The 49473-nt window shown below is 32.4% G+C and carries 47 protein-coding genes and 1 riboswitch; of the genes, 32 read left to right on the plus strand and 15 right to left on the minus strand.

Translation table 11 applies throughout. The features are described from left to right. Positions 1-178 precede the first annotated feature (178 nt). The 8 genes from CD113_RS03025 to CD113_RS03055 all read left to right on the plus strand — a co-directional run bounded on the left by CD113_RS03025 (position 179) and on the right by CD113_RS03055 (position 6822). The gene (locus CD113_RS03025; RefSeq protein WP_040801609.1) at positions 179-736 is read left to right on the plus strand and encodes a DUF805 domain-containing protein; all 558 of its coding nucleotides are present in this window, start codon (positions 179-181) and stop codon (positions 734-736) included. Positions 737-906: 170 nt separating this feature from the next. Continuing rightward, positions 907-1266, plus strand: coding sequence for a patatin-like phospholipase family protein (locus CD113_RS12845; protein ID WP_231910035.1), 360 nt, complete (start codon positions 907-909; stop codon positions 1264-1266). A gap of 6 nt (positions 1267-1272) precedes the next feature. Continuing rightward, positions 1273-1761 (plus strand): patatin-like phospholipase family protein, encoded by a 489-nt coding sequence (locus CD113_RS12850; RefSeq protein ID WP_268741112.1) that lies wholly within the window; start codon positions 1273-1275, stop codon positions 1759-1761. A gap of 71 nt (positions 1762-1832) precedes the next feature. After that, positions 1833-2732 carry an ABC transporter ATP-binding protein gene (locus tag CD113_RS03035; protein WP_002462748.1) on the plus strand — a complete coding sequence of 300 codons (900 nt, stop codon included), beginning with the start codon at positions 1833-1835 and terminating at the stop codon, positions 2730-2732. Then, positions 2725-3957, plus strand: coding sequence for an ABC transporter permease (locus tag CD113_RS03040; RefSeq protein ID WP_002462746.1), 1233 nt, complete (start codon positions 2725-2727; stop codon positions 3955-3957). Before CD113_RS03035 ends, CD113_RS03040 begins: the two co-directional genes overlap by 8 nt. Positions 3958-4235: 278 nt before the next feature. Beyond that, positions 4236-4562: a YnfA family protein gene (locus CD113_RS03045; RefSeq protein WP_002462744.1), complete on the plus strand. Its 327-nt coding sequence runs from the start codon at positions 4236-4238 to the stop codon at positions 4560-4562. Positions 4563-4597: 35 nt separating this feature from the next. After that, positions 4598-5626 (plus strand): aldose epimerase family protein, encoded by a 1029-nt coding sequence (locus CD113_RS03050; protein ID WP_002462742.1) that lies wholly within the window; start codon positions 4598-4600, stop codon positions 5624-5626. A gap of 509 nt (positions 5627-6135) precedes the next feature. Beyond that, the gene (locus CD113_RS03055) at positions 6136-6822 is read left to right on the plus strand and encodes a ribose 5-phosphate isomerase A (protein WP_002462737.1); all 687 of its coding nucleotides are present in this window, start codon (positions 6136-6138) and stop codon (positions 6820-6822) included. Positions 6823-6871: 49 nt separating this feature from the next. On the opposite strand, the gene CD113_RS12635 is transcribed toward CD113_RS03055, so the two are convergent. Then, a complete protein-coding gene (locus tag CD113_RS12635) occupies positions 6872-7969 on the minus strand; it encodes a CPBP family intramembrane glutamic endopeptidase (RefSeq protein ID WP_002462735.1) in 1098 nt (365 codons plus the stop codon). A gap of 292 nt (positions 7970-8261) precedes the next feature. Here CD113_RS12635 and hutG point away from each other — a divergent pair, with 292 nt between their 5' ends. Then, a complete protein-coding gene (gene hutG, locus CD113_RS03070; protein ID WP_002462734.1) occupies positions 8262-9197 on the plus strand; it encodes a formimidoylglutamase in 936 nt (311 codons plus the stop codon). A gap of 441 nt (positions 9198-9638) precedes the next feature. Here the strand turns inward: hutG and CD113_RS03080 are convergent, their stop codons facing one another. Further along, positions 9639-10520 (minus strand): LysR family transcriptional regulator, encoded by an 882-nt coding sequence (locus CD113_RS03080; protein WP_095092798.1) that lies wholly within the window; start codon positions 10518-10520, stop codon positions 9639-9641. Positions 10521-10678: 158 nt separating this feature from the next. On the opposite strand from CD113_RS03080, the gene hutU reads away from it, so the two are divergent. The 8 genes from hutU (at position 10679) to CD113_RS03120 (ending at position 20289) form a co-directional block, all read left to right on the plus strand. Continuing rightward, positions 10679-12340: a urocanate hydratase gene (gene hutU, locus CD113_RS03085; RefSeq protein ID WP_002464616.1), complete on the plus strand. Its 1662-nt coding sequence runs from the start codon at positions 10679-10681 to the stop codon at positions 12338-12340. Beyond that, positions 12340-13575 carry an imidazolonepropionase gene (gene hutI / locus CD113_RS03090; RefSeq protein WP_002464617.1) on the plus strand — a complete coding sequence of 412 codons (1236 nt, stop codon included), beginning with the start codon at positions 12340-12342 and terminating at the stop codon, positions 13573-13575. Before hutU ends, hutI begins: the two co-directional genes overlap by 1 nt. A gap of 179 nt (positions 13576-13754) precedes the next feature. Beyond that, entirely contained in the window at positions 13755-14930 is a 1176-nt protein-coding gene (locus CD113_RS03095; RefSeq protein WP_002464618.1) for a SulP family inorganic anion transporter, read from the plus strand. Between the two features lie 2 nt (positions 14931-14932). Further along, positions 14933-16051: an amidohydrolase gene (locus tag CD113_RS03100; protein WP_002464619.1), complete on the plus strand. Its 1119-nt coding sequence runs from the start codon at positions 14933-14935 to the stop codon at positions 16049-16051. Between the two features lie 95 nt (positions 16052-16146). Next, positions 16147-17028: an SDR family oxidoreductase gene (locus tag CD113_RS03105; RefSeq protein ID WP_002464620.1), complete on the plus strand. Its 882-nt coding sequence runs from the start codon at positions 16147-16149 to the stop codon at positions 17026-17028. Positions 17029-17438: 410 nt separating this feature from the next. Then, entirely contained in the window at positions 17439-18047 is a 609-nt protein-coding gene (locus CD113_RS03110; RefSeq protein ID WP_002464621.1) for a hypothetical protein, read from the plus strand. Between the two features lie 129 nt (positions 18048-18176). After that, positions 18177-18272, plus strand: a riboswitch (SAM riboswitch). 69 nt (positions 18273-18341) lie between these two features. Then, positions 18342-19646 carry a Na+/H+ antiporter NhaC family protein gene (locus CD113_RS03115; RefSeq protein ID WP_002464622.1) on the plus strand — a complete coding sequence of 435 codons (1305 nt, stop codon included), beginning with the start codon at positions 18342-18344 and terminating at the stop codon, positions 19644-19646. A 130-nt stretch (positions 19647-19776) separates the two neighbouring features. Then, complete coding sequence (locus CD113_RS03120; RefSeq protein ID WP_002464623.1) at positions 19777-20289, plus strand: SRPBCC family protein; 513 nt, start codon at positions 19777-19779, stop codon at positions 20287-20289. A gap of 499 nt (positions 20290-20788) precedes the next feature. Here the strand turns inward: CD113_RS03120 and CD113_RS03130 are convergent, their stop codons facing one another. Next, positions 20789-21553 (minus strand): MurR/RpiR family transcriptional regulator, encoded by a 765-nt coding sequence (locus CD113_RS03130; protein ID WP_002464018.1) that lies wholly within the window; start codon positions 21551-21553, stop codon positions 20789-20791. A 296-nt stretch (positions 21554-21849) separates the two neighbouring features. On the opposite strand from CD113_RS03130, the gene CD113_RS03135 reads away from it, so the two are divergent. Continuing rightward, on the plus strand, positions 21850-23448 hold the full coding sequence (locus tag CD113_RS03135; protein WP_002464020.1) for an alpha-glucoside-specific PTS transporter subunit IIBC: 1599 nt from the start codon (positions 21850-21852) through the stop codon (positions 23446-23448). An 81-nt stretch (positions 23449-23529) separates the two neighbouring features. Here the strand turns inward: CD113_RS03135 and CD113_RS03140 are convergent, their stop codons facing one another. Next, positions 23530-24060, minus strand: a complete 531-nt coding sequence (locus CD113_RS03140) for a hypothetical protein (RefSeq protein WP_002464022.1) — start codon at positions 24058-24060, stop codon at positions 23530-23532. A 275-nt stretch (positions 24061-24335) separates the two neighbouring features. Here CD113_RS03140 and CD113_RS03145 point away from each other — a divergent pair, with 275 nt between their 5' ends. The 3 genes from CD113_RS03145 to CD113_RS03155 all read left to right on the plus strand — a co-directional run bounded on the left by CD113_RS03145 (position 24336) and on the right by CD113_RS03155 (position 26718). Beyond that, positions 24336-25247 (plus strand): bile acid:sodium symporter family protein, encoded by a 912-nt coding sequence (locus CD113_RS03145; RefSeq protein WP_407070849.1) that lies wholly within the window; start codon positions 24336-24338, stop codon positions 25245-25247. A gap of 633 nt (positions 25248-25880) precedes the next feature. Continuing rightward, the gene (locus tag CD113_RS03150; RefSeq protein WP_002463514.1) at positions 25881-26516 is read left to right on the plus strand and encodes an HAD family hydrolase; all 636 of its coding nucleotides are present in this window, start codon (positions 25881-25883) and stop codon (positions 26514-26516) included. Between the two features lie 13 nt (positions 26517-26529). After that, complete coding sequence (locus CD113_RS03155; protein WP_002463512.1) at positions 26530-26718, plus strand: hypothetical protein; 189 nt, start codon at positions 26530-26532, stop codon at positions 26716-26718. Positions 26719-26777: 59 nt separating this feature from the next. Here CD113_RS03155 and CD113_RS03160 read toward each other — a convergent pair whose 3' ends face one another. Next, positions 26778-26963 carry a hypothetical protein gene (locus CD113_RS03160; RefSeq protein WP_002463510.1) on the minus strand — a complete coding sequence of 62 codons (186 nt, stop codon included), beginning with the start codon at positions 26961-26963 and terminating at the stop codon, positions 26778-26780. Between the two features lie 2 nt (positions 26964-26965). Continuing rightward, positions 26966-27316, minus strand: coding sequence for a hypothetical protein (locus CD113_RS03165; RefSeq protein WP_002463509.1), 351 nt, complete (start codon positions 27314-27316; stop codon positions 26966-26968). 280 nt (positions 27317-27596) lie between these two features. Here CD113_RS03165 and CD113_RS03170 point away from each other — a divergent pair, with 280 nt between their 5' ends. Beyond that, a complete protein-coding gene (locus tag CD113_RS03170; RefSeq protein WP_002463507.1) occupies positions 27597-28979 on the plus strand; it encodes an amino acid permease in 1383 nt (460 codons plus the stop codon). Between the two features lie 775 nt (positions 28980-29754). On the opposite strand, the gene CD113_RS03175 is transcribed toward CD113_RS03170, so the two are convergent. Beyond that, positions 29755-30627: a MurR/RpiR family transcriptional regulator gene (locus CD113_RS03175; protein ID WP_002464032.1), complete on the minus strand. Its 873-nt coding sequence runs from the start codon at positions 30625-30627 to the stop codon at positions 29755-29757. 412 nt (positions 30628-31039) lie between these two features. Continuing rightward, positions 31040-31369: a hypothetical protein gene (locus CD113_RS03180; protein ID WP_002464035.1), complete on the minus strand. Its 330-nt coding sequence runs from the start codon at positions 31367-31369 to the stop codon at positions 31040-31042. A gap of 49 nt (positions 31370-31418) precedes the next feature. Between CD113_RS03180 and CD113_RS03185 the strand changes: the two genes are divergently transcribed. Continuing rightward, complete coding sequence (locus CD113_RS03185) at positions 31419-32159, plus strand: CPBP family intramembrane glutamic endopeptidase (RefSeq protein ID WP_407070850.1); 741 nt, start codon at positions 31419-31421, stop codon at positions 32157-32159. Positions 32160-32181: 22 nt separating this feature from the next. On the opposite strand, the gene CD113_RS03190 is transcribed toward CD113_RS03185, so the two are convergent. Further along, positions 32182-32880, minus strand: coding sequence for a helix-turn-helix transcriptional regulator (locus CD113_RS03190; RefSeq protein ID WP_002464039.1), 699 nt, complete (start codon positions 32878-32880; stop codon positions 32182-32184). 385 nt (positions 32881-33265) lie between these two features. On the opposite strand from CD113_RS03190, the gene CD113_RS03195 reads away from it, so the two are divergent. The 7 genes from CD113_RS03195 (at position 33266) to CD113_RS03225 (ending at position 41753) form a co-directional block, all read left to right on the plus strand. Next, on the plus strand, positions 33266-34057 hold the full coding sequence (locus CD113_RS03195; RefSeq protein ID WP_040802028.1) for an inositol monophosphatase family protein: 792 nt from the start codon (positions 33266-33268) through the stop codon (positions 34055-34057). 162 nt (positions 34058-34219) lie between these two features. After that, complete coding sequence (locus CD113_RS03200; protein WP_088177480.1) at positions 34220-35143, plus strand: LCP family glycopolymer transferase; 924 nt, start codon at positions 34220-34222, stop codon at positions 35141-35143. Between the two features lie 384 nt (positions 35144-35527). Beyond that, entirely contained in the window at positions 35528-38482 is a 2955-nt protein-coding gene (gene fdhF / locus CD113_RS03205; RefSeq protein ID WP_002464045.1) for a formate dehydrogenase subunit alpha, read from the plus strand. Next, complete coding sequence (locus CD113_RS03210) at positions 38482-38955, plus strand: DUF1641 domain-containing protein (RefSeq protein WP_002464047.1); 474 nt, start codon at positions 38482-38484, stop codon at positions 38953-38955. Before fdhF ends, CD113_RS03210 begins: the two co-directional genes overlap by 1 nt. A 489-nt stretch (positions 38956-39444) precedes the next feature. Beyond that, positions 39445-39666 (plus strand): hypothetical protein, encoded by a 222-nt coding sequence (locus tag CD113_RS12855; RefSeq protein WP_088177479.1) that lies wholly within the window; start codon positions 39445-39447, stop codon positions 39664-39666. Between the two features lie 20 nt (positions 39667-39686). Next, entirely contained in the window at positions 39687-40466 is a 780-nt protein-coding gene (locus tag CD113_RS03220; protein ID WP_002464048.1) for an N-acetylglucosaminidase, read from the plus strand. A 162-nt stretch (positions 40467-40628) separates the two neighbouring features. Next, complete coding sequence (locus CD113_RS03225; RefSeq protein ID WP_002464050.1) at positions 40629-41753, plus strand: FAD-dependent monooxygenase; 1125 nt, start codon at positions 40629-40631, stop codon at positions 41751-41753. Positions 41754-41847: 94 nt separating this feature from the next. Here the strand turns inward: CD113_RS03225 and CD113_RS03230 are convergent, their stop codons facing one another. The 5 genes from CD113_RS03230 to CD113_RS03250 form a co-directional block, all read right to left on the minus strand. Next, on the minus strand, positions 41848-42804 hold the full coding sequence (locus CD113_RS03230; RefSeq protein ID WP_002464052.1) for a 2-hydroxyacid dehydrogenase family protein: 957 nt from the start codon (positions 42802-42804) through the stop codon (positions 41848-41850). A gap of 124 nt (positions 42805-42928) precedes the next feature. Further along, positions 42929-43243, minus strand: a complete 315-nt coding sequence (locus CD113_RS03235) for a DMT family transporter (RefSeq protein WP_002464054.1) — start codon at positions 43241-43243, stop codon at positions 42929-42931. Next, positions 43243-43575, minus strand: coding sequence for a DMT family transporter (locus tag CD113_RS03240; RefSeq protein ID WP_002464055.1), 333 nt, complete (start codon positions 43573-43575; stop codon positions 43243-43245). Before CD113_RS03240 ends, CD113_RS03235 begins: the two co-directional genes overlap by 1 nt. A gap of 144 nt (positions 43576-43719) precedes the next feature. Further along, the gene (locus tag CD113_RS03245; RefSeq protein ID WP_095092796.1) at positions 43720-44232 is read right to left on the minus strand and encodes a CHAP domain-containing protein; all 513 of its coding nucleotides are present in this window, start codon (positions 44230-44232) and stop codon (positions 43720-43722) included. A gap of 233 nt (positions 44233-44465) precedes the next feature. Continuing rightward, on the minus strand, positions 44466-44888 hold the full coding sequence (locus tag CD113_RS03250) for a DUF4870 domain-containing protein (protein WP_002464060.1): 423 nt from the start codon (positions 44886-44888) through the stop codon (positions 44466-44468). A 427-nt stretch (positions 44889-45315) separates the two neighbouring features. Between CD113_RS03250 and CD113_RS03255 the strand changes: the two genes are divergently transcribed. Together CD113_RS03255 and nhaC are read left to right on the plus strand one after the other, a co-directional pair. Then, the gene (locus tag CD113_RS03255; RefSeq protein ID WP_002463227.1) at positions 45316-46386 is read left to right on the plus strand and encodes an NAD/NADP-dependent octopine/nopaline dehydrogenase family protein; all 1071 of its coding nucleotides are present in this window, start codon (positions 45316-45318) and stop codon (positions 46384-46386) included. A gap of 78 nt (positions 46387-46464) precedes the next feature. Then, positions 46465-47862 carry a Na+/H+ antiporter NhaC gene (gene nhaC, locus CD113_RS03260; protein WP_002463226.1) on the plus strand — a complete coding sequence of 466 codons (1398 nt, stop codon included), beginning with the start codon at positions 46465-46467 and terminating at the stop codon, positions 47860-47862. Between the two features lie 466 nt (positions 47863-48328). Here the strand turns inward: nhaC and CD113_RS03265 are convergent, their stop codons facing one another. Beyond that, on the minus strand, positions 48329-49153 hold the full coding sequence (locus CD113_RS03265) for a CHAP domain-containing protein (RefSeq protein WP_095092794.1): 825 nt from the start codon (positions 49151-49153) through the stop codon (positions 48329-48331). Positions 49154-49473 lie beyond the last annotated feature (320 nt).

Consider the following 49473-nt stretch of genomic DNA (forward strand, 5'->3'; position numbering starts at 1 on the left):
ATTTGTAAAATATTGAATTATCAGCATTTTACAAATCAGACAGTTACTGCCAAATGCTTGCATTTAAGTGTGAAATGTTTTTGTCTCAGGCCCGCAATAAATGACGATAACACTAAATACAATTAAAAAATGCGTGTCTAAATATGCACGATTTTATGCATTATCATAAATAGAGAGGATGATTAGTTTGAATGTACAACCCAAAGTTAGATTTACAGAAGCGTTAGCTTTATTTTGGAAAAATTATGTTAATTTTCGAGGACGCTCAAGACGAAGTGAATATTGGTTTATGACATTATGGCATCTCATCTTTATGTCGCCAGCTATTTTATTAATGATCATTGGTTCGATGACATTATTCATAGGATTGTCGAGCTCCGATGATGCTGCAGCTTTGGGTGCTATTTTACTTGGATTAAGTTTAATTTATATTGCCATTTATGCAATTATTACACTTATTCCTAATTTAGCTTTGACAGTAAGACGTTTTCACGATATTTCTAGAACGATGTTTTGGCCGATATTTATGGTTGTATATAGTGTCTTTGTAGTTATTATCGTTGAACTGTTACCAATGGATGATTTCGGTGAATTCACTACAGGCTCTGCGATAGTACTTGCAGTGATTTATATCTTGAATTTTGTATTCTCAATCTTAATGTTAGTCTTTTCATTACTTGATAGTAAACCAGCTAACAAATATGGCGATAGTCCAAAATACCCTTCACAATATTAATCATAATGATACTCTAGTTAAAGTTGACGAAATTGATGTCACGCTAACTAGAGTATTTTTAATTAAAGGTTAGAAGTGTACATTTGAAAAGTTAGATATCTTAAAATGGTTTGTCATTGCTTTAAATGTGTCCTAATAATTAAAAATGTACATCAAAGGGAGAAAATAAAATGGATAAAGAAACAGCAATTGTTTTAGGTGGCGGAGGAATTATAGGAATGGCTTGGGAAGCTGGCATATTAGCTGCTTTGCAAGATAAAGGATACGAACTTGATAGTGCTAACCTAATTATAGGAACTTCTGCAGGTTTCTTTGTTGGTACGATGTTAGCTAATCACAGAAATATGCGACAATATTACCAGTATTTAGCAACACACCATGATTCCAATGATTATAATAAACTTGATGATATTTATAGCTTATGGAGAGAAGCTTTTAAAATAGGTAAAGATAATAAACAACATATTGGTCAACTGTTAGGCGATATTATTTATAGTAATCCGTCTAAAGTTCCGTTACATGTAAGATAACAATCGATTAAATTAGGTTTAAATGATGCAGGTTGGTCTCATAACTTAGCTATTACAGCAATTAATGCACAAACAGGCGAACTTGATACGTTTACTGCACACAATGATGTAGATATTATTGATGCAGTGGCTGCAAGTGGAGCAGTACCAGGTTTATGGCCTCATGTTCATATTAAGGGGAACGATTGGATAGATGGCGGAATGATATCTTCTACCAATACGCACTTGGCTCAAGGCTATAATAAAATAATTGTGATTGCACCGCTTGATTATAAACAAGGAATGGTGCCATCTGTTTATGACGAAGTTGCAATGTTACAACAACATAGTCAAGTATTATTAATAACACTAGATAATGACAGTCGTCAGATGATAGGTAGTAATATTTATGACAATAGTAACTTGAGAGCTATCGGTGATGCAGGATATGTTCAAGGTACATACATTGTTAAAAATGAACAACAGTTAATTAAATATTGGAGAAAATATAATTAATAAAAAAGTATATATTTAATTTGAATTAATGTTATATTAAAGATAATACTATCATTAAGGGAGGCTTCAATATGGTGCTAAAAGTTGATCACGTCACGAAAAGATTTGGCTCGAATACGGCAGTTGATGACATTTCTTTAGAATTAGAACAAGGTAACATGCTTGGCTTTCTTGGTAGAAATGGTGCAGGGAAAACGACGACATTTCGTATGATCTTAGGCTTAAGTGAACCAACTGAAGGAGCAATTACATATAACAATAAAAAAATTGATAAAACAATGTATAACAATATTGGTTACTTACCAGAAGAGCGTGGGTTACATGCCAAGATGACAGTAGAAGATGAATTAAAGTATTTAGCTACTTTAAAAGGTATGTCTAAACAAGCGATTAATAAGCAAATGGATTATTGGCTAGAGCGCTTTGATATTACTGAAAATCGTAAGAAAAAAATAGATAGTCTATCGAAAGGAAACCAACAAAAGATTCAATTATTAGCGAGTATGTTACATCAACCAGAGTTATTAATTTTGGACGAACCATTTAGTGGTTTAGATCCTGTTAATGTTGAATTATTAAAAGCAGCAGTTAAAGACTTAAATGACTGGGGTAGTACTATTATTTATAGTTCTCATAGAATGGAACACGTTGAAGAACTATGCGACGATGTGTGTATTTTAAATAAGGGACAATTAGTTGTTTCGGGCAATATTAATGATGTACGTGCGTCACATGGTAATAAAAAAGTAATTATCGAAGCTGACCATACATTGCCAGAATTAACAATGATCGAAGGTATCATAGATATAGAGCACAACAAACGAGGTATGACTATCGTTATTGAACAAGAAGACGTAGCTAAAGATATTTACCAAGTTATAACGCAACATGGTTTTGTGAAAAGATTCCAAGTTCAAGAACCATCATTACATGATATCTTTATTGCCAAGGTAGGTGATCAGCATGAATAAGTTTTGGGCCACATTTTCACTTACCTATCTAAATAAAATTAAATCTAAAGGCTTTATTATTTTTATGTCTATTATTGTTGTATTAATGGTGGCTTTATCAAATATTGATAAAATTATTGATTTCTTTGATGATGGACCAGACAAAATTGGTGTAGCAACGCCTAATGAACAATTATATAAAGCATTTAAAGCGCAAAGTAATGCGATAGATGATGAAGCTAAATTTGTTAAAGTGAGCAAGGAAGATGCAACTTCGAAAGTGAAGAAAGATCAACTCGATAAAGTATATCTTATTAAAGAAAATAAAGATCATACTTTAAATGCAACAGTTATTAGTAAGAAAAGAATCGGTGAGTCAGATCAACAACAATTAACTGCAGTACTAAGCTCAATTCAAACACATTTAATTGCTGCTGACTTAAATATTAAGCAACAAGATTTACAAAAGCTACAGGATAAAAGTGAAGTGACTAACGACGTAGTGTCTAAAGATGACGTAGATAAAGTATCACAAGGACAAAAGATGTTTAATTATATTTTAGCGTATGTCACTATATTTTTAATGTTCTTTATTATTTTTAATTTTGCATCACAACTAGCTATGGAAATTGCTAGCGAGAAAACATCGCGTGTCATTGAAATGATTATCACAAGTATTTCTCCGATCAAACATATTTTAGCTAAAATGTTAGCGATTATTGCTGTAGCATTCACGCAAATTATTTTAATTTGTGTCATTGCAGTAATATGTATTTTTGCTTTTGACTTAAAAGACCTGTTACAAGGCTTCAATGTTGAAATGAATGATTTATCATGGCAAATTATAGCGGTTGGAATGATAAGTATAATTATTGGTATATTAACTTATGTGTTATTAGCTGCTATATTAGGATCATTAACAGCGCGTATTGAAGATTTAAATCAATCGCTTATGCCATTATCATTAATAGCGATGGTAGCTTTTTATATTGCATTATTTACGATTAATAATCCGGATATGAAATTAGCAACTGTGACGAGTTTTATTCCATTTTTAGCGCCATTCCAGTTAGTTGTACGTGCACAGACGTCCAGTTTACAAATATGGGAAGTCGTTGTCAGTTCAGGTATTTCTATTATTGTTATTGTTGTACTAATGTGGGTTGCAATCAAAACATATAAAGATTCTGTATTAACCTTTGAAAAAGGCATTATTAAATCACTGAAGCGCGTCTTTAAAAAATAATAGTTCTCTAATCATGTGAACTGGTTGTTTTGATTGTGACGTGATTCTATCAAAAATTAGAAAATCACAATAATATTGATGGGAGTATGGTAATTGTCATGATTTAGTTAAGATTATTACTTTACTCCCATTTTTTTAGTTATAACTATAGAATAATGTCAAAAAAAGTGTACAATATGAATGTGAAAAAGAAGTTTTTGAGGGATTGATAACAAGTAGTCATCGATATTTATTTTTATCAAAAAGAATAACGCGTTTTGGATAGGTGGTGTCATCAGTTGTTATACCCATTGGCTATTTTTATACTTACTGGTTTGTGTGAAATAGGTGGCGGCTATCTTATTTGGTTGTGGTTAAGAGAAGGACACTCATCATGGTTTGGATTTTTCGGTGGAATTATTTTAATCCTATATGGCGTTGTTGCAACTTTTCAATCATTTCCGACTTTTGGTCGTGTTTATGCAGCTTATGGTGGCGTATTTATCATTATGAGCATCGTATGGGCTATGATATTTGAAAAGCAGGTACCAGATAAATACGATATTTTGGGAGCAGTTATTTGTATTATTGGTGTTTTAGTGATGTTACTACCTAGCAGAGCTTAAATACTGCGTTTAGTGTAAGGAAGGGAGAAGTAAAAATGATAGTTGAAGTTGAGCATCAAAGACATGGTGTTGATTTAATTAAGATTGATAATGATGAGACTAAAATTATTTTTACCAATTATGGAGCTGGTATCGTATCTTGGAAGTATCACGATAATAATATTGTCTTAGGTAATGTTGTAGAAGCGGATGAATTTTACTTTGATAATCCATTTAAATTTGGAGCATCAATTGGTAGATATAGCGGTAGAATTAAAGATGCTACTTTTAAACTTAATGGACAACAGTATCAATTAGAACAAAATGATCAGCCTCATCATATACATGGTGGTAAACAGGGATTGGACTCTAAATTGTTCGATTATGAAATTTTTAATGAAATTAGTCAAATTAGAGTAGTATTTACAACTACACTCCAATCACAAGAAGACAATTTCCCAGGTGATATCGAAGTGAAGATTACGCATACTTATGATGCAAATCATCAGTGGTCAATAGACTACGAAGCGGTAGCTACAGAAGATACGTTGTTTAATCCAACAAATCATGTCTACTTTAATTTAAATAGAGATAATAATGTCGTTGATAATCATCGACTTTATAGTGAACATTTGAATATGCATTTACTAGATGACCAAAATATTGTTACTGATGAAGTATTAGAGTTACATGATATTTTCAGCGATAACAAAATTAAACTAAGTGATATATTTACAAGTGATCATCCTAAGCTTCAACAACAAATGGCACAATACGGTGGCTTAGACCATCCATTTACAGTAGGAAATGACAAACTTTTTGTCGAGAATCATGAATTTTCTCTAGAAGTGGATACTGATATGCCGAATATTGTTATGTTTACTTTTAACCAACCAGAAGCATGGCAAAGTGATTTCAATATTTATAAAGCACATTCTGGTTTTACCCTCGAAGCACAATTTATGCCAAATGATATTAATATAGATGGGGATAAAGCTTTATCGATTTTAAAAGCTGGTGAACCGTTCCATTCTAAAACAAGTTATCGTATACATGAATACGCAGTTACAGGCAATGATAATTAAATATATTAAAGCTAAATGAAAGATTTAAGTATTAGAGTTAGAAATTAAAATGAAAAAATCGAGTTGTGACCTGTTGCACATCTCGGTTTTTCTTCTTTTTGATTAATTGTCAGTCATGACTTTGTTCAAGAACAACGCATTAAAGTGAGATAGAGTGACTATTGTTATATTAAACAAGCATTATATAATATGATGTCATCTAGTATGCCGCGGATTTGTGTCACTTTCCCATAATGATATTTATAGTTGAACTGTAGTTGTTATATTAGACTAAGTTAAATATAACAGTTGTAAAGGTGGGAATTTTTGAGTATAGCTAATAATAATTAAAACGTTTTCATCTATGATGGCAATATTGTCACTATATTGTGCAACATAAATTAAATTATTTGATTATTACATATAAAATGTTTTTAAAATGTTAGAAAATAAGGGTATGTTTAATGATGATGGTCATGTAGAATATAAGATGAATAGACCAAAGAAATATACTACAGGAGGCTATCTAAATGAAAGATGTCAATGAACTTAAATTAATGACTTTAAATGATGTATTGAAAGAAATTAATAAGGACATGATTTTAGGTATTGGTACAGGTAGTACGATGGAACTATTATTACCTAAAATTGCTCAATTGATTAAGGAACAAGGTTATGACATTACAGGTGTATGTACGTCGAATAAAATTGCATATTTAGCTAAAGAATTAGGTATTCAAATATCAGAAGTAAATGATGTAGATCATGTTGATTTAGCTATTGATGGTGCTGATGAAGTAGATCCAACTTTAAATATTATTAAAGGTGGTGGCGGAGCATTATTTAGAGAAAAAGTAATTGACGAAATTGCTGACCGCTTTGTGGTTGTTGTTGATGAATCTAAAATTGTGGATTATCTAGGTGAGACATTTAGATTGCCGGTAGAAGTAGATAAATTTAATTGGTTACAAGTAGTTCGTAAGATTGAATCTTATGGTGATATTAAAGTTGAAAGACGTGTAACAGAAGATGTTGCTTTTATTACTGATAATGGTAATTATATTCTTGATTGTACATTGCCAAAAGGAATTGACCCTTATGAATTCCATGAGTTTTTAATTCATATTACAGGTGTATTTGAAACAGGATATTTCTTAGATATGGCTGATAAAGTAATTGTTGGAACACAAGATGGGGTTAATATTTTAACGACATAGCAAAAAAACGCTCGTACAAAAAAGTGTACGGGCGTTTTTAAATTTAGATTTAACGACGGTGATTGTTGTGATTATTAATATCTTTAATTTCTTCTTCAGCATCAGTGACGGTTGCAGAATGACGATCATCTTTATATGGCGCAGATGATTTAAGGTCTTCGTGCTGATTATCTGATGAAGAAGTATCTGTCGTTGTATGATTTGAATCATCATGTGATTTATTATCACTCATGTCAGTTTTAGTATTGTCAGTTGTGTTATCACCTAAAACGTTTGAATTGTCTTGTTGATGATTAGTATTTTCATCGTCACTATCATCAACATGATCAAAGTAATTATTTGGTTCAACTTCTTCTAAACTACGTTTCGTAGTCATGTAAACAATGAATCTTATAAGTAAACTTAATAAGATAAACACAACTGCTACAAGCGCTGTTGATAAAGCAATCACTTTCATAGAGAATAAATCGCCAAGTTCTTCGCTAAATAAGAATACTAATCCAAATGTCATTGAAGCATGGAAAATTGTAGCGATATAAATTGTACGTCCGCGTGTAGCACGGATTAATTCACTAATAATCATTGAAAATGCGAACGAATAGATAAAGTTATAAATTGCAAATTGTGATCCGTAAGTAGTATTTGCTGTAAATATTGAATACATCAACGCGATAATAATGCTAGCGAAGAATGTATTCATTTTCGTTTCTAATATATTTTGCAAATAAGAACGGAAACCAAATTCGACTAAAAATGCCATAACGATGTGTCCGATAAGAATTTGTGTAATTGGTACTGATAAATCAGAAGCTTGTAATAGGATAAAACTATCCGCAAATGTATTAAAGCTGTACATACCAATCATAAAAATAATTAGCGGTAAGATTAAGGCTAAAAGAATACGTTCAATAACTTTCGAGCCAATAGTGAATTTTAAGCCGGCAAGTTGTATTTTTTTATGTTTGAAAACGACAATACAAATGACTGCTGCAACAAACGGTGCAATATCAGTGATTTCAAAAACAAAGTGTTTAATGCCTACAGTAGCTTGGTAATCTCTAAGTATGATGGATAGAGCCATAGTAATGACAAAAAATACAAAAATTGTCATTGCCCACTGGAATCCAGAAATTTTATTATTTTTCATTAGTGTAACCTCCGTTAGGTACCGTGCAAATAATCATTTATTAACAATTATACATATTACAAGCTAAGAGTTAAATTGTCTATGTCATTTATTAATCAAAATGTAATAGTCCTGACGTATTATATTAATATAAAAATAGCTTTTTTAAGAAAATTCAACTTTAATTAATATTTTGATTATCAAAATAAGTAATAATTAATATCATAGATTAATGGTATATATTGAATTGAAATTTAACATTACGTTATACTTTAAGTATTAAATCATCTCTATAATATGAGGGGGAAATAGTGTGTATAAGCTTGGTGAACCAAATTTATGGACAGGACGTTTAGATAGTGAAACTGATCGCAGGCAATTTAGACACTTTCAAACAGTAAAATTTGAAGATTTAACTCAAGTGACTAAGTCTAAACAACCTAATGGCGTTGGTATGTTAGGTTATGCTGTAGATAAAGGTGTTGAACTTAATAAAGGACGTGTGGGTGCCAAAGAAGGTCCAAACGCTATTAAACAAGCTTTTGCAGGATTACCTGATTTAAATCAATGTGAAACCTTTGTCGATTATGGCAATGTTGAACATACTCATGAGCAATTAATTGATACACAAAAAGAATTTGCTGAACTAGCCTCAAAGTCAATTGTAAATCATAAGCAAACATTTCTCTTGGGTGGTGGACACGACATTGCCTATGCACAGTATTTAGCTTTACGACAAGTGTATCCTAAACAATCAATTGGAGTTATCAATATTGATGCACATTTTGATACACGAGATGAAGAAGAATCAACATCAGGTACAAGTTTTAGACAAATATTAGAAGATGATGATAACACTGATTATATGGTGCTTGGAATTTCTCAAGGTGGTAATACTCAAAGTTTATTTGATTATGCAAAAGAAAAAGATATTAAATATGTATTTTCAGATGAATTGTTGCATCATGTGTCACCACCAATTAAGGATATGATTGAACGTTTTATACATGATCATGATGTTATTATGTTAACAATATGTATGGATGTTGTAGATAGTGCTTTTGCTCCAGGCGTAAGTGCACCAGCTGTGTTAGGATTATATCCACATATCGTATTCGAATTAGCAAAACGTATTGTTCCAAGTGATAAGGTGACATCTATAAGCATAGCGGAAATGAATCCAACATATGATACAGATAATAGAACAGCTAAATTGATTGCTAACCTCGTACACCACTTTTTAAAGTAGCACTTCTTTTACGCAGTAAAAGTTAGTGCTACTTATGCAAAAGTTGAAGACTTTTGTAAACCTTGAAAGGCACTTCATTTACGCAGTAAAAGTTAGTGCTACTTATGCAAAAGGCGAAGACTTTTGTAATCCTTGTAGTGCACTTCTTTTACGAAGAAAAAGTTAGTGCTAGTTATGCAAAAGGAGAAGACTTTTGTAAATCTTTGATTGCTATGCAACAAGGGGCCTCAACACAGAGAATTTCATCAAGACATTCTGCGAGCCATGCAAGTTGGGCAATAAGAGCTTGTAACAATTAGAGCTTGTAACATAATCACTTCAGACTTAGATTCAAGCATTTGGCAGTAACTGTCTGGTTTGTAAAATGTTGATAAATCAACGTTTTACAAACCTAGTCAGTCTTGCCGGGGTGGGACTACGAAATAATTTGTTTTGAAATAATTATTTCTGTCCCACTCCCAACCAATAGTCTTTACATTGTTGAATGAGGCTATTGACTTCTGTTGAATGGTTGCGTTTTTTTAAATAATTAATATAAATTGTCCGTCCTAAGTTGGGGCGGATTTTTTTATATTCTAAATGAGCAGTATTAAAAGATTGATAATAAAATCTTGGAATAATAGCATAGCCTAAACCAAGATGCACAAAAGATACAGCTGATTCAAAACGATCTGTTTCAACAATGATATTAGGACGTACATTACTTCTATTAAAATAATCATCAAGATGTTTTCTAACTTGAGAATTTTTATTAGGTAAAATGAGTGGTAAGTTTTGAACATTTACCCAATCTTGATGACAAAATGTTTCTTTGGGAGCCAAAAGTATATATGACTCCTCATATAACGCTATTGATTCAATATCGTCATGATTAATTGTTTCATTTGTCAGTGCGATATGTATATTGAAATTTAATAATTCTTCAATAGAACGTGATTTATCATGAATTTCATATAAACGATACTGCTGTTGTGGAAAATCAAGATGATGTTTTCTAATTAATTGAGATAACCATTGATTTGTCGATTCTAAAGCACCGACTTTTATTCTAGGAACAGTTGATACGTTTAAATCGTACATTTTTTCCATAGTGGAACGGTATTGATGCACTAAATCTTTAGCATAATGATAAAATTGTATACCTTTTTCAGTAATTTTAATATCTTTAGTAGAACGGATAAATAAATCATAACCCAAATCCGCTTCCATCTTTTTAATTGTAGCAGTTAACGAAGGCTGACTAATATGAAGAAATTGAGAAGCTTTAGTGAAACTATTATATTTAACAATCGCTAAAAAATATTCAAGCTGAATTATTTTCATTGTTATCCCCCTACATCTCATTTATAACTTGAAGTTATAAATAATTAGTTTATTTATATTTGTTAACTATATTTTAGCATAATATAATAACTAATGAAGATAATTATGTAAACGCTTCACATCGTCTGTCATTCTAATTAAGATAGGGAGAGATTTTAATGAGAAAAATCCAAGCAAAAAAAGGTTTAGATATAGAGTGTAAAGGTTGGGAGCAGGAAGCTGTACTGCGTATGCTTTATAATAACTTAGATCCAGAAGTTGCTGAACGACCTGAAGATTTAGTTGTCTACGGTGGTATTGGCAAAGCTGCACGTAACTGGGAATCTTTTGAAGCTATTGAACGAACGTTACGTGATTTAGAAGCTGATGAAACGATGTTAGTGCAATCGGGTAAACCTGTTGCCGTTTTTAAAACGCATGATGAAGCGCCACGTGTACTAATCTCTAATTCAGTTCTAGTACCTGAATGGGCAAACTGGGATCATTTTAATGAATTAGATAAAAAAGGTTTAACTATGTATGGACAAATGACTGCTGGTAGTTGGATTTACATTGGTTCTCAAGGTATTGTTCAAGGAACTTATGAAACATTTGCAGAATTAGCAAACCAACATTTCAATAGTGATTTAGCAGGTAAAATTACGTTAACTGCTGGACTTGGTGGTATGGGTGGTGCACAACCACTTGCTATTACAATGAATAACGGAGTGGCAATTTGTGTTGATGTTGATGAATCAAGAATAGATAAACGAATCGACACGAAATATTGCGATATTAAAACACATGATTTAGACGAAGCGTTAAGATTAGCACAACAAGCAAAAGAGCGAGGTGAAGGTTTGTCAATTGCTGTAGTCGGTAACGCGGTAGATGTTCACCAAGCTATTTTAGATAAAGGGTTTAAAGTTGATGTCATTACAGATCAAACAAGTGCACATGACCCGTTAAATGGCTATGTACCACAAGGATATTCAGTTGAAGAAGCACGTGACTTACGTGTTAATGATCCTAAAAAATATGTTGAACTTTCTCAAGCATCTATGGCTAAACATGTTGAGTTAATGCTAGAATTCCAAAAACGTGGTGCAGTAGCATTTGACTATGGTAATAACATTCGTCAAGTTGCTTATAATAATGGTGTTGACAACGCCTTTGATTTCCCAGGATTTGTGCCAGCATATATTCGACCACTATTTTGTGAAGGTAAAGGACCATTCCGTTTTGCTGCATTAAGTGGTGATCCTAAAGACATTGAACGTGCTGATGAAGAAATGCGTAAATTATTCCCGGAAAACGAAAAATTATTACGTTGGTTAGACTTGGCTGAAGAAAAAATTGCTTATCAAGGGTTACCATCACGTATTGCTTGGTTAGGTTATGGGGAAAGAGCCAAAATGGGCTTAGCACTAAATCGTTTAGTACGAGAAGGTGAAATTTCTGCACCTATCGTTATTGGACGTGATCATCTTGACTCTGGTTCTGTGGCAAGTCCAAACCGTGAAACTGAAAGTATGAAAGATGGCAGTGATGCAGTTGGTGATTGGGCAGTACTTAATGCTTTGATTAATACTGCAGCAGGTGGTTCTTGGATTTCTTTCCATCATGGTGGTGGCGTTGGCATGGGCTATTCATTACATGCAGGTATGGTAGTTGTTGCTGATGGTTCTGAAAAAGCTGATCGTCGTTTAGAAAGAGTGTTAACTACAGATCCGGGTATGGGAGTAGCAAGACATGTTGATGCAGGCTATGATATTGCCATACAAACTGCTAAAGATAAAGGTATTAAAATACCAATGATTGATGAAGCGGGTGATAAATAATGAATGATTTAATCATTACTAATATACAAGAATTAATTTTACCTAAATCAACGGATAGACCGTTAAAAGGACAAGAATTAGATGACTTAACTATTGTTGAAAATGGTACAGTAGTTGTTAAAGATGGCAAGATTGTATATGCTGGAGCGCATAGTGATGATTTTGAAGCTCAAGAAATCATAGATGCAAGTGGTAAAGTAGTATCGCCAGCATTAGTAGATGCACATACACATTTAATATTTGGTGGTTCAAGAGAACATGAAATGTCATTGAAACGTCAAGGTAAATCTTATTTAGAAATTTTAGAAATGGGTGGAGGCATTTTATCTACTGTTAAAGCCACACGTGAAACGTCAGAAGAAGATTTGTTTAATAAAGCAGAACATGATTTATTAACTATGATTAAACATGGTGTGCTCGCTGTAGAAAGTAAAAGTGGATACGGTTTAGATAAAGACAATGAATTGAAACAATTAAAAGTATCTAATCGTTTGGCTGATAAATATAATTTAGATATGAAACATACTTTCCTAGGACCACACGCAGTGCCGGAAGAAGCAGACTCTAATGAAGCATTTTTAAATGACATGATTGAATTATTGCCAGAAGTGAAACAATATGCTGATTTTGCAGATATCTTTTGTGAAACAGGGGTCTTTACGATAGAAGAATCACGACGTTATATGCAAAAAGCAAAAGAAGCTGGCTTTAAGGTGAAGATTCATGCAGATGAAATTGATCCATTAGGAGGACTAGAATTAGCCATTGATGAAGGTGCGATTTCTGCTGATCATCTCGTGGCTTCAAGTGATAAAGGTAAAGAAAAGTTGCGACATAGTGACACAGTTGCAGTATTACTACCAGCAACAACATTCTACCTAGATAAGAATGATTATGCTGACGCTCGTGGAATGTTAGAGAATAATGGTGCGATTGCGCTTGCCACAGATTATAACCCGGGAAGTAGTGTAACCAATAACTTGCAACTGGTTATGGCTATTGCAGCGTTAAAATTAAAATTATCTCCAAATGAAGTGTGGAATGCTGTCACTGTCAATGCGGCTAAGGCGATTGATGTCGATGCTGGTACTATTAATAAAGGTGATAAAGCGAATATTGTTATTTGGGATGCGCCAAATCATGAATATATTCCTTATCATTTTGGCATTAACCATGCTGAAAAAGTAATCAAAGATGGTAAAGTTATTGTCGATAATACTTTAACATTAGACTAACAATAGTTGTGACAATAGTTGCTCTAAGTATCGTATCTATACAGGTACGTTTACTTAGAGCTTTTTAATTAGTTTAGTAAAGATAATGTCGAACAAAGTGGGCCACACCTATGAATTATTGTAATTGTAAGAATTATTTGACAATAATGTTAACATAAAACATATAAGGGGATGGTAACGTGACGGATAAAAATAGACCAAGTTACCTTGATGAATGGAAAGGTCAATATAGTCAAAATGTTTTAGCGGGAATATTATTAGCATTGGCATTATTACCAGTAGCCATTGCATTTTCGTTTATTGTTCATATTAATCCAGCAATTGGTTTAATGACGTGTGGCTTAATGATGTTTATGATGAGTTTTATAGGTCATCGTTTAGCTATGGTTTCGGGACCAAGTAGTGGTATATCTATTGTTGCTGCACCTTTAGTTATACAACATGGTATATCTTATTTATTTTTAGCAACTTTAGTCATGGGACTTATACTTATTATATTTGGTTTATGTCATATTGATAAAGTACTAACGCGTATACCAAATACAGTTGTTATGGGATTTATGAATGCATTAGGCTTACTGTTATTAACAACGCAAATTAAGTATATCTTTGGTATCTCACCTGCTACTTATATTGTTGCTATCTTAGCATGTCTCATTATTATTATTGCATCTAAAACAATTCGCTTGATTCCAGCACCACTCATTGCCATTATCATTGTTACATTTTTGACGTGGTTGATACATCCAAATATACAGTACGTTTATGATCTTGCTAACATCACAATGACCTTGCCTCACATACATATCCCCTATGACATTGTCAGTTGGTCGTCAATGAAAATTGCACTAGTGTATGGCGCAACAATGGCAGTCATTTCAGTAATACAAACTAATCTAACAACACAAATGATGAATGATTTAACGCAACAAGATAGTAATAAAGATAGAGAAGTATTGAGTCAAGGTATTGCAAATACAGTGATGTCCTTATTAGGAGGCTATGGTTCTAGTGGTCTCGTAGGGCAATCTAAATTCTTCTATAGAATGGGGGCAACTAGTAGAGTAGCAACACTTTCAACTGGAATCTTTTTATTACTATGTGTCATTGTGTTAGGACCGATTGTAGGGCACATTCCAATGGTTGTCTTAGCAGTTGTACTTGTATCAGTATCATTAAATACGTTCGATAGAAGAACAGTGTCACATATTAAAGAAGCACCTTTTAAACGTGGGAGCTTAATGTTAATCACGATGGCTTTAATTTTGATAACTAATAATTTAGCAATTGGAGTGATTGTGGGTACATTAATTTATTATATAGGCCGATGGATAGTACGATTAAAGGAGAGATAATGATGACAGATTATAATCAATTAGTAGCATGGCGTCGATATTTTCATCAACATCCAGAACTTTCAAACGAAGAGATTAACACGACTGCAAAATTACAACAAATTCTTGAGGAGCATGATATTAACATTTTAGAGACACCTTTAAAAACAGGTTTAGTAGCAGAAATAGGACAGGGAGATCAATGTATCGCAATTAGAAGTGATATCGATGCGTTGCCTATTAATGAATTAGTTAATCATGATTTTAAATCTGTCAAGTCAGATGTTATGCATGCTTGTGGACATGATATTCATATGGCAAGTGTATTAGGAACGGCGTTGCAATTGAAAGCAATAGAGGGTCAGTTAAATGGACGTGTTAAAATTATTTTTCAAGCTGCTGAAGAATTAGGTTATGGCGCTTTGGAAGTCGTTAATACAGGTATTGTTGATGACGTATCAGCAATATTAGGATTTCATAATTATCCTTCACTCAATGTTGGTGAATTTGCTATTAAATCTGGTGTTATTACTTCGGCCGTTGACCGCTTTGAATTTAATATACAGGGTGTAGGTGGACATGCAGCGAAACCAGAACAAAGTAATGACCCAGTCATTGTATTAGGACAATTAATTAATAGCATTCAGTCAATTGTTAGTAGGAATATATCGGCATTTGATGAAGCGGTGGTAACCATTGGGCAAGTAACTTCTGGTTCAACATGGAATGTCATTGCGGATCAAGCATATGTTCAAGGGACAGTGAGAACTTTTGACGCTAATGTTAGAGATTTGATTGAACAAAGACTTCAAGATATTGCGCAAGGCTTAACAGCAATGTTCAATGCTACAGTAACATTGAATTATACAAAATTACCAGGTGCAGTTATTAATGACCAACAATTAACAGATAAAGCTATTCAAGTAGCACAAGAAGTTGGTTATAACGTCAATGTTATGGAAGAACCATTGACAATAGGTGAAGATTTTTCAGGGTTCAGTCAACAAATTCCTGGTGTCTTTGCCTTTATTGGTTCAAATAGTAACTATGATTTACATCATCCTCAATATGATCCGGACGAAATGATTTTGAAAAAAGTGCCATCTTACTTTGTTAATTTGGTGAAACAATTACTTGTATAATTCTTTGCAGTATAGTAAAAAGTATGAAAATATGATTAAAGTAGGGCACTCATTGGGTAAATATAAATAGAAACTTAATGAGGAGATGTTAAAATATGGGAGCACAAGATCCTAGAAATAAATTTAAAACATCAGATTATGATAAACAAGAACAACCTGTACCTGGTTTACAAAGTGAAATGACACCAGCGCCAGACTGTGGTGAAACTTCATATATAGGGCATGGACGTTTACAAGATTATAAAATATTAGTAACGGGTGGCGATTCAGCGATAGGTCGTGCTGCTGCGATTGCTTATGCTAAAGAAGGTGCTGATGTTGCAATCAACTATCTACCTAGCGAAGAGCAAGATGCACAAGAAGTTAAAGAAGTGATTGAACAAGCAGGTCGTCAAGCAGTGTTAATCCCTGGTGATATTCGTGATGAACAATTTAATTATGACCTTGTTGAACAAGCATATAAAACGTTAGGTGGCTTAGATAATGTAACGTTAGTGGCTGGTCATCAACAATATCATGATGATATTCAAGGCTTTGATACTAAGTCATTTGCTGAAACATTTGAAACGAATGTTTATCCAATCTTCTGGACAGTTCAAAAAGCCTTACAATATTTACAACCAGGTGCATCAATTACAACAACATCATCTGTTCAAGGATATAATCCAAGTCCAATATTACATGATTATGCCGCTTCCAAAGCAGCAATCATTTCATTAACAAAAAGTTTATCTGAAGAATTAGGTCCTAAAGGAATACGTGTCAATTGTGTTGCGCCAGGTCCATTCTGGTCACCACTACAAATTAGTGGCGGACAACCACAAAGTAAAATTCCTACTTTTGGACAGAACACACCATTAGGTCGAGCAGGTCAACCTGTTGAATTATCTGGTACGTATGTTCTACTTGCAGCAGAAGAATCAAGTTATACGACTGGCCAAGTATTTGGTGTCACTGGTGGTATTCAAATAGATTAATGTGTATGACAGCACATTGATAATCATATATGGAATGACTAAGAGAATGTTAGTAATTGGATCTCTTAGCATTCCATTTTTTATACATAAAATAGCAATATTTAAGGCTTTTAGACAATTTGGATTAACGGTTGTATTGAGTCTGAGACAAAAAGCATTTTGTATTTAAACATAAGTATCTGGCAGTAACTGTCTGGTTTTCAAAATGTGAATAGATCAGCGTTTTAAAAACCTAGTCAGTCTTGCTGGGGTGAGGTTATGACATAAATTTTTGACAAGATTTATGTCTGGCCCACGCCCACATTTAGAATGTTACTATTAATTAATTTTGAAAATCAGAGATTCATAGTCAACTTCAATGCCCTATTAGAAACAAAGCGACATATGACATCATGAAAGGATGACGAGCGATGTTTAAAAGGCTAGCGATTACATTTAAACTTTTGGCGTTTGTAGCTGTGGCTAGTGTACTTACTATTGCATTATTGTTCGATAAAATGGATGATACAAGTTTATTAATAATATGCAGCGTGATGTTCTTTACTTGTATGTTATTAGGTAATATTTTTGCAGTAGCGCATAATATACAACAACAACGTATTTGGTTGACGCCATTAGGTGATTATACGATGGCGATTATCACAACTATTATTGTATATGTACCATTGTTAATTATTGCTGGAGTGCCAACGATTTCTAACCATCAATGGCAAGTAGTTATCATTTTGTTAATTTGGATACCAATCATTGTTGGTCATACTATATTTAGAAAGTTAGGTATTGATTATATTATTAATGCACCAGATAAAGATAAACGCGTTAAAGTGATGTCAACAGAACGTACTAAAAAGTTGAAATATTGGTCTTTAATCATTACTTTAGTTAGCATTGTGCTTATATTAATAGCACTGTATTTTAAATTATGGTTGCTATTAATCGTTCCAATTATGGGACTAATTATTATCGTTGTTATGATGGTGTATATTGATGTTAAATATGATATTAACAACAATGATTAAGATAACAAGATAACTTAGTTTGATGAACGAACAACAAGCAATAAAAATCCTTTAAATAAGTATCATTATTCTAATGACACTTGACGATAACTATGTTATCTTTTACGGTAAGACTTTAAATCATATATAAACTTATCAAGAGAAGTGGAGGGACTGGCCCTACGAATCTTCGGCAACATGACTCATGTGCCAATTCCAGTAACCGAAAAGGTTTGAAGATAAGCAGGTATTAAATAATTAACCTCTTTCTTCTTTGTAAGGAAGAGGTATTTTTATTGGAAAGCAGGTAAAAAAATGGAAGAACAGAAAAAGAGTAATGCATGGGCCTTATTTCCATTGTTATTATTTGTAGCCTTATTTTTAGGTGTTGGTATTATAACGGGTGACTTTACAACCATGCCATTAAATGTTGCGATTACAGTAACTGTCATTGTAGCGTTATTAATGAATAGGAAAGAATCTTTTGCATCTAAAGTTGAAGTGTTTACTAAAGGTGCTGGACATTCAAATATTATTTTAATGATGTTAATCTTTGTCTTAGCAGGTGCTTTTTCAACAACTGCTGAAAAAATGGGTGGTGTAACATCCACAGTAAATTTAGGATTATCATTAATTCCACAAAATCTTATCATCGTTGGTTTGTTTGTTATTTGCATGTTTGTATCTATTTCAATGGGGACGTCTGTAGGTACAGTAGCAGCAATTGCTCCAGTTGGTTATGGGTTTGCGCAAGCAACAGACGTTCCTACTGCACTAGCAATGGCGACAGTTGTAGGTGGTGCAATGTTTGGTGATAATTTATCAATGATCTCTGATACAACTATTGCTGCAGTGCGTACGCAACACACGAAAATGAAAGATAAATTTAGAGTGAATTTTAAAATCGTCTTACCCGGTGCCATTATTACGATTATCGTATTATTCTTTTTAACTAATGGTATAGCGATTGATCATACTAAAAATTATGATTACCAACTTGTTAAAGTCATTCCATATGTCTTGGTATTAGTATTAGCTTTAATAGGTGTTAACGTTATTATCGTCTTAATTGGTGGTACATTATTAGCTGGGTTAATAGGTATCATCGATGGTTCATTTGGCTGGACTGGTTTGTTAAATGCAATTTCAAAAGGGATTATGAGCATGGAAGATATTGCCATGATTGCATTATTAATAGGTGGTTTAGTAGGAATTATTCAACACAATGGTGGTATTACGTGGTTGTTACAATTTGTACGTTCGAAAGTGAAATCTAAACGTGGTGCAGAATTAGGTATCGCAAGTTTAGTCAGTGCTGCAGATATTGCAACGGCTAATAATACGATTTCAATTATTATGTCTGGTCCATTAGCTAAAAATATCGCTGATGAATATGATGTAGATCCAAGAAAGTCAGCAAGTATTTTAGATATTTTTGGTGGATGCTTCCAAGGACTGCTACCGTATAGTCCCCAAGTTATTTCAGCAGCCGGTGTCGCAGGTATCTCACCATTTATGATGATACCTTATAGTATTTATCCGATATTATTAGGTGTTTGTGGTTTGTTTGCGATCGTTTTCAATCTTCCAAAATTAAAGAAAAAAACGTCTAAACTATAATATGGTAGTAATTTTTAACTAAATAATTTGAAGTAACGACTTTGAGCATTGATGTCCATCTAATCGTCTAAGTTTGGAACTTTGTTAAAATAAGTTAAAATAAGAGTGAGTCTGAAAGTAGGTGAACAAAGTGGCAAAATTCAATGTAGAAAATGAACATGTAGAAATAGATGTTGAAAGATTGTTAAAATTTTCTCCAGAATTAGTATATGAAGCTTGGACTAAGAAAGATATTTTAAAACAGTGGTTTATGACATCAACACGTACCAATAAGAGTATTGAAGCAGATGTTAAAGAAGGTGGCACGTACCGTATTGTCGACGTCAGAAATGGTAAAGAAAACATTATCGAGGGTACTTTTGAAACACTGATTATGGATGAATTTATTAAAATGACAATTGGTATGCCAGGGTTAAGTGAAGAACAAGATGTCATTGAAGTAGAATTTTTTGAACGTGAAACAGGTGGTACTCAGATGTTCTTCTACTACCGTTCATTAGTTGAAAAAGAACGTAGGTTAACAAGTTTAGAATATAAACAAAAGAAAAAAGAATATCATGATTCGATTACACATGGTTTTGAATTAATGTTCGATAAAATGAACCAAGTGTTACAAGATATTGAAGATTCAAAACAACAATAGCATCAATAAGTAAAAGGAAGTTATGACTATCAAATTTTCATAGTCATAACTTCCTTTTTATGGTTCTCTATTTTTCAGGACTGATAAATAAAAAGTGAATAATTTAAAATATAAATTATTTTGAAGCCGAGACTCCTGAGGTAGGGACCCAACATAGAGAAACTGTGAAACAGTTTCTACAAGCAATGAAAGTTGGGCAACAGTGCTAGACGAAGACCGGGGCCCCAACACAAAGAAACTGATGAATCAGTTTCTACAAACCATGCCAGTTGGGGTAGGCTGAGACAGCACCCTAGGAAGGGACCCAACACAGAAAAACTGGTTATCCAGTTTTTTAATGCAATGCAGGGACCCGTCATAGAAAAATTTTAAGATAAAATTTTTTCTTTTATGTGCAAGACGGGCAAAGTTGGGCATAGCGAGGCTTAAAAAAATAATTATGTATCAGTCCAATTTGGGAGAGAACCCTTTTTAATATCATAATCTCAATGGTTGATAACTATTGTGTTAAATCACCTTGTTGTAAATGTTCGTTGAATTTTCTAACTAATGTTTCAAAGAAAATATGATAACTAATAAAGCTAGAATAGTCTGTACCATCCATTAAATAAAATGTATTACTAGAAACATAAACATTATAGTTTGCTTTTTGCGCAAGCGTATTGTCTTTCATTGTTGTCACAGAAATAAAGAATTTTTGACGTAATTGTAATAAGTTCGTCACTTCAATAAGTTGGTGTGTTTCACCTGATAAGGAAATAATAAAGAATAAATCATTATCATCACTTTTATTTAGTACCATTTTTAGTTCGTGTTCATCATGCAACACAATAACGTTTTTATGCAATGTTAGTAAAATGCGTTGTGCTTCTGAAGCAACGTTCAATTGGGCACGACCAGTCCCATAAAGATAAATTGTTGTAGCATCATGCATTTTAGAAGTTAATAAGTGATAATCAACACGTTCCAAATAACTGAAGGTGCTTTCAATTTCTTGACGAAAACCATCGATTGAGTTTGAAGGTAATTGATGTGTTTTATCACTTTCGAATTTTAAATAAGATTTAAAATCACTATAACCATCAAAACCAAGCTTTCTAGTAAAACGATGAATGGTTGCATTAGAAGCATGCGTGAATTGCGCTAAATCTTGAATCTTCATATGTTTACAAGCATCAACGTGGGTATTAATATAATGAGCAATTTGCAGATCGTTATCATTTAATTTATCGAAATGACGATTCACGCGTTCATCTAGAAACATGCTTATCATCCCCTTAATTTTGTCGGTAATATTAGAAAAGCCCATATAATAAATTTGATGTATTTATCTCAGAACAGAATGTTTGAATCACAGTCTTTAAAGTCATAACTGAAAATATTTTCAGTAAATGAAAAGATAATCTGATTATACAAAATACTTTCAAATTGCGTCAATGACGTTGTTTATGTGTAAGCGTTTACTATATATTGTATATAAATAGATTAAACAATATAGTTGCTTGAATATAATTACAAGAAGCATACAGTTGATCATAAAAAAGTTTTGGAGGGGAAAAGATGAATGCGATAAAACGATTTGGTAGTGCCATGATTGTTCCAGTTTTGATGTTTGCGTTCTTTGGTATTGTATTAGGATTTGCAACGTTATTCAAAAATCCAACAATTATGGGTGGACTTGCAGATCAACATACATTTTGGTTTAAGTTTTGGTCAGTTATAGAAGCTGGTGGTTGGGTAATTTTTAATCATATGGAAGTTGTTTTTGTAGTAGGATTACCGTTATCATTAGCTAAAAAAGCACCTGGTCATGCAGCACTTGCAGCATTAATGGGATATTTAATGTTTAATACCTTTATTAATGCAATTTTAACGCAATGGCCACACACATTTGGTGCCAATTTACAAAAAGGTGTGGAAAACGTACCTGGACTAAAGTCAATTGCAGGTATTGAAACACTAGATACTAACATCCTTGGTGGTATTATTATCTCAGGTATTATAACTTGGATACATAATAGATACTACAGTAAACGTCTGCCTGAAATGGTTGGTGTGTTCCAAGGTTTAACATTCGTTGTTACCATTTCATTCTTTGTTATGTTACCGATAGCGGCAATTACTTGTGTAGTATGGCCAACAGTACAGAATGGTATTGGATCAATGCAACATTTCATTATTGCTTCAGGTTATGTTGGTGTATGGTTGTATCACTTCTTAGAACGTGTATTGATTCCTACAGGATTACATCACTTTATATATGCACCTATTGAAGTAGGTCCAGTTGTAGTCAACCATGGGTTAAAAGCAGAGTGGTTAGAACATTTAAATGATTTTGCGAAAAGTACGAAACCTTTAAAAGAGCAATTCCCTTATGGCTTTATGTTACAAGGTAACGGTAAAGTTTTTGGCTGTTTAGGTATTGCTTTAGCAATGTATTCAACGACACCTAAAGACAATCGCAAAAAAGTGGCAGCATTGTTAATTCCAGCAACATTAACTGCTGTAGTAGTAGGTATTACTGAACCATTAGAATTTACATTCTTATTTATTGCACCTTATTTATTTGTCCTACATGCATTATTAGCAGCAACAATGGATACCATTATGTATGGCTTTGGTGTTGTTGGTAACATGGGTGGCGGTGTGCTAGACTTTATCTCAACAAACTGGTTACCACTAGGTAAAGACCATTGGAGTACATACGTAGCACAAGTTGTCATTGGATTAATTTTTGTAGCAATATATTATTTCTTATTTAGATTTTTAATTTTGAAATTTGATATTCCACTTCCAGGACGTAAAAAAACTGAAGAAGAAGTTAAACTATTTTCAAAACAAGATTATAAAGAGAAAAAAGGTATTGATGATAATAAAGGTCACGCTTCATCAACGGGTAATGAATACGAAGATAAAGCTGCTTACTATTTAGAAGGTTTAGGCGGAAAAGACAACATTAAAGATGTGACAAACTGTACGACACGTTTACGCTTAACGGTGTATGATGAAAATAAAGTAGAAGATACTGATTATTTCACACATAATCAAATGTCACATGGTTTAGTGAAAAGTGGTAAAAGTGTCCAAGTCGTTGTTGGCATGACGGTACCACAAGTGCGTGAAGCATTTGAAAATATGGTCGACAAAAATGACAACTAGCTTGAAATAGACTTAGTCATAGAATATAGCAAAAAAAGAAACCGAGATGGTCATAAATGACGATCTCGGTTTCTTAGTGCGCTAAGAAATACGTGCTTTACCTAGTGATGATGATTTATATGTTGCAGATAAAATATCAATATTTCTAGTAGCAATGGTTTGCAAAATTTTAGCAAAAGTTTCAGGTGAGCTGATGACATGCGCATGTGATTTATTCAAAGTATATGAGATGTCATGATGATTCTGGAACATAGTCATAATATCAATGACTTTGTCTTTAATAAATGCATCTTGTAACCCATCTATATTAATATCGAAACGTTTAGCAGATTGATATAAGTTATTGGAATCAAGTAATTCATTGATGTTCTTAGGTGATAACACTTGGTAAATACTATATTGATGAAAACTTAGGAAAGATATGAAATAAGGTAATTGTTGTTTCGGTAAACTAATTTCTAAAACGTATTGTTGACCTTCTTTTAATATAGAAAATTGAAATGCATCACAGAAATTGATGCTTTTACACAATTTATTTAATTTTTTACGTGTCGTACGATCATTTAAACCTGCAATATTGACAATATAAGTTTCGAACTTATCTAGAATCATATGAGGACCTCCCGAGGATATAACTGTTATGTATAAAAATGTGGTTGATTTGAGTTGAACATTCTTTTATTCAAATTGATTTTACCACGCTTTTTTTTATTAAGCACTAAGACTTTTGAATGAAGTTGAAAATATTTATCATTAAATTTTAAGTAAATGATAAACGACGAAAATAATGAGAATTTTCTGAAAAAGTATTGTGACTGCTAGTAGCATATGTTATTATTTTCGGTATTATTGATTAGGATGAGGGAGTGTTTGACGTGTTAGAAAAAATGAGTCAATTTGCTACAAAAACATTTTTATTATGGATGTTGGTTGCTGCAATTATTGGGTTTATCTTTCCAAGTCAGTTAGCAACTTTAGGAACAATCGTGCCTTATTTATTAGGTATTGTGATGTTAGGAATGGGGATGACCATTGAACCTAAAGACTTCAAAGTTGTCTTTCAGTCACCTAAGCCAGTCATTATTGGCGTTATCTTACAATTCACGATTATGCCGACATTAGCTTTTGCGATTGCTAAAGTATTTCAATTGCCACCTGAAATTGCAATTGGTGTTATTTTAGTAGGATGTTGTCCAGGGGGAACGTCTAGTAATGTAATGAGTTATCTTGCTAATGCGAATGTTGCATTGTCAGTAGCGATTACATCTGTTTCAACATTATTAGCACCCATCGTTACGCCCGCATTAATTTATTTATTTGCTAATGAGTGGTTAAAAGTATCATTTGCTGCGATGTTATGGTCAGTCGTCCAAGTTGTATTAATACCGATTGTCATTGGATTTATTGTACAAAATGTTGCTAAAAAAGTTGCGCGTAAAGTTTCTACTGCATTACCTATTGTGTCAGTTATTGCTATTTCATTAATATTGGCGGCAGTCGTTGGTGGTAGCAAGTCTCAAATTTTAACTACAGGATTGCTTATCTTTGCGGTAGTCATTTTACACAATGTCTTAGGTTATTCTATCGGTTATCTATTAGCACGTGTGTTTAAGTTAAATAAAGCTGATAAGAAAGCTGTGAGTATCGAAGTAGGAATGCAAAATTCAGGGTTAGCAGTTTCACTAGCAACTGTACATTTTAGTCCGTTAGCAGCCGTGCCAGGTGCTGTATTTAGTTTTGTTCATAATATAACTGGGCCTATATTAGCAAGATATTGGTCAAAAAAAAATGCTAAATAAGTTTGATATAAGAAATATTGCTTACTTAACTTAAGATGGTTGTAGATTATTGCTTGTATTGTAAACGATTGTTAAATGAACACTTTATAAGTATAGTCAGTGAAGCTGGAGTAGTTGGGACCTGTCATAGAAAAAACTATGGATTACAGTTACTATGACAAAGGATTACAGTTTATTACTTCAAAATAAACTGCATAAGAGTTTCTAGCTATCAAAAAAGTAGAAACTCTAACAACTGCATAGGGACCCAACACAGAGAAACTGTACTTACAGTTTCTACAAACAATGCAGGTTGGGCAAGAGCTAGTAAAGATTAAAAATATAACTAAAGGATTACAGTTTATTAATTCATAATAAACTGCATAAGAGCCTGGGACAAAATGTATTTTACACTTAAATTTAAGCATTTGGCAGTAACTGTCTGGTTTTCAAAATGTTGATAAATCACCATTTTGAAAACCTAGTCAGTCTTGCCGGGGTGGGAACACGAAATAAATTTTATATAAAATTTATTTCTGTCCCACTCCCTAAGATATAAATCTTTTGGGAAGTTATTTCTGTCCTGCTCTCGCTATGACATGTATACTATGAGTAAAGATATAAGATTAATAACAGAGGAGAGACAGAGATATTATGTATAAAGCTGTAGTATTCGATTTTGATGGCACTATTGTTGATACAGAACAACATCTATATGAAGTAATCAATAAATATTTAAAAGAAGATCAAGTTGAACCTATAAGTATTGATTTCTATAGAGATTCTATCGGTGGCGCTGCAACAGAGTTACAAGAACATATTGTGAATGCTGTAGGACAACAACGTAAAGATTTTATTTATCATATGCATAGTCAATCTAGTGCATCTCTACCTATTAGACCTACAATTAAAGCACTAATGGCGTTTTTAAAACAACGTCATATACCTATGGCGATTGCAACAAGTAGTAATAGAGAAGATATTATGCCAACGTTTAAAGCACTTGGTTTGGATAACTATATCGAGGTTGTTGTAGGTAGTGAAGATGTAGATAATGTTAAACCAGACCCAGAGTTATATTTAACTGCTGTACAGCAATTGAATTATAGTCCGAGTCACTGCTTAGCTATCGAAGATTCAGTTAATGGAGCAACAGCAGCTATTCGTGCAGGATTAGATGTCATTGTTAATACAAATCGAATGACTGAAGTTCAAGATTTTTCTAATGTGGATTTTGTAGCTAAAGATGTTGGTGCAGATGAAATCATTAAAAAGTTCTTTACTAAGTAAGGGGACTTATTAAATGTTATATACAATACTTTTCTTTATCGCAGGACCAGCCATTTTGGCAGTAGGTAATTTAATTATAGGGCCTATTTTTAACAAACAAACACCATTTCATATACAACTGAGATCGTTTATTATTGGTTCTGTTATATATCTTATGATAGCAACCATTGGTTATTTTCTATTGTTGCAAGGTAAATTATAATAATAAAGCACAAGACATTATTTCGAATAAAGATAATATCTTGTGCTTTTACTATATGTTTACATATATTTGAGTAATAGCGTGACAATGATTAAGACAATTAAAAGTGTATCAATACCAACCATAATAGTATATCTTGTATGATTTTGTCCTTCAGCTTTAGCAAGTTTCATCGCACGATAATTTGGGATGAAACTAATGATTAATAATATTAAAATAATAAGGCCAATAATTAAAGTTGTCATAATTAATCCTCTCCATTTCTTCCGCTAATGAATTCCCAAATAAATCCAGCTAAGATACCTAAAATAAGTCCAGCTATAACACCAAGTTGTATTGTGAAGAATAGTTTACCAATAATTATACCTAGAAGTATTGCGATTGGTAACGTTGTGCCAAATTTAATTTTACGCTCAGGTGAATTTAAAAGTAAAAATAAGATGATATAAAGTATTAAAAAGACTAATGTAGCAATGACTGTTTTCCCTGCTAATACATAAATATCTGGTTTAGTCATACCGAAATAATTGATGATAAAAAAAGCAGCCGCAAATAACAACGACATTTTAATACCACGGGATAATATTTCTTTGAACATGTTCAAGCTCCTTAAATATATTAATAAAAAAAGTATAGCATAGGTGCTAATAACCTCTAAAGACATTGTATATAGCTTTGCTTATAAATTATTTTATTTTTTTGAAAAATCTCAAAAATAATTGTTTGCAAATAACAAAAAGCCTGTTATAGTAATTTTGTAAACGGTTACATGTAGTTAAAATAATAATGTACCAAATACATAAAGTTATAGTATAATTACGTCAATAAGATAATTATTGATTATATTATAGGATTTTAAAGAGATGGGGTAAGATGGAATGGAAAACAATGAACTTCAAAGGGGATTGAGTTCACGTCAAATACAAATGATTGCACTTGGCGGAACAATTGGTGTAGGTCTTTTTATGGGTGCTACAAGCACAATTAAATGGACTGGGCCATCAGTAATAGTTGCATACTTAATTGCAGGTATCTTTTTATTCTTAATTATGAGAGCAATGGGAGAGATGATATATCTTAACCCAACAACTGGTTCATTTGCGACATTTGCTAGTGATTACATACATCCGGCAGCAGGTTATATGACAGCTTGGAGTAACATATTCCAATGGGTCGTTGTAGGGATGAGTGAAGTGATTGCAGTTGGTGAATATATGAACTATTGGTTCCCTAATTTACCAAACTGGATTCCTGGAATTGTAGCAGTATTATTATTAATGGCTGCTAACTTATTCTCTGTTAAAGCATTTGGTGAATTTGAATTTTGGTTTGCATTAATTAAAGTAGTAACAATCATTTTAATGATAATTGCAGGTTTTGGTATTATATTCTTTGGTATTGGCAATGGTGGCCATGCAGTTGGTATTTCTAACTTATGGGCACATGGTGGCTTTATGCCAAATGGTATCGTTGGATTCTTCTTTGCATTATCAATTGTTATTGGTTCATATCAAGGTGTGGAATTAATTGGTATTTCAGCAGGTGAAACTAAGGATCCACAAAGAAATATTGTTAAAGCTGTTAATGGCGTTATCTGGCGTATTTTAATATTCTACCTAGGTGCTATCTTTGTTATCGTATCAGTGTATCCATGGGATGAATTAGGTAATATCGGTAGTCCATTTGTAGCAACATTTGCTAAAGTGGGTATCACTTTTGCAGCTGGTTTAATTAACTTTGTAGTATTAACAGCAGCGATGTCTGGTTGTAACTCAGGTATCTTTAGTGCAAGTCGTATGATCTTCACACTTGCTCAAAAAGGTGAAATGCCTAAGATTTTCACTAAAGTAATGAAAAATGGTGTGCCAGTGTACACTGTCATGGCAGTATCTGTAGGTATTTTAGTAGGTGCATTGTTAAATGTAATTTTACCTTTATTAATTAAAGGTGCTGATAGTATCTTCGTATATGTATACAGTGCATCAATTTTACCTGGTATGATTCCTTGGTTTATGATTTTATTTAGTCATTTACGTTTCAGAAAATTACATCCTGAACAAATAGAAGGACATCCATTTAAGATGCCTGGTGGTGCATTTAGTAACTATATAACAATTGCGTTCTTAGTTCTCGTGTTAATTGGAATGTTATTCAATAAAGAAACAGTCGTTTCTGTATTAATCGGTATTGTCTTCTTAGCATTAGTAACAATTTACTACTTTATTAGATATAATAAAAATAATCATTCAGTAAATAAATAATCATCTAATATCATTAAAATTTAACATTAAAAATAGCCAATTAAGTTTTGATTTTAAAATCTAAACTTAGTTGGCTTTGTTATTAAGGTTCTCTAACAAATCGGACTAATACATAATTAAATTTTTAAGCCTCGCACCCCAGCTTGCACATTATTGTAAAAATTCTGTTGCCAGAATTTTTGTTTGCTGGGGCCCCAATGCCCAACCTGCATGGCATGTTAGATTTTCTGCTATCTTGATAGCTAGAAAATCTTATGCAGTTTATTATGAATTAATAAACTGTAAACCTATTTCAGATAATCAGTTTTTCTGTGTTGGGTCCCTTCCTAGGGTGCTGTCTCAGCCTACCCCAACTGGCATGGTTTGTAGAAACTGATTCGTCAGTTTCTTTGTGTTGGGGCCCCGGTCTTCGACTAGCACTGTTGCCCAACTTGCATTTCAAGTAGAAACTGTTTCACAGTTTCTCTGTGTTGGGTCCCTACCTCAGGAGTCTCGGCTTCAAATTAATTTTCTTTTTAAAATTATTTATTTTTTATTTATCAGTCTTAAAAAATAGAGAACCGTTATTAATCACGCTTATATATTTGGATTAAAAATATTTGTGTTTATCGATGTGAAAGCTTGATCATATGACTAAAAGATTAATGCTTCACGCAACGATGTATAAACATCCATAGTTATTGCTTATGTTATAAAATACAAAAGAATCTATATATGTTGATTAGTTGTAACATGGAACACAATTGTTTCGTCATTCATTTGTTTCACTCGTCATTTAATGTTTGAATTTTAAATTTGATAAATGTTTACGATAATTATCCAGTGCCATTTTAGATTGTGTAATAAAATCTAACGATGCATGATAATTTAATGCGACGTAGCGATAATAGATAACATCAATGGTAAACATTTGTGCAAATAGAGAAGTAGTACCACTCATATGTGTTTCATTATCATTGGTCTTACCATATGTTAAAACAATATTTGAGGCTAGTGCCACTGGGCTTTCTTTGGTACTTGTAATGGTAATAATAGGTATATGATAATCCGCAATAACTTTGACCATTGATTGCAACTCATTTTGCAAACCATTATTTGTAATCAAAATGACGCAATCGTTAGAATTATGCGTTGCTAGTAATGTAGCAAATATATGTGACTCTTGGACAAGTTGTATATTTAAACCTACACGTGATAACTTTTGGTACATATCCGTTGCAGCAACAAAAGACGGACCAAAACCATAGATAAATATTGTATTTGAATGTTTTAAATAATGGCAAATATGATCTACTGTGTCATCATTTATTTCGTGATTGGCATGATCTAGTGTCTTAACAGTCCTACTGTGTAATTTATCACGTAAAGATGAAGTTGATTCATTATGTACAAGTTCAACATTGTATAATGACGATGCCTTGGGTACATATTTAGAAATATTGAGTTTTAAATCATTAAAGCCACTATCAGTAATTTTTTTACTAAATCTGATTACAGATGATGTACTAATATCAAGCCTTTTTGCTAAGTCTTGTGACCGCATATGAATAACTTTTTGCGGGCAATTAAGGATGAATTGAGCAATCTTCTTTTCGTTTTGTGTCATATATGGATATTGATGATCAATTTTTGTTAATACGTTTGACATATTTATCACTCCAGTCCAACACTTAATGTTAAGTGTTATCTTTTGTTGTATGGCAAATTATAATGATATGATTTGCTGCATATTTAGAATGAAAAATAAGTTGATGGATGATGTAAGTATAGTTGAGTAATATTATTAAAGTTAAATACGATTCTACAAGTAAGCACACTCCCATATGTTACTAATAGAAAAGAAGATTTAAACTATGAATTTCCCATATCCATAGCTATTACATACAATGTAAAGTTAATTTGTGTAAATTAAATCTGACTCAACTTATCATATTAATCATTATGATTATAACCTTATTAAATAGTCATTACAATTTGAAGGAAAAATTTGATATAATAATTTATCTAATAAAACACTTTCAGATAAATGTTAGATATTAAATTAGTTAATAGCTATATAGTTATTTTATAAAATCAATTGTAATTAATGTGTTGGATAGTTTAGTTTGTAAAAGATTAAAATTGTGTAGTGGGTTGCCGTAGTCCATCTGACTTAATGGATGTTCAGCTAAAAATTTAAAAGTTTCAAAGTAGGCAATATAACCAGGAATTGATTGATAGGAAGCCGGATTAGTTTGGAGTCTATCGAATTCAGTAACACAAAGTGTGTTAAATTGTTGTAATAAATGATCTAATTCATTTTTCGTCATTAAGAAAGTGAATTTCATTTGTTCTAATAGTACGAGTAAAGTGATGATTTGTTGTGACATGAGTTTACTTTCGTTTATCATTAAAGCATACCTCCAATAAATTTAAATATACCATTGAAGTAGAAGGGACATAAAAATGAGCAAAGTTAAAACAAAGTATAGTTTTAAAGATATAGCTTGGCGAGACTTACTATTATTACCAATATTATTAGTGGCCATGTTTGGTTTAATGTTTATTTCAGGTTTACTGTTTAGTATGTATAAGGGTGAAATGAATCAATTAGAAATGACTTTGCTATCAACATTGTCACAAATTGTAGCGTATATCATTGTAATAGTTGTATTTTACTTGTTGCATATCAAAACGATGACAATAAGATTTAAAAAAGGACTTGCTTATATTAAAAAGCATTGGCTATTCATTGGCATACTGTATATTGTATCGATGATATTGATGTCAGGATATGGTTATGCCACGCAGTGGTTACCGAAACATTTACAATTTGATGAAACGCAAAATGAGTTAGAAATAAATCAATTGTTCAACGTGACTTGGTTTCTACCATTTACGTTTTTATTAATTGTAATATTGGCACCAGTGATAGAAGAAATATTTTTTAGACATATTTTAATAGGGGAACTTGGGAAGAAGTTTAATTTTATAGTGATGAGTATTATTTCACTTATTTTATTTGCAGCAATGCATGTTACTGAAGCCAAATCTCCATTTGAGCTAGGACCTTATTTAATCTTAGCTTGTGCATTGGTATTCATTTACCTTAAATCTGGAAGAAACCTTGGTGCATCGATAGCTTTTCATATTTTAAATAACTTAATATCTTTTATTTTAAGTATGATAACGTTGCGTTAATTATAGTGACCCCATTGATATCCTAATTAGGTGTATCAATGGGGTTTAAAAATTGTTGATAGTTATCGATAGATATATCGTGCGTTTGTATTGTCTTTCCAAATGAATATGAAATATCTAGGATATTAGAGATATCCAATTCTTTAGTACAACCTAACCCAATATCATAGACAACTGCAATCCATTGACCTCTTTTACAAAGTAAGCCGATAAAGATAACATTTTCAGCTGTATTATGTCCACCTTGTTGATAGTCAACCAACATCACGTTTCTTTCAGTACAATAAATTAAAATATCAGAAAACAAATAAGGTAATGATGTTAAGTTTTCCTCTTCAAATTTGATATAAAAATCTAAGCGTTTTAGCAATTTTCGTAAACGTGTTTGAGGTAAAGTTAAACATTGTTTAAGAATTGCGTTGATTTCATTTTTATATGGTAACGTCGAATAAGATTGACTTTCTTTTAATACTAAGAATAAGGCGGATAGTTCACTTTCGGTTAAATTTAGTGCAATTTTAGATTGTGTTTGTTGAATTTGATAGCCACCATTTTTACCGTGATGCGCATAAATTTTTACACCTTGGTTTTCTAATTCATCAATATCCCTTAAAATTGTTCGTTTTGACACGTGGCAACGTTCAGCTAATTCGAGAGCGGTCATTTTATTATTTTGTTGTATTAAAGTAATCATTAAATTTTGTCTTTCAACTTTGTTCAACGTCCACACCTCCCACAAAGATGATATATTACACAAAGTATAACATAAGAGTGACAATGAAGACATTTTCAACTTTGATTTTTAAAAAAGTTAAAAAACTTTAAAGAAAACGCTTACATACTCAATTGAATTGTGCTATTATATTATTTGTAACAGGGGGAGCGATTACACAAAGGGGTAGAGCTATATAGCAGATAGCTCATTAATCGTTCAAGTTACATCACAACATCTTCAATATTTATTACTTACTTTCCTTTCTATTTGTCGGCTAGCACGTGACTAGCCGATTTTTTTATGAATAAATTTAAGCATGACTTCATTTATATGTAATTTTCATTTATGATGACATTAATAGTTATAATATTCATTTAATGAGGTGACTGGCATCAATAATAAAGTATTGCAATATTTAGATGATGTAATTTGTGCGTGGATGACTAATTTAGATAATATGATTCCACCATTAATAGCAGACATGAAAACGTCGACAAAAAAGAATCGCTTTGATTTAGTGACTAATGTAGACAAACAAATTCAAAATCAATTTGAAAATTTTCTGAATGAACATTTTCCTACACACTATTTATTAGGAGAAGAAAAAAACAATCAATTTATACATGAAGATATTGAGCATTTATGGATTATGGATCCGATAGATGGTACAGCTAATTTGGTGAAACAACAAGAAGACTATTGCATCATTTTAGCTTATTTTGTTAATGGAGAGCCATCATTATCCTATATTTATGATTATCCTCGTGGTGTGCTTTATAAAGCTATCAAAGGACAAGGTGCTTTTGCCAATGGGCAGCCATTATTAGAACCTAAATCTCTTGCATTACAGGATGCTATCGTGTCATTTAATCCACAAGTGATTAATATTGAAACTGTACAAATGTTACTAGCATCATCATTTAGTTATAGATTGATTGGTGCATGTGGTTTGGATTCAATAAGAGTAATCAAAGGACAATTTGGTGCGCATGTTAATACCAATCCTAAGCCATGGGATATTGCAGCACAATTTTTATTTGCTGAGGAATTGGGATTGAAGATGACTAATCTAACTGGACAACCTATCAATCATCTTCAAGCTGGCCCGTTTATCATTAGTAATCCATCATGCCATCAAGAAGTATTAGATATTTTAAATAGTCATGGTGGATACCAAAAATAATAGTTATAGCATTTGAATTTACTTAAAAGCTATTGACGTGTTAATGGGGCTTAAGAAGTATAGTAATAAATCTAAAGTAAGCTATAATGAATAAGAGTAGAAGATAAGTAGAAAATAGTCGATGAAGGAGTGGTTAGGTTGAGACGTGCAGAAAGAAATAAAATGAGCCTACCAAAGAAAATATTTTTATGGGTATTTGGGATATTGGTTTTATTAGCGATTATCGCAGTTGTTTATGTAGCAGCTAAAGTTTTTATTACAGGAAATAAGATACATAATCCATTAGATCGTAGTCATTCAGAACTACGAGATAAAAATGTCAGCTTAAAAGATGGAGATCCATTTACCATTGCTTTATTTGGTGTTGACTCAGATTCAGAGCGTAAGAAAAATGGTGGTGGCGAGCGTAGCGATAGTATTATGATATTATCGGTTAATCCTAAAGAAAAGAAAACAGAACTAGTAAGTATTCCACGTGATACTAAAGCGGATATTGTAGGACGAGGTACTAGTGAGAAAATTGCCCATGCCTATGCTTATGGTGGCCCAAATATGGCTGTGAAATCACTTGAAAAATTAATGAATGTACCAATTGATCACTATGCAACGATTGATATGGATGGATTGCATGACATGATTGATAGTATCGGCGGTGTCGATGTTACTAGTAATGATACTTTTACTGTCAGCGGTTTGAAATTCTCAAAAGGTGAGAAAACACATGTAGATGGTGATGAAGCACTTAAATTTATTCGTAGTCGTAAAGAAGAAGGTGCTGGTGGTGACTTTGGTCGTCAACAACGTCAACAATTAGTATTAGAAGCGATGGCTAATAAAATGGCTAGTCCTTCATCAATCACACATTTCAATGGTTTAATGAATGAAATACAAAATAATGTTAAAACAGATTTAACATTGAGTGATTTAAATACTATAAGAAGTAACTATAAAGATGCTAATGATACTGTTAATAAACACCAATTAAGTGGTGAAGGTGGTATCCAAAGTGATGGGTTATATTACTTTGTACCAAGTGATGCATCTAAATCAGAAAATACCAAATTATTAAGAGACAATTTAGAATAATCAATAGAAGAGCGATGAAGATAATGAACACGTTGTCTTCATCTTTTTGTGCGCCCGGCATGAGCAACAACTTGGCTGCGAAAGTTCGATACAACCATAGCAAGATAAGTTGTTGCAATTAAATTAATAGTTCGATAGCTGTCAAATTACCGATATTGATAGTCATTTTCAATTAAATGTTTTAAAAATTTAATTTTGTACAAATAATTGCAAATGAAAAAGGTTTCATAAATTAAATTGTTAAATAATGCTTAACATAATGCATATAAAGTAATACAATTAGTACAATTCTATCTTTTTAAATTATGTGGGGCATAGTTAGATGGAATACTAAAATGTAATTATATAGTCATTTACGGAAAATATATAGATGGGGTGAATTAAATGCAAGAACATTTGGTAGTCACACTTGACGGCAAAGATTATCTTGTTGAACCTGGCACGAATTTACTTGAGTTTATTAAATCTCAAGATACGTTTGTACCTTCAATTTGTTATAACGAATCGATGGGACCAATACAAACTTGTGATACATGTACAGTAGAAATCGACGGAAAGATTGAACGTTCATGTAGTACAACGATTGATCGTCCTATGACAGTAAACACTGTTAATAATGAAGTTAAAGATGCTCAAAAAGAAGCATTAGACCGTATTTTAGAAAAACATATGCTGTATTGTACAGTATGTGATTACAATAATGGAGATTGTGAAATCCATAATACAATGGATGCGTGGGGTCTTCAACATCAAACATACGAATATAAAGAGAAACCATATGAAAAAGATTATGGTCCATTTTATAGATACGATCCAAACCAATGTATTTTATGTGGTCGATGTGTTGAAGCATGTCAAGATATCGAAGTGAATGAAACAATTAGAATCGATTGGGATCGTGAACATCCACGTGTTATTTGGGATAACGATGTGCCAATTAACGAATCTTCATGTGTATCTTGTGGACAATGTGCAACTGTATGTCCATGTAACGCAATGATGGAAGTAAATATGGAAGGTAATGTTGGTTATATGACAGATACAGAACCTGGTTCATTAGCTGCTATGATTGATTTAACTAAAAAAGCAGAACCTGGTTATGGTCCATTATTTGCTATTTCTGATTCAGAAGCTGAAATGCGTAAAGAGCGTATTAAGAAAACTAAAACTGTTTGTACATATTGCGGTGTTGGTTGCTCATTCGAAGTTTGGACTAAAGATAGAGAAATCTTAAAAGTACAACCTTCACATGATTCACCAGCTAATAAAATTGCGACATGTGTGAAAGGTAAATTCTCTTGGGGTCATATTAATTCTGATCAACGTTTAACTAAACCTTTAGTTAGAAAAAATGGCGAATTCCATGAAGTAGAGTGGGACGAAGCATTAAAAGTTGTAGCAGATAACTTTAATAAAATTAAAACACAACATGGTCCTGATGCATTATCATTTATTTCTTCTTCTAAAGCAACAAACGAAGAATCTTATTTAATGCAAAAGTTAGCACGTCAAGTTATTGGAACAAACAATGTAGATAACTGTTCAAGATATTGCCAAGCACCTGCAACTAAAGGTCTATTTAGAACTGTAGGTCATGGTGGAGACTCTGGTAGTATTGAAGACTTAGAAAAATCAGCAATGTCAGTATTAATTGGGACAAATACAGCAGAAGCACATCCAGTTATTGCATCACGTATGAAACGTGCTCAAAAATTATTTGGTCAAAGAATGCATGTTTTTGATATAAGAAAGCATGAAATGGCTGAACGTGCTGATCGTTTCTATCAACCAAAACCTGGTACTGACTTAGCATGGTTAAGTGCAGTAACAAAATATATTATTGATCATGATTTACATGATAAAGACTTCATTGCTAAATGGGTAGATGATTTTGATGAATATTATAAATCATTAGAAACATTTACAATGGACTTTGCTGAAGAAGCGACAGGTATTGCTAAAGAAGACTTAATTAGTTTTGCTGAGGAATGTGCTAAAGCTGAATCAGTAGTTATATGTTGGGCAATGGGTATTACACAACAAGATATCGGTAGTGATTCAAGTACAGCAATTTCTAACTTATTATTAGTAACTGGTAACTATCGTCGTCCAGGTACAGGTGCTTATCCATTACGTGGACATAATAACGTTCAAGGATGTAGTGATATGGGTAGTATGCCTGATAAAATCACTGGTTATCAAAGTATTGAAGCGGATGATATTCGTGCTAAATTCGAAAAAGAATATGGTGTAGAATTAAATCCAAAACCTGGTAAAGATAACCATCAAATGGTTGAAGGTATTCATGACGGTGACATACATTCATTATACTTATATGGTGAAGATACTGGTATCGTTGATTCAAATATTAATTTTGTTCAAGCCGCATTTGAAAAATTAGATTTCATGGTAGTACAAGATGAATTTTTAACATTTACGGCAACATTTGCTGATGTCGTATTACCAGCTAGTCCATCATTAGAAAAAGATGGCACATTTACGAATACTGAACGTCGTATTCAACGTTTATACCAAGCGTTGAAACCATTAGGCGATTCAAAACCAGACTGGCAAATCTTCCAAGCAATCGCTAAAGAAATGGGATTTGATTGGAATTATAAACATCCAGGTGAAGTAATGGACGAAATCGCGCGCTTAACACCGTTATATGCTGGCGTGAGTTACGATCGTTTAGAAGGCTTCAACAGTTTACAGTGGCCTGTACATGAAGATGGTACGGATGAACCATTGTTATACCAAGAAGGATTCAATTTTGATAATGGACGAGCTAAATTATTCCCATTATCATTTGATAACTACTTCAAACAAGATGAAGTTTATGATTTACATGTAAACAATGGTAGATTGTTAGAACATTTCCATGAAGGAAATATGACTTATCAAACACCAATGTTAAAATACAAAGTACCTAATGCATTTGTTGAAATTTCACCAGAGTTAGCAGAAGATCGCGGTATACATGAAGGTGCAGAAGTTAAATTAATTTCTGACTCAGGTGAAGCAACATTACTTGTCCATGTTACAGATCGTGTTAAAGGTAAAGAAATTTATATACCATTAAATAATGATGCTATGGAAAATGGTGACATGGGTGCAATTAACTTACTGACAAATAGTGATGTTGATAAATATACTGATACACCATCATATAAACGTACAAGTGCACGTTTAGAAGTTATAACGAAACGTGGTAAATCACCATTGAATCCAAATAACTTCCGTGTAGGTAAAACACGTCACCCACAATACAGTGTTCAAGTTCAGAAAAAATGGGAAAGAGATGATTATGTTTTCCCAGGAAATCAGGTGAATAAATAATGGCAGAGAGAATATCTTCTAAAATTACTCGCTTAGAAAAATCTGAAGAGCAAATTAAACTTGAAAGTTTAAATGAAGTAACTGATGCAATTGCAGCAAATAAAGATAGTATTTTAAAAGCGATTAAGTTATTTAAAACGTTAGATGATGCTAAATTATTAGATGCTTTGAATGGCGCAATTCGTGGTCGTCAAGTTATCATTAATAAATTTGCCGTCGAATTAAATAAAGATATTTATACTGGTTTGATGTCAAATATGGCTGCTTTAGTATTTTTATTAGGTGACTTAAATGTGTCTGATTTAAGTGATTTCTTAAATAAAGTTAATAAAGGTTTAAGTGTGGCTAACCAAGCAAGTGGTAATTCTAAAACAACAATTAGAAGCTTGTTAGGTGTATTAAAAGATGACGACATGAATCGTAGTTTAACGTATATGCTAAATATGCTTAAAGGTATGTCTAGAGATGAATAAATCAAAATAACAGGGCGTTCCCATTTGAACAATGGGACGTCTTTTGTTTTTGTGTTAGCTATTTTTGAGGTTCCCTATTTTTCAGGGCTGATAAATAAAAAAATAATTATGTATCAGTCCGATTTGGGAGATAGCTATTTTTGGTAAGTTGACTTAAGTATTCAACATCGACATAACTATCTATTGTCATGTATCATAATAGTTATGAGTATAAAATATAGATTCTTTAACAAATATACGGTCAGTTATGCTTGTCTTATAGGTCAGTATACACATCAAAGTGCCAATGTTGTTGCCAGAAATGATTCGATATTGTGTCGTACGCTTTGATTAATACTGTGTATCAAACTGACACGTAAAATATGTTGGTGGAAATAATGATGTAAATCTTCTAATGTTGACTTGCTAACGTTTATTTTATCTTATTTGTTGGAGAATCGATTATATAGTAAAGGGTGAAGACATATCAATCCGCAAATATTAAAGGTAATGGCGATTTCGTCTAATGTTTTATTAGTTGTAGGAATAGTTTTTTTAATTATGATGAAACTTATACTAGCGATTACATTTTTCGCTGTCTCATTATCAATTAGTTTAGTCATTTTTAATATGATGTTTAGAGATAGAACGGCTATGAGATTAGTTATAAATATTTCATTTCTAATTGTTCTATTAGCAATTGTTATAGCATATGTTGTGTTATCTAAGTAATAAAAATGAGGGCTTAATTCATGGCTAAAAAAGTAAAAATAAAGACATCTACAATCATCTTGCTCATCATTATAGCTATCTTTGCAATACTTTTAGTGGTGAATGAAACAAAATTATTTAACAATGATATTAATTATACGTTTGCTCAAGCTTTAGCTAAACAGAGTAGTAATGACGTGTTGCAGACTAAAGAACAACAAGGTGAATTTGTTGAAGCAAATAAAAATGATATCAAAAATGCTATGATGATTGGGCATAAAGATAACCAATTACAGTATATGGATATTTCTGAAAAAGTACCTTTATCAGAACGAGAAATCAATAATATGTTAAAAGATAAAGGTATTTTAAAAAATCAAGGTCAAGCTTTTCTTGAAGCTCAAGATAAGTATGAAGTGAATGCCATTTATTTAATAAGTCATGCTTTAGTTGAAACTGGGAATGGACGATCTGAACTAGCAAAAGGTATTAAAGATGGTAACAAACATTATTATAATTTCTTTGGTATCGGTGCGTTTGATAGCAGTGCAGTCCATAGTGGTAAAAGTTATGCTAAAGAACAACAGTGGACATCACCAAAGAAAGCCATTTTAGGTGGTGCTAAGTTTATAAGAAATGACTATTTTAATAATAAGCAGATTACGTTATATCAAATGAGGTGGAATCCTAAAGAACCAGCGCAACATCAGTATGCTAGTGATATTCATTGGGCAAGTCACATTGCAGAAATCATGGATAAGTACTATCAACAATTGGGCATTAAAAAAGATAATATTCGTAAATCATATTACAAAACATAGTTATGCATAAATTGAAGTGACATCATCATAGGTCAGTATATTTTTATAGTGGGAAGACTTTAATGCCATAATGACGTATTAGACTAGTGATGAACAAACATAGAAATGAATTATCCACACGTTTAATAAGGAGATAATTACAGAATAATTTGAGGTGACATAATGAAAGTAGCAATTATTGGGGCAGGTATTGGTGGACTAACAGCTGCAGCGTTATTACAGCAACAGGGACACACTGTTAAAGTTTTTGAAAAAAATAGTAACGTCGATGAAATTGGTGCTGGAATAGGTATTGGTGATAATGTTCTAAAGAAATTAGGACAGCATGATTTAGCGAAAGGTATTAAAAATGCTGGTCAAAACTTAACATCATTAGCTGTTCTTGATGATAAAGGGAATACGTTAACTGTAGCAAATTTAAAAAGTAGTACGCTAAATGTAACGCTACCAAGACAGACATTAATTGAATTAATACAATCTTATATTCATGGTGAAGTTATTTATACTAATCATAAAGTAACCACAATAGACAATAACAATGATAAAGTGACAGTACATTTTGAACAAGCTGACAGTGAAGATTTTGATTTATGTATCGGTGCAGATGGACTTCATTCAAAAGTCAGACAAGTAGTGAACCCAGATAGTAAAGTCTTATATGAAGGTTATACTTGTTTTAGAGGCATGGTTGATGATATTCAGCTAGCACATCCTCAATGTGGTAAAGAGTATTGGGGTAGAAAAGGTAGAGTGGGCATTGTTCCATTATTAGATAATCAAGCTTACTGGTTTATTACTATTAATGCTAAAGAGCATGATGTGAAGTATCAAACATTTGGTAAGCCTCATTTGCAAGCCTATTTTAACCATTTTCCAAATGAAGTAAGAGAAGTACTAGATAAACAAAGTGAGACGGGCATATTACTTCATGATATTTATGACTTAAAACCGCTTAAATCATTTGTTTATGGTCGTACCATATTATTAGGAGATGCTGCACATGCTACAACACCTAATATGGGACAAGGCGCAGGGCAAGCAATGGAAGACGCGATTGTATTGACTAATTGCTTAGAAACATATGATTTTGAAGAGGCACTGCAACGTTATAACAAATTACGAGTGAAACATACTAAAAAAGTTATTTTACGCTCAAGAAAGATTGGAAAAATAGCACAATACCACAATCGCTTATTGGTAACTATGAGAAATAAAGTAATGAAATTATTGCCGAATGGTATAGCATCAGCTCAAACCAAGTTTTTATTTAAAGCAAAAGATAAATAAAATAAAAAAGATGATGCGGTTAGCATCATCTTGCAATGTCGACAAGCTTACGAGCTTTGTCGATATTTTTTATGAGGTTAATGATAAAAGTCACTTAGTTTACGATAAATTGAGGTGTTTCACCTTTAGATGCACTTATAGCAGCATTTGCTACAATTCTAGACATCATATCACGTGCTTCGAATGTAGCATTACCGATATGAGGCGTTAGCACGACGTTACTAAATGATTTTAGTTCATCCGTGATTTTTGGTTCGAATTCATAAACATCTAAAGCAGCGCCTTCGATTTCTTTATCTTTTAATGCTTGAACTAAAGCTTCTTCATGCACAATTGGACCTCTTGCAGCATTAATTAAATAAGCTGTTGGTTTCATCATTTTGAATTGTTCAGTATCGATAAGATGGTGTAGTTTTGGACTATACGCAGCATTGATAGTGATAAAGTCAGCATTTTTTAATAATGTATCTAAATCTACATATTTAGCACCAATATCGTGTTCTTTTTCCTCTTTACGATGTGGACCTGTATATAATACATCCATATCAAAAGCTCTTGCTCGTTTAGCAACTGCACTACCAATTTCACCTAGACCAATCACACCGATTGTTTTGCCAGATACTTCTCTACCTCTAAAGAATAATGGAGCCCAACCATCAAAACCTTTTGTACGAGATAATTCATCACCTTCAACAATACGTCTAGCAACAGCTAGAACTAAACCAATTGTTAAATCAGCTGTAGCATTTGTAGATGCTTTTGGTGTGTTAGTCACATCAATGCCTTTGTCACGTGCATACGCAATATCAACATTATTAAAACCAGCACCATAGTTTGCAATCACTTTCAACTTGTTGCCTGCATCAATGACATCTTGATCTACATTCGTAGATAGTAAACTAATTAAAGCTGTAGCATCTTTGACGCCTTCAATTAATGTATCTTTATCAATAAGGCCATCACCTTCATACACATCAACAACATCAAAATGTTCTTGTAGTAATTTTAATCCGACCTCTGGAATTGTACCTGCAACATAAACTTTTTCCATTTAGCTCACTCCTTTTGATTCTAGTATAGTAAAAGATAACAGCGGTTACAAATAAGTCGCTAATTATCATTATTGATAGTTATTAAGTAAATAATATGTTAAGCATTATAACTTTAGAAATGACCTATCCAACTAATTTGAGACCAACGACTGATAAAATGATGAGTAATAGACATAAAATACGACTAAAGTTTGTAGATTCACGATATATTAACATGCCAATTATAGTTCCCCCAGCTGTACCAATACCAGTCCATATTGCATATGCAGTCCCCATTGGGATAGTATTCATAGCCATTTTTAAAGTAGAAAAACTAAAGACAAACGCAATAGCGATTAAAACGATATAAAGTTTATTATTAGTACGATTTAATTCGTTTAATAACACAACACCTAAAATTTCAAAACATCCTGCAATAAGTAACCATATCCATGCCATTATGATGTTGAACTCCCTTCATCGTCAGTTGTCGATAATTTCAAGCCTACAATACCTATGATTAACAATAGTAATAAGCCAATCTTTATTAGAGAAAAGGGTTCGCCAAAAAGGAGTATGTCAATAAGGACTGTACCAGCAGCACCGATACCTACAAAAATTGCGTAGACAGTACCTACAGGTAATGCTTTAGTAGCAGAAATAACTAAATAAAAACTTAATATTAAAAATAAGATAGTTAATGTATAGCCTATAAAGGAGCTAGCATGACTAATACCTATGACCCAAATAATTTCAATCAATCCTGCGAGTACGACTTTCAACCACTGCATATACATACCTCCAAAATTGAGTTAATAAGACTATTCTCTCAAAAGGAACCATTTCAAACAACAAAAAAAGAGTAAGACAGAAATAATTGTTTCTGTCCTACCCGAGCAAAATTGACAAGGATTAAAAAATGTTATTTTTTAATTCTATATATGAATGTAGTTATAGCTACTAGCTTCACTAGCTGAAATTGTACGTGAGCTTACTACAAATGGTCCACCATTATAATTCATTTCAGATACTGTAATAGAGCCATCGCTATTGACATCTTCTACATAAGCAACATGACCATTGGCACCCGCAGAAGATTGTAAAATAGCACCTTTAGCTGGAGTGTTGTTCACAGTATAACCAGCGCTTTGTGCAGCTGCAGCCCAATTGTTAGCATTTCCCCAAGTTGAGCCTATTTTGCCACCAACGCGATCATAAACATACCAAGTACATTGTCCAGCAGTATATAAGTTACCAGAGTTAGATGCTGTAGTAGTTGTATTTGTTGAAGTTGTTGTATTAAAATTAGTCGTTTGCGTAGTAGTATTATAGTTGAAATGATTAGTATTATTGTTATCAAATTCTGCTGCATCAGCATGATGGGCATGTCCAACCATTGCAGAACCGATTCCAACTGTTAAAGTCGTTGCTGTTACTATTTTTTTCATAATAAATTTCCTCCCAAAGTTATAAAACGCTATGATTATTTTAAATGTAGCGAGCGTTTTGAATGGTCATTAAAGTAAATGACAAGAGTAACTTTAACAGATGGTTTATTGTTTGTGGGCGATGTTATTGATTTGTAAAACAAACAAAAAAACTTTGACTACATTTGTAATAAACATAGTCAAAGTTACAAAGAGATTAATAAATCAATTTTGGGTGTTAAAATCTGTAATAATTAGAACATACGTATGGATAAAGGTATTAAGTATTCTTGACCATTCATATATTTAACACATGCAATGATGGTAAATACGAATTGTACAATAGATAACGCAAATAGTGCTAAAACAGCAATAAAAATAATAATAAAACCAATAACAATTAATGCGTTTGATTGTGTAAGTAAGAAGAAATAACCGACAAGACAAATAACACCTAATGCTATAGTCCATAAAATATATGAAATGAGAAAGTTAAAGTAATTTTTACCTGCACGATCAACTAATTTTGAATCAGATCTTTTAATTAACCAAATAATGAGTGGACCAATGATTCCAGAGAATAAACTTAATAGGTAAATTAACATAGCCATGGTATTGTCATCTTTATTTTGTGGTTCAGCGTATTGATGCATATTATTGTTAATTTCAGTAGACATAATAAACCCTCCTATATAATACACGATTTATATCTAATCATAACAAATAATTTATGAAATAAACATATTAAATAATATAATTGATTAATGAAAGTAATAAATAAAAGATAGACTATTGCGTTTAAATCAGTTATTTTAAGGATATATAGTAATAACTTTAATGGTGCGTAAACAATCGCATCATTTTTTATTGTCGAAATATTTTGGTTCTCTACCAAATTGGACTGATACATAATTATTTTTTAAGCCTCGCTTTCCTAGGGTGCTGTCTCAGCCTGTAGTCTTCGACTAGCACTGCTCCCTCAGGAGTCTCGGCTTCAAAATAATTTATATTTTAAATTATTCATTTTTTATTTATCAGTCCTGAAAAATAGAGAACCAATATTTTGATCACAAATTTTAAATTATAAAAGAAAGAAGGTTAATTATGAAAATAGCTATTGTTGGATCAGGTAATGGAGCTGTGACTGCAGCAATTGATATGGTTGATAAAGGGCATGACGTTAAATTATATTGTCGTAATCAGTCTATCGATAAATTTAATAATGCCATAGCTAAAGGTGGCTTTGATTTTAATAATGAAGGTGCAGAACGCTTTGTACCATTTACTGATATTAGTGATGACATGGAATATGTACTAAAAGACGCTGACATTATTCAAGTTATCATTCCATCTTCATATATTGAATATTATGCTGATGTGATGTCTGAACATATTACTGATGACCAGTTAATCTTCTTTAACATGGCAGCTGCTATGGGTTCAATTCGCTTTATGAATGTATTAGAAGATAAACGTATTGAAACACAACCTATGTTTGCAGAAGCGAACACATTGACATATGGGACTCGTGTTGATTTTGACAATGCGATTGTAGACTTATCTTTAAATGTACGTCGTGTGTTCTTCTCAACTTATGATAGAAGTCGCTTAAATGATTGTTATGATCAAGTGTCTGAAATATATGATTATCTTGTTAAAGAAGAAAGTTTAATTAAGACTAATTTGGAAAATGGTAACCCAGAAGTACATCCAGGACCAACATTATTAAATGTCGGTCGCATAGATTATGCGGGTGAATTTTCATTATATAAAGAAGGTATTACTAAGCATACGGTTAGATTATTACATGCGATTGAATTAGAGCGTTTAAATCTTGGCAGAAGTTTAGGCTTTGAATTATCTACAGCAAAAGAATCTAGAATTCAACGCGGCTATTTAGAGCGTGATAAAGAGGATGAACCATTAAATAGATTATTCAATACGAGTCCTGTATTTTCACAAATTCCTGGCCCTAACAAAGTGGAAAGTAGATATTTGACAGAAGATATTGCTTATGGCTTAGTTCTATGGTCCAGTCTAGGACGAATCATTGATGTTCCTACACCCAACATTGATGCAGTCATTGTCATTGCTTCTACGATTTTAGAACGTGATTTCTTTGAAGAAGGATTGACTGTTGAAAAAATTGGTTTAGACAAACTAGATTTACGTTAACAAGGATGGAAAAGTAATTAATTAAATGAAGAAAAGAGGTCTTGTGTCAAAAATTAAATAAAAAGGGGTTTGATTTCAGTGACAAGAAAACCGACGTTTGTAGAATCTTTATCAACTATTATAGTTATGGTTGTCATTGTGACAACTGGATTTGTGTTTTTTGAAATCCCCATACAAATTCTATTAATTATGTCATCAATTTATGCAGCATTTATTGCTGTAAGACTAGGTTTAACATGGCAAGATTTAGAAAAAGGCATTGCAGAAAGACTCAATACTGCAATGCCAGCAATTTTTATCATTTTAGCAGTTGGCATTATTGTCGGAAGTTGGATGTTTTCTGGTACTGTGCCAGCATTAATTTATTACGGTTTAGACATATTAAACCCTCAATATTTTTTAGTGTCAGCCTTTTTTATTAGTGCTATTACTTCAGTAGCAACTGGTACGGCATGGGGGTCAGCTTCAACAGCTGGTATTGCACTTATTTCTATAGCACATCAATTAGATATTTCATCTGGTATGGCTGCAGGTGCTATTATTGCCGGAGCGGTTTTTGGTGATAAAATGTCACCTTTGTCTGATACGACAAATTTGGCCGCTTTAGTAACTAAAGTGAATATCTTTAAACATATTAAATCTATGATGTGGACCACAATACCGGCTTCTATCATTGGCTTAATTGTGTGGTTTATTGCTGGTTTAAATTATCATGGTCAAACTAAAGAGCAACAAGTGCAACAATTTTTAACTGAGTTATCGACAATCTATCACATTAATGTATGGGTATGGCTGCCATTAGTTGTTATCATCATTTGTTTGTTGGTCAAAATATCTACTGTACCTGCCATGTTAATTTCTAGCTTTGTAGCCATTTTGGTTGGTACATTTAATCATCATTTTAATATGATTGATGGCTTTAAGGCGACTTTCGATGGTTTTAAGTTATCTATGATTCATCAGCCTCATGTTTCCTCTAATGTTAAACATTTAATCGAACAAGGTGGTATGATGAGCATGACTCAAATTATAGTGACTATTTTTTGTGGTTATGCATTCGCTGGTATCGTGGAAAGAGCAGGTTGTTTAGATGTCTTACTTGAGCAAATTTCTAAAGGCATTAAGTCTGTAGGTACATTGATTTTAATGACTGTAGTTTGTTCTATCTGTTTAGTGTTTGCTGCAGGTGTCGCCTCAATTGTCATTATTATGGTAGGTGTGTTGTTAAAAGAAATGTACGAACATTTAAATGTATCGCGAGTTGTATTATCTAGGACATTAGAAGATTCTAGTACGATGGTATTACCATTGATTCCATGGGGAACATCTGGAATCTATTATGCTAATCAATTAAATGTTGCAGTAAGTGATTATTTTATTTGGACTGTACCATGTTATCTGTGTGCCATCATAGCCATAAGTTATGGGTTTACTGGTATAGGAATTAAAAAAATTTATAAAAAGACGTTTAATTAATGATAATAGTGGAATATATAAACTATGTTAGAAGTAAACATGATTTATAATTGTAGCGGTTATATTTCACTGGTCTTTTAACTTAAATATCCTCATTACATATTATTGATATATTTTGTAGCGGAATGTATTAATAATGTAAGTATGAAATCAAATGCCATTACATGAGTAATGGCACTATTCATTATAAATTTTATAGATGACATAGCATTAGATATAGACGATTAAACATAACTTTTTATAGTTATGCCTAATCGTCTTTTTTAGTTCTATAATAAAAGTCACTGTAACAAAATGGGGTTCTCATCCAAATTGGACTGTTAGTATGATGGGACGATTAATAAAATCTAATAATGTTAATCAAGAAAAGTAGGTGTATGTAAGATAATAGATTCATAATAGTAATATAAAAAAGAACACTCAGCATGACACATGCAGAGCATTCTTTGATGAGTAATATGAATGATTAATGAATGTAGTTGTATGAACTAGCTTGGCTTGCTGAGATTGTACGTGAAGTTACAACACCAGGACCATGACCATAGTTCATTTCTGATACTCTAACTGAACCATTGCTGTTAACACTTTCAACATATGCAACGTGACCATATGCACCTTGAGTTGTTTGCATGATTGCTCCAGCAGCTGGTGTATTATTTACTGTATAACCAGATCTAGCTGCAGCGTTTGCCCAGTTATTAGCATTGCCCCAAGTAGAACCAATTTTACCACCAACACGGTCAAATACATAATATGTACATTGGCCAGCAGTATACAGGTTATTTGTAGAACCACTACCACTTGAAATAGAGCGACCATTAGATGATGGTGCAGTAGTTGATGTAACGTGAATATTATTACTTGTTGAGTTGTAGCTTGCACCTAAACCACCAGTGCGGTTATTTGAATTATAACTATTGTAATTATTATAGCTATAATTTTTAGTTGATGTTGTAGTTGTTGAGTAATTATTGTAATTACTGTAGTTGTTGTAGCTATAGTTATTATAATTATTGTAGCTGTAGTTATAATAATTATAATTGTTGTTGTAATTATTATAGTAGTAGTAATAGTTATAATTATTTTGTTCTAATTTACTTGGATCCCAATTACCTTGCCAAGTATAATGATAGTTTCCTTGTGCATCAATTGTATATGTATAGCTGTATGATGTTGGATCATTTGGATTGTATCCACCGTTGTCTTGTTCTGCTGCTTGTGCATGATGTCCTGCAAATGCGAATGTAGCGAATCCGGCAGTTGCGATTGTAGCTGTAGCGATTTTTTTCATTTTGTAAATATCCTCCTAAATATTTTTAAAAATAACTCATATTATATTTGTCTAAAAGTGACAATGTGTTTAATGATTAATCTCGTTGTTTAACGACAACAAAGACTATATCAGAAATTATGCAATTTGTGTGCAATGTTAACATTTTGTAATTTTCTTCTAATATATTGACACAATAAAATTATTGAACTGCAGTTAATTGTATTTTATAAAACTTGTAATAACGCTATTTTTAATAATTAATGAATAATCAGAAAATAACTATGTTACATAACTGTAAAAATACAGAATTTTTAAAATGTATAATTTGTGAATAATGA

The sequence above is a fragment of the Staphylococcus simiae genome (assembly GCF_002902085.1).
In the GTDB taxonomy this organism is placed as follows: Bacteria; Bacillota; Bacilli; order Staphylococcales; family Staphylococcaceae; genus Staphylococcus; species Staphylococcus simiae.

Bases quoted from the DNA above. Each gene is read 5' to 3' on its own strand.
- CD113_RS03145 (WP_407070849.1), top strand. From the start codon at position 24,336: ATGAGTCAATTTGCTACAAAAACATTTTTATTATGGATGTTGGTTGCT.
- CD113_RS12845 (WP_231910035.1), top strand. From the start codon at position 907: ATGGATAAAGAAACAGCAATTGTTTTAGGTGGCGGAGGAATTATAGGA.
- CD113_RS03160 (WP_002463510.1), bottom strand. From the start codon at position 26,963: ATGACAACTTTAATTATTGGCCTTATTATTTTAATATTATTAATCATT.
- CD113_RS12635 (WP_002462735.1), bottom strand. From the start codon at position 7,969: ATGAAAAATAATAAAATTTCTGGATTCCAGTGGGCAATGACAATTTTT.
- hutU (WP_002464616.1), top strand. From the start codon at position 10,679: ATGAGAAAAATCCAAGCAAAAAAAGGTTTAGATATAGAGTGTAAAGGT.
- CD113_RS03255 (WP_002463227.1), top strand. From the start codon at position 45,316: ATGAAAATAGCTATTGTTGGATCAGGTAATGGAGCTGTGACTGCAGCA.
- CD113_RS03040 (WP_002462746.1), top strand. From the start codon at position 2,725: ATGAATAAGTTTTGGGCCACATTTTCACTTACCTATCTAAATAAAATT.
- CD113_RS03110 (WP_002464621.1), top strand. From the start codon at position 17,439: ATGTTTAAAAGGCTAGCGATTACATTTAAACTTTTGGCGTTTGTAGCT.
- CD113_RS03225 (WP_002464050.1), top strand. From the start codon at position 40,629: ATGAAAGTAGCAATTATTGGGGCAGGTATTGGTGGACTAACAGCTGCA.
- CD113_RS03235 (WP_002464054.1), bottom strand. From the start codon at position 43,243: ATGGCATGGATATGGTTACTTATTGCAGGATGTTTTGAAATTTTAGGT.
- CD113_RS03105 (WP_002464620.1), top strand. From the start codon at position 16,147: ATGGGAGCACAAGATCCTAGAAATAAATTTAAAACATCAGATTATGAT.
- CD113_RS03200 (WP_088177480.1), top strand. From the start codon at position 34,220: ATGAGCCTACCAAAGAAAATATTTTTATGGGTATTTGGGATATTGGTT.
- CD113_RS03155 (WP_002463512.1), top strand. From the start codon at position 26,530: ATGTTATATACAATACTTTTCTTTATCGCAGGACCAGCCATTTTGGCA.
- CD113_RS03175 (WP_002464032.1), bottom strand. From the start codon at position 30,627: ATGTCAAACGTATTAACAAAAATTGATCATCAATATCCATATATGACA.
- CD113_RS03055 (WP_002462737.1), top strand. From the start codon at position 6,136: ATGAAAGATGTCAATGAACTTAAATTAATGACTTTAAATGATGTATTG.
- CD113_RS03150 (WP_002463514.1), top strand. From the start codon at position 25,881: ATGTATAAAGCTGTAGTATTCGATTTTGATGGCACTATTGTTGATACA.
- CD113_RS03050 (WP_002462742.1), top strand. From the start codon at position 4,598: ATGATAGTTGAAGTTGAGCATCAAAGACATGGTGTTGATTTAATTAAG.
- CD113_RS03220 (WP_002464048.1), top strand. From the start codon at position 39,687: ATGGCTAAAAAAGTAAAAATAAAGACATCTACAATCATCTTGCTCATC.
- CD113_RS03035 (WP_002462748.1), top strand. From the start codon at position 1,833: ATGGTGCTAAAAGTTGATCACGTCACGAAAAGATTTGGCTCGAATACG.
- CD113_RS03025 (WP_040801609.1), top strand. From the start codon at position 179: ATGATTAGTTTGAATGTACAACCCAAAGTTAGATTTACAGAAGCGTTA.
- fdhF (WP_002464045.1), top strand. From the start codon at position 35,528: ATGCAAGAACATTTGGTAGTCACACTTGACGGCAAAGATTATCTTGTT.
- CD113_RS03165 (WP_002463509.1), bottom strand. From the start codon at position 27,316: ATGTTCAAAGAAATATTATCCCGTGGTATTAAAATGTCGTTGTTATTT.
- CD113_RS03140 (WP_002464022.1), bottom strand. From the start codon at position 24,060: ATGATTCTAGATAAGTTCGAAACTTATATTGTCAATATTGCAGGTTTA.
- CD113_RS12855 (WP_088177479.1), top strand. From the start codon at position 39,445: ATGGCGATTTCGTCTAATGTTTTATTAGTTGTAGGAATAGTTTTTTTA.
- CD113_RS03180 (WP_002464035.1), bottom strand. From the start codon at position 31,369: ATGATAAACGAAAGTAAACTCATGTCACAACAAATCATCACTTTACTC.
- CD113_RS03080 (WP_095092798.1), bottom strand. From the start codon at position 10,520: ATGAAAATAATTCAGCTTGAATATTTTTTAGCGATTGTTAAATATAAT.
- CD113_RS03245 (WP_095092796.1), bottom strand. From the start codon at position 44,232: ATGAAAAAAATAGTAACAGCAACGACTTTAACAGTTGGAATCGGTTCT.
- CD113_RS03240 (WP_002464055.1), bottom strand. From the start codon at position 43,575: ATGCAGTGGTTGAAAGTCGTACTCGCAGGATTGATTGAAATTATTTGG.
- CD113_RS03130 (WP_002464018.1), bottom strand. From the start codon at position 21,553: ATGTTTCTAGATGAACGCGTGAATCGTCATTTCGATAAATTAAATGAT.
- CD113_RS03265 (WP_095092794.1), bottom strand. From the start codon at position 49,153: ATGAAAAAAATCGCTACAGCTACAATCGCAACTGCCGGATTCGCTACA.
- hutI (WP_002464617.1), top strand. From the start codon at position 12,340: ATGAATGATTTAATCATTACTAATATACAAGAATTAATTTTACCTAAA.
- CD113_RS03115 (WP_002464622.1), top strand. From the start codon at position 18,342: ATGGAAGAACAGAAAAAGAGTAATGCATGGGCCTTATTTCCATTGTTA.
- CD113_RS03210 (WP_002464047.1), top strand. From the start codon at position 38,482: ATGGCAGAGAGAATATCTTCTAAAATTACTCGCTTAGAAAAATCTGAA.
- CD113_RS03100 (WP_002464619.1), top strand. From the start codon at position 14,933: ATGACAGATTATAATCAATTAGTAGCATGGCGTCGATATTTTCATCAA.
- CD113_RS03135 (WP_002464020.1), top strand. From the start codon at position 21,850: ATGAATGCGATAAAACGATTTGGTAGTGCCATGATTGTTCCAGTTTTG.
- CD113_RS03170 (WP_002463507.1), top strand. From the start codon at position 27,597: ATGGAAAACAATGAACTTCAAAGGGGATTGAGTTCACGTCAAATACAA.
- CD113_RS03250 (WP_002464060.1), bottom strand. From the start codon at position 44,888: ATGTCTACTGAAATTAACAATAATATGCATCAATACGCTGAACCACAA.
- CD113_RS03230 (WP_002464052.1), bottom strand. From the start codon at position 42,804: ATGGAAAAAGTTTATGTTGCAGGTACAATTCCAGAGGTCGGATTAAAA.